Genomic DNA, 57,110 nt, shown 5'->3' on the forward strand with positions numbered 1-57,110 from the left:
GACGAACTCGACACCGGCGTGACCGTGACCGACGACACCATCGAAATCGGGGCGCTCGTCACCTACCGGGAACTCCTCGAACACGACGTCTGTGCGGACCTGCCGCTGTTGCGCGACTCTCTGGAGGCCATCGGCGACCGGCAGGTCAGAAACGCCGGGACCATCGGCGGCGGCGTCGCCCACGCCGACCCCGCACAGGACCTCCCGCCGGCGCTGCAGTGTTACGGGACGGACGTCGTCATCTCCGACGGTGAGTCGGAGCGGACCCACGACATCAACGAGTTCTTCATCGACTTCTACTTCACCTCGCTCGCACCGCACGAACTCGTGACGCGCGTCGACGTCCATCGGCCGCCGCCGGGCGCGGGCGGTGCGTTCGCCAAGCACGCGCGGACTCCCGGCGGCTTCTCGGAAGCGGGCGTGGCCGCGCTCTGTCTCCCCGACGAAGACGGCGACGGCTTCACGGCGGTGCGAGTGGCGTACTGCGCCGGAGCGCCGGTCCCGAGACGCGCGCCCGAGACGGTCGAAGCCGGGCTCACCGGCACCCTCACCCGCGACGACGTCGCGCGGGCCGCCGACGGGATCGTCGACAGCCTCGACAACGTCGGCGACGTCGGCGACTACGACGAGGCCTACAACGACCACGTCTTCCGCGTGTTGACGAAGCGGGCGCTGACGACGGCTGCGGAGCGGTCCGCCGGCCCGGAGGTGCGAGCGTGAGTACCGACGACGCCAGCGCCGACTCGAGCGCCGCGCTGGGTGACGAGATCGTGCTCACGCTGAACGACGAGGACCGGGCGCTGTCCGTCGAAGCGGGACAGTCGCTACGGGACGCACTCAGGGCGAACGGCCTCACCGGGACGAAGGACGGCTGCGAGGTCGGCAAGTGCGGCGCCTGCACCGTGCTCAAGGACGGGCAGGCCGTGAAGTCCTGTCTCGTCCCCGCACACCAGGCCGCCGAGACCAGCGTGACGACGATCGAAGGGCTCGCCACCGACGGCGAGTTACACCCCGTACAGGACGCGTTCATCGACTGCTTCGGCCTCCAGTGCGGCTACTGCACGCCGGGGTTCGTGATGACGACCGTCGCACTGCTCTCCGAGACCCCCGACCCCTCGCGCGAGGAGATTCGCGACGAACTGAAGGGGAACCTCTGCCGGTGCACCGGCTACACGAAGATTTTCGACGCTGTCGAGGACGCCGCGGACAGGCTGGAGTAAGTCGGGCGGCACCACCGCGACCCCGCGACCCGACGACTCGTTCTCGACGACGGCGACCCACTTTCCACGACAGCGACCCACTCTCGACGACGGCGTCCCACTCTCGACGACGGCGACCCACTTTCCACGACGACAGCGATTCGTTCCGAACCAGCAGCCGACAGTCCCAGGGAGTGGGACCGCCGCCGCGTCACTCTCCCCAGACGAGATCGTGCGACAGTGCCGAGACCACCCGGTTGGGCGAGAGCGGCAGTTCCGTGAGGCGCGCGCCGGTGGCATCGGCGACGGCGTTGGCGATGGCCGGCCCGATGGGGATGAGCGCCGATTCGCCGACGCCCTTCGCCCCGAACGGTCCCGACTCCTCCAGGGAGGACTCGACGAGGTGGCAGTCGATGCTCGGCGTGTGGAGGCTCGTCGGGATGTGGTAGTCCATCAGTGACGCGTTGAGAATCTGGCCCTGGCCGTCGAAGTCGACCTTCTCCATCAGTGTGTGGCCCATCCCCATGACGGCACCGCCCTCGATTTGTCCCTCGACGAGCGCCGGGTTGATCGCCCGGCCGACGTCGTGGGAGGCGACGATGGTCTCGACCTCGACGGTTCCCGTCTCGACGTCGACCTCCACGACGACGCCGTGAGTCGCAAAGGAGAACGTCGGGTACGGACTCCCCTCGAACGTCTCGAGGTCGAAGTCGAACAGCGGGCGACAGGTTCCCATCCCCGTCATGAGCAACCCCTCGTGGACGCACGAGCGGGTCACCTCCTCGAAGGCGATTTCGTGCCCCTCGGCGCGGACGGTCCCGTCCTCGACGACGACGTCGTCGGGCGCCACGCTGACGTCGAACTTGCTCGCGAAGAGGTCGACAGCGTGGGTACGGACCGTCCGGAGCGCGTCGGTCGCGGCCTCCCTGATGGCGTTGCCGGAGACGTAGGTCTGTCTGCTCGCGGAGGTCTTGCCCGCCTCGGGGGCGTGGGTGCTGTCGGCGACGAAGCGGACGTCCTCGATCGCGAGGCCGAGCGTCTCGGCGGCGATCTGCGTCAGCGCCGTGTCCGACCCCTGGCCGACCTCCGAGACGGCGCTCTGGACGGTCGCGGTCCCGTCGGCGTGTATCTCACAGAAGGCGCTGGAGGGGTGGTGATGCCCCGTCTTCCCGCAGCCGTACCACATCGAGGCGACGCCGACACCGCGGTGCCTGGTGGGGTCCGCCGGTTGCTCGACGGTCAGCTCGTCGAGCGCCTCGGCGACGTCCTCGATGGTCTCGGGCAGGCCCGCGGCCTCGATCTCCTGCCCGGTCGTCGCGGCCGGGCGCGACCCGTCGAAGGCGTTCCGCCGACGGAGCTCGATGGGCGCGATTCCGAGCTCCTCGGCGACGAGGTCGAGCGTCGACTCGATGGCGAACGTCGTCTGGAACATGTCGAACGAGCGCATCGCGCCGCCCCACGGCTTGTTCGTGTAGACGGCTCGTCCGGACGAGCGGACCGTGTCGACGTGGTACGGGCCGGTGCAGTGGACCATCGAGCGGACGGCGACCGCACTGGAGAAGGAAGCGTACGCCCCGCCGTCGACGGTCACGTCGGCGTCGACCGCCCGGAGCCGTCCGTCCTCGTCCGCGGCGATGCGGTACTCGAGTGTGAGGGTGTTGCGCTTGACCGTTCCCTGAAACTCGTCGTCGCGCTTGTACCGGACTCTGACGGGACGCCCCGTGACCCACGCCGCCAGCGCCGCATAACAGGGCTGGTTGTGTTCGAGTTTCGAGCCGAAGCCGCCGCCGACGGCGGGCCGAGTCACCTCGATGTCGCGCTCTCTGATGCCCAGCACGCGGGCGACGTTCGCGCGGTCGCCGTGTGGGTGCTGGGTGCTGGTCCACACCTCGACGGTGTCGTCGTACGCCCGTCGCGCGACCGCGGCCTCGGGTTCGAGCGGCACGTGGTCGATCATCGACGACTGGTAGGACTCCTCGACGACGACGTCGGCGTTCCCGAACGCGGCGTCGGGGTCGCCACGGCTGTAGGCGTACTCGTCGATGACGTTCCCCGACTCGTGAATCGGCTCGGCGTCAGCGTCGGTCGCCTCCCCGGGCGTGAGCGCCGCGGAGAGCTTTTCGTACTCGATCTCGACCCGATCGGCGGCGCGTCGAGCCGTGAGTTCGTCCTCGGCGACGACGATCGCGACGGGGTCGCCGAGATACCGGACCTTCTCGCCGTTGAGGATCGGCTGGTCCGGCGTGATGACGCCGATGTTGGGCTCGCCCGGGATGTCTTCGGGGAGAACCACGTCGACGACGCCGTCCGTCTCGAGCGCGTCGGTGGGATCGATGCCGGTGACCAGCGCGTGGGCCTCGCTGCTGCGGACCAGCGACGCGTGCAGGAGGTCGTCGAAGGGGAGGTCCGCGGTGTAGTCGGTGTCGCCGGTCACCTTCCCGAGCGCGTCGACCCGCCGCTCCCGCTCGCCCACCGGGCCCCGCGGCTCGGAGTCAGTCCGCTGGTCGGCTGTCTCCTGGTGACTCATATCACACACGGTTCGGACGGCAGATATTATACTTACCGCCGAGACGCTGTACCCGCCTCGTCACCGAGAGTCCCTCCGCGGGCCGGTCGCACGCCCGTCTTCAGCGTCGCCTCGTTGTGGGCGGTCCCTCTGCAAGCTATTTGTATCCGTGCCACACACGAGACTCGTATGCGGATCCGAGACCTGACGATCAGGGTAGACGAAGAGACCAGCGTGCCGCCGAAGCTCCCGACCTTCCGACAGGGGCGCGTCGTTCGCCACGAGGAGTCGAACTACGAGAGCGACTTCATGGCGACCACCACCCACATCGGCACCCACATGGACGCGCCGTATCACTTCGACGCCGACGGTCGCCGCATCGGCGACATCGAACTCGAGGAGACCATCCGCCACACGAAGCGGGCCGACGTACGCGACGTGTCCGAACCCAACGCGGAGATAACGCTCGACCAGGTGCGAGAGCGACTCCCGAGCGACGTCGAGGAGGGCGAGTTCCTCTTCGTCCACACGGGCTGGGCCGACGAGCACGTCAACACCCAGCGGTTCTACGGCGACAACCCGTACTACGCCGAGGAGATCGCCGAGTACGTCGTCGACACCGGTGCGCGTGGCCTCATCACCGACGCAGCCATCGACCCTGGCGACCAAGGCTATCGGAACCACTACACGCTCCTCGAGGCCGACAAGGTCATCGTCGAGAACGTCGTCAACTGCGACGGCCTGCCCGACGAGTTCACCACGTGGGTCGTTCCGATGCGGCTGAAGAACGGCGACGGCGCGCCAGCACGTGTGTTCGTCGTCGAGGACCACGAATGAAGGTCGCAGCAGTCCAGTTCGAGGCGGGCCCCGACGCGACGCCCGAGGAGAACCTCGAACGCGCGATGACGACGCTCCGCGAGACGGCCGCTGCCGCCGACGTTGCCTGTCTCCCCGAATACTTCGCGACCCCGTACTTTCCCGCCGAACAGGACAGCGAGGCGTTCTCGCTGGCCGTCCCCGTCGACAGTCCGTTCGTCGACGAGATACGGGAGACCGCCGCCGACATCGACACCGCGGTCGTCGCGCCCATCTTCGAGGAGGGACAGCCCGGCGGCCGCTACTACAACACGGCAGTCGTCGTCGACACCGACGGCGAAATCGTCGGAACGTACCGGAAAATGCACCCGTTCGAGCGTCCGGGCTATCACGAGAAGTACTACTTCGCGCCGGGCGACCTCGGTGTGCCGGTGTTCGACGTCGGCGGGCTCACGATCGCCGTGATGATCTGTTACGACCGCCACTTCCCGGAAATCGCTCGGGTCGCGGCGCTCCGCGGCGCCGACGTCGTCTTCGTCCCGACCTGCAGTTTCGGCGACGAGAACCGCGAGAGCGTCTGGGTCGGCGAACTCACCGGCATCGCCGTCTCGAACTCCATCTACGTCGTCGGTGTCAACCGCGCGGGCACCGAACGGGGCGAGAGCCACTTCGGGCTCTCGACGGCCATCGACCCCACGGGACGCGAACTCCAGACGCTCGACGCCGACCCCGACACGCTCCTCACGACGGTCGACCCGGACCTGGTACAAGACGTCAGACGGACAACGAAACACCTAAACGACGTTCGTGCTGAACTTCTTCCGGACTTGAACGACCTCTGACGGCGACGAGACAATTGACAACTCATCCACAATAAAACACGGGCTTAGGGTGTGTTTTTCCGTGGACGGTCGCACGGTTCGCTAGCCACGCGGGTGAGGCGAAGAATTAAGAAGGCGGTTGGTAATTGGTGGCACGATGGAGTTCGAAGGTGAATTTAGCGTCGCCGCCAGTCCCGAAGAGACCTGGGCGTTCCTGCTCGACCCCGAGGAGCTGTCGTCCTGTATCCCGAACTGCCAGGACGTCGAGGTGATAGACGAGTCGCACTACACGGCGACGATCGGCATCGAGATCTCGTACATCTCGGCGACGTTCGACACGAACGTCGAGATCCTCGAACAGGACGAGGAGGAGTACCTGAAGGTCCACATCACGGGCAACGCCGAGGAGGGCGATAGCCGAATGGAGGCGACCGGCGAGATGTGGATGACGCCCCGCGACGACGGCGGGACGGACGTCGAGTACCGCAACACGGTCGACGTGACCGGCCGCGTGATGAACATGGGGAGTCGCATCGTCAAGAGCGTCGGCCAGCGCCAGACCAACAAGACGGTCGAAAACATCCAGGCCGGACTGGGCGACGCGTAGCCCAGATCCGCGGAGCGACGCGCTCGCGAACGCATCGGCGTCTTCCGAGCGAACTAGCGTCTTCGATTCCCCGCGAGAGAACCGGGCTGTTCGAGGCGAACGACGCTCCCGCGTCACCGCCTCAGTCTCGATCGTCGGACTCGACAGCGTCGAGAATCTCCTCGGGCGTGAAGGGTATGCCCGTCAGCCGCGACCCCGTCGCGTCCTTGATGGCGTTGCCGATCGCCGCCGCGCTCGGGATGAGGACGGCCTCACCGACGCCCTTCGCGCCGTACGGTCCCTCCTCGTCGTACGTCTCGACGATTTCGGTGTGGACCTCGAGGGGGTGTTCGGTCGAGAACGGCACCTTGTAATCGAGCAGGTTGGCGTTCTCGATGCGGCCGTTGTCGTGGGTGAGCTCCTCGTAGAGCGTCGAACCGATGCCCATGCTGATGCCTCCTTCCAGTTGGCCTTCGACCATCTTCGGGTTGATGGCCCGACCGACGTCGTACACGGAGACGAACGAGTTGAACCGGACTTCGCCCGTGTAACGGTTGATCTCGAGGTCACACGCCTGCGCCCCGTGAGTGTAGAACGCCGTCAGGCGGTCGCCGCGGCCCGTCTCGGGGTCGACGTTCTCGACGGGCGAGACCCAGGTCGCCTTGCCGAGGATTTCGCCACCCTCTTTGAGGAACCCGCCGCCGCCGAACACCGTCGGCTCGTAGAGGTCCTCCATCGTGACAGAACGGTCGCGTTCGCCCTTGACGTACACCTCTCCGCCCGCCGTCGCGAGGTCCTCCGCGTCGGCGTCGAGTTTCACCGCCGCGTGCTGGAACAGCTGTTCCTTGGCGTCGATGCAGGCCTTCCGGACGGCGTTGCCGGTGTTGAACGTCAGCCGACTCGAGATAGAGCCGTCGTCGTAGGGCGTCACCTCCGTGTCGCCTTTGAGGACGCGCACGTCGTCGAGGTCGACGCCGAACTCCTCGGCGGCGATCTGTGCGAGCACCGTCATCGATCCGGTTCCGATCTCTTCTGCCGTGGTCCGCACCTCGATACGCCCGTCGTCGTGGACCTTCACGAACGCCGACGAGGCCGTCGGGGCCATGCTGTACTTGCTGCCCTGCGCGAGGCCCACGCCCCGAATCCACTCGTCGTCGTCGCTGTCGCGGTCGCGGTTCTCCATGTCGACCGCTCGTGCCGCGCGTCGGAGGCACTCCTTGGCACCCATCGCCTTCATCGTCTCGCCCGCGGGGTTCTCGTCGCCGGTCTCCATCGTGTTCCGCTCGCGGACGTCGACCGGGTCGAGGCCGAGGTCCAGCGCCGCGTCCTCGAGCAGCGACTCGATGGCGAAGATGAGCTGTGAGTTGCCGAACCCGCGGAAGGAGCCGGCGATGGGCAGGTTCGTGTACACGCCGTAGGAGTCGAACGTGAGGTTGGGAACGTCGTAGGTGCCGACGGCGGCGAACCCGCAGTTCCGCGTGACCAGGAAGCCGGTCCCCGCGTAGGCACCGCCGCCGAGGTACGCCTCGACCTCCATCGCCGTGATGTCGCCCTCCTCGGTGAGCCCCAGCTTCAGGTCGATCTCGAACGGCGTCCGGTAGGTTCCCTCGATGAACTGGTCCTGTCGGGAGAAGGCGAGTTTCACCGGTCGCCCGTCGGTGTGCTGGGCCACCGCCGCCGCGATGGGCTCCGTGACGCCCTCCTTCCCGCCGAAACTCCCGCCGACGTAGGGAACAGTCAGGTTGACCTTCGAGGAGGAGACGCCGAACGCGGTGGCGAGCATGTTCTTCACGCGGTACGTCGTGTTCGTCGAGGTCCACACGCGGAGTTCGCCGTCGGCGCTCCACCGGGCGACGCTGACGTGCGGTTCCATCTGGACGTGGTGCATCATCCCCGTCGAGAACGACCCCTCGTAGACGCCGTCGGCCGCGTCGAACCCCGCGTCGGTGTCGCCCGTTCGGATACGGTGGTTCGCGTGAAGATTCGGGCGGTCGGGGTCCAGGCGGGGTTCGAGCACCCCGCTCTGCTCGTAGTCGCCCAACCCCTCGTGGACGACGGAGGGCGGGTCCGTCGAGAGCGCCTCACGCGTGTCGAAGACGGCCGGCAGTTTCTCGTACTCGACCTCGACGGCGTCGGCAGCGTCCCGGGCGAGCGTCTCGGTTTCGGCCGCGATGGCGACGACCGGTTCGCCCACGAAGCGGACCTTCTCCCGCGGAAGGATGCGCTCGTCGTGTATGCCAGCACCGAACCGGTGGTCGGGCACGTCCTCGCCCGTCACGACGGCCTGTACCCCGGTCATCGACTCGGCGGCGCTCACGTCGATGTCGAGGATACGGGCGTGCGAGTGGGGGCTCTTGACCGTCTCGACGTGCAGCATCCGGGGCTGGTCGATGTCGTAGGTGTACTCCGCCTCGCCGATTATTTTACTCACCGCGTCGAGACGGCGACGCGAGGAGCCGACCACGGAGGTCTCCGCATCGGGTCCGGAGTCGTCCCGCTGGTCGACCACTGGTTCTTGCTGGCTCATAGCACACCCGTTGCGGCGGTTCGTATATAATTCTAGGCGACCGCTGGCCGGACACGGTCGGGCCACGCTCTCGGGTGGAGAAGGTGCCGAGACGGCCGCGGCGAACACCTGTGAGTCGATGACCCATGGTCCGACGTCACATAGAATTATATGCGTTCACCCGAAAAGCCCGCTATCGCATGGCAACAGAGCAGAGTACCGAGCGCCGATTCCATCGGCCCTCAGACATCGCGGAGGCGACGGCGCTCCTGCGCGAGCACGACGCGGTGCTCGTCTCCGGTGGGCAGAGCCTGATGCCGCTCATCCGGCAGGGGATGATAGACCGCGACCACCTCGTCGACATCTCGAACGTCGATGGCTACGACGAGGTCGAGATCGACGACGGGGGGCTCCACCTCGGTGGGCTGGTGACCCACCGTGAGCTCATCGAGGCCGACCTCCTCGAGACGCCGTACCGTGCGCTCCCGGAGACGGCCAAGGAAATCGGCGACAGACAGGTCCGCAACTGGGGGACCATCGGGGGATCGGTGGCGCACGCCGACCCGTCGCTGGACTACCCCCCGACGATGACCGTCCTCGACGCCGAGGTCACCTACACGGGCGACGGTGAGACCACTGACCGGGTTCCCATCGACGAGTTCTACTTCGGCCCCTACGTGTCGGTGTTGCAACCGCACGAGATCGTCGTCGCCGTCGACGTCCCCGACCCCGGCCCGAACGCTGGCGTCGCCTTCGAGAAGTTCGCCTGGCGACGCGGCGATATGTCACTCGTCAACGTCGCCGCTCGGCTGACGGTCGACCATGCCGCCGACACAGTAGAGGAGGCACGGCTCTGCGTCGGTGCGATGGGTCCGACGCCGCTACGCCTGACCGAGCTCGAGGACGAACTGGTCGGGAGCGACCCCCACGACGCCGACCACCAGCGTGCAGTCGCCGACCGCATCCCGGAGTTCACGGAGCCGGTTCCCGAGGAGCACGCCTCCGTCGACTACAAGAACCGCATCGCGAGTAACCTCGCCACGAAGACCCTCCGTACCGCGGCCGAGCGGGCAGAGGAGGGAGCATGAGCATGAACGTCGGGCTGACGGTCAACGGCGAGCGCAAGGAGGTGGCGGTCCGGCCGATGGCCCCGCTCTCGGAACTCCTCCGCGAAGGGCTCGAACTGACGGGAACGAAACGCGGCTGTGAGACGGGCAAATGCGGCGCGTGTACGGTGCTGGTCGACGGCAAGGCGACGAAGTCCTGTCAGCGGCTCGCGGGACAGGCCGAGGGCTGCGAGGTGGTCACCATCGAGGGCCTGGCGGACCACGCCGGCGACGACGGCGACCTCCACCCGGTCCAGCAGGGGTTCATCGAGAAGTTCGGGATGCAGTGTGGCTACTGCACGCCGGGGATGGCGATGACGGCCGTCTCGCTGCTCGAGGAGAACCCGAACCCGACCCGCGAGGAGATTCAGGACGGCGTCAAGGGGAACCTCTGCCGCTGTACCGGCTACACCAAGATATACGACTCCGTGCGCTACGCGGCGGAACGGCTCGAAGAGACGACCGTCGAGTCCGCGCGCGGCGACGACTGACGGCGTCGCTCCCGGCACAGTCGCGGCCCACGTCGCGGCGACTGTGTGTGAGCACCCGATCCCGTGAGCGGCCGGTAGCGGCCGTCACACGCCCGACATCTGTCACCGTGTCTCGAGGTACCATGGATATTTATATACCATACCTCAGATAGTGGGGACGTGACACAGACATGGAACTAGGGTTAGCTGGAAAGACGGCGGTCGTCACGGGTGGGAGCAAAGGAATCGGAAACGCCATCGCGAACCAGCTCGCCGAGGAAGGGGCGAACCTCGCCATCTGCGCGCGGAGTGAGGGCCCCCTGACCGAGGCGGCCGACGAGATCGAGGAGACACACGGCGTCGAGTGTCTCGCGGTCACCGCGGACCTCACGAAACGCGATGACGCGGCGGCGTTCGTCGAGGCGGTCGTCGACCACTACGGCGGTATCGACGTCCTGGTGAACAACGCCGGCAGCGCACCCGGCGGCATCCTCGAGAACCTCGACGAGGACGACTGGTATCAGGCGCTCGACCTCAAACTGATGGGACACGTCAGGACCACCACGGAGGCGATGCCGCACGTCGTCGAGAGCGGGGGCGTGGTGGTGAACCTCATCGGGAACGACGGCACCAAGCCGAGCCCCGGCGAGCTCGCACCGGGCGCGGCGAACGCCGCCGACATCAACTTCACCGAGGCACTCGCAAAGCAGTACGGCCGCAAGGGCGTCAGGGTCAACGCCGTCAATCCCGGCCCCGTCGCCACGGAGCGATGGGACTATCTCGTCGAGATCATGGCCGAAGAACAGGACCTGACGTTCGACGAGGCGATGCGGGTCGCAGAGAACTCGATCCCACTCGGTCGCATCTGTACGCCAGAAGAGGTGGCGACGGTCGTCGCCTTCCTCGCCAGCGAGGCGGCCAGTTTCGTCAACGGCGGCGTCATCGACGTCGACGGCGGCCAGGAGAAAGCGCTCTTGGAGTTCGACACCATCCGCGCCGCGAGCCGCGACCTGGACTGAGCGATGGACGACGTCCGATTCACGCGGATCGACCACATCGGAGCCCCGACCTGGAACGCTGACGGCGCCGCCGCGTTCTTCGAGCGGGCGGGCGTCCCCGTCGTCATCGACGAGGTCCTCGACGAGTACAACATCCGTGCCGTCTTCCTCGACTTCGACGGTGTCTACCTCGAGTTCCTCGAGCCGACCGGCCCGGGGAACGTGAAGACGTTCCTCGAGCGGGCCGGCCCCGGGTACCAACACGTCGCCTACCGGGTTCCCGACATCGACGCCGCGGTCGCCGCCCTGCGTGAGGATGGTGTCACGTTCCAGAGCGACGCCCCGATTACGGGCGCGGGCGACGCACGCATCATCTTCGTCGAAGAGCGGTACACCGGTGGATTCCAGGTCGAACTGGTCGAGCGGACGTGAGAGACGTCCGGTCCGGGCGTCGGGATTGCGGAAGATTCGAGGCGAAAGCCTCGCCTTCAGGGCGAGGATGGAGGGTCGTGTCAGCTTTAGCATCGATTCCACCGGACGGCGAAGGCTTGCAGCCACGATTCGGCGGTCGGTGACTGCGCGTTCGAGAACGTATTTGAGAACGAAGAGGTTCGATGTTTTACCTCATGAAAGATACGTTCGACGGCGTTCCGATTTCCACGGCGGCACACGCGAAATCGAAGGTCGAATCGGTCGAGTGCGTTCTTGAGATGGTGTACGTCGTCGACGAGAAACGTCACGTCCGAGACCTGCTGTTTCTCGCGGAGTTCACGAAGGAACGGCACGGTGAGTTGCGTCGTCCGCGTCTGAAGCAGCCGAACATGGAGGAATTGGTTCGTATCGAGATCGACCGCCGCCAACAGCCAGTGACGCTGGCCGTTGACGCGGATCAGCGTTTCGTCAACCGCACTCTGATTCGGTTCGACGTCACTGTCGGGCTGTAGATCGGCTTTCTGTACCCAATCGTGAATCGCTGTTCGACTTCTCTCGATACCCAACCTCTCGAAATGTTGTTTGGTATTTGAGACCGATAGTTCCGAGGAGTGAAGCTGAATACCCACTTGAATCGCGAGCTCGGGTGTCCGCTGTCGCTCCACGACCTCCAAGTCGATCCACTCGGCGTTTCGGCTGAAACGGTCGAATTCGGGCACGAGATATTCGAACTTCGACCGCCTCGCTCCTGACTTAACATGACCTTTTTGCGACAGTCAGTGTGTTCGGGTTTGCGATAATCGCAGCCATGCTCGCTGTTTTCGCTATCGTGTCAAAAAAACAGTCGCGAGCGTCGTCGAAACCAGTCAGAAGAGTTCACGAGGTATACGTTCGCTACGATGGATTCTGATCTCGGACTTCTCGTAAGATGACGACACGGAGTCTGGTGCGCGACACGCGCCCTGTATCTCGCACAGCATTTCTGACAACTCCCGAAGGATACACAGACCGAACGGATGGGTGGCTTTGCTGATCCTTATCCTAACGTCGGGCCGACTGCGTCGGCGTTACGTCGGCACGACGCTGGGGCTTCGTCGACCCCGACCGCGACGTGTCGACGTCAGCCCTGGAACTCCTGCTGGATGATACGGAGCGTCTCCTCGCGGTCCCCCCAGGTGACGAAGATGGCGACCGACGTCGCGCTGGTGATGACGTCGTGGATGTTGATGCCGGCTTCGGCGATCGGCTGGACGATCTCGAGGATGATGCCGGGTCGGTTGGGGAGTTCGCCGCCGGTGACGCGGACGACGGCGATGTCGTCCTCCACGGTCACGGAGGAGAGCGTCTCGTCCGAGACGACCCGTTCGTGAAGGACGGTCTCGGCGAGTTCGGCGTCGTCGGTGCCGACGTAGAACGTGATGGAGTCCATCCCGCTGGCGACGGAGTCGATGTTGACCTCCGCCTCCCGGAGCGCCTGAGCGAGTTCGGCGAGAATCCCCGGTCGGTTGCGGATCGCCCGTCCCGCGACCGTAATACACGACAGGGGGTTGTCCTCCATGTCGATGAGGTTCTGGAACTCCCCCTCGACGAGCGTTCCCCCCGTGAGGAGGTCGCCGTGCTGGTAGTGAACCACGCGGACGTTCAGGTCGGCGTCCTTGTACGAGAGTGCGGAGGGGGCGACGACCTCGGCCCCGCGAAAGGAGAGGTTCCGGAGTTCGTCGACCGTGATGCGACCGACGTTCCGGGCCCCCTCGACGACGTGCGGGTCGCCAGTCATGACGCCCTCAACGTCGGTGACGATGACGACCTCGTCGGCGTCCATGTACTTGCCCATCATCACCGCCGTGGTGTCGGAGCCGCCGCGACCGAGCGTGGTGACAGTGCCGTCCGCGGTCTGGGCGAGAAAGCCGGTGATGACCGGCACGACCTCGTCGAGTTCGGCGGCGAGTTTCGCCGCGCGTTTCGTGGTCTCGGCGACGTCGACCTCGCCGTACTCGTCGGTGATGACCGGCCACTCGTCGCTCCCCGGTTCGAGGAACTTCGCCTCAACGCCCCGCGAGGAGAGCGCGGCCTTCAGCATCCGGACCGACGTGCGTTCGCCCATCGAGACGATCTCCGCTTTGTCCCTGTCGTCTGCTTCGAACTTGATCTCGTCAAGGAGGTCGTCGGTCGTCGACCCCATCGCGCTCGCCACGACGGCGATCTCGTGGCCCTGTTCGACGGCGGCAGCGACGGAGTCGGCCGCCCGGTTGATCCGGTCGCCGCTCCCGAGGGACGTGCCCCCGAACTTCGCGACTACGCGCACCGTCTCGCCCCCGCCGCTCGGTGCGTCGATCCGTCACAGAGAGACTGCGCAAACATGCCGGCGACTAACACAGGGTCCAGTATAACTGTGTCCACTTCGGAGCCGGATCGATCCCGTCACGGAATCGGACCGGCACCGCTACGAGGGATCGAGTCGGCGGCGAGCTGCCGACGGAGATTTATACTCACACGAGGACAACTCGGACTATGCACGTCCGCGATGCGGTCGAGGCGGACGCCGACGACCTGGCTGCAATCGTCGACGCGCCGGCCGACGTGATGCGCAACGTCGTCCACGACCGGACGGTTCGCGTGGCCATCAACCGGGACGAGTCGGGGCCGCACGCCGATGTCGACGGCGAGAGCCCGGAGAACATCCTCGGATTCGTCAGTTTCGACGCCCGCGAGGACACCGTGTACGTGACCCAGCTCGGTGGGACCACAGACGCCTGCGAACGACTCCTCGGCGAGCCCATCCGCTTCGCGACCAACGAGCGGATGACCGTCGAACTGTTCGTCGAAGTCGACGACGCGTCGCTCCGGTCGGCGGTCGAAAACACCGGATTCGGGGAAGTGGGACGGGGACCGACGTTCGGCGGACAGGAGACGGTGAAGTACCGACTCGATCCGAAGCAACGGGAGTGAGGAGGCGGGACGGAGCGGTCCGGGTCCGAACGGACGGTCGTCGAAGGCAGTCCAGAGGGGGCCTGAAAGAGGGCACAGAAGGTCGAGGAGACGGCACAGAGGGGGTCCGAAAGAGAGCAAGAGGGTCGAGGAGACGGCACGGAAGGGTCGAGAAGGCGAACGGATCGAAGACGGCCCGAAGCGGTCAGGTGAACTTGCGGACCGACAGGTTCAGCGTGTCGAGATCGACGATTGGCGCGTAGCCCACGTCGGGATCGATGTTGACCGACTTCTGGAACGCGGTCTGTGACTGCCAGCAGCCCGAGTTCACCGCGAGGACGTCGTGGTACTTCCCGTAACCGAGTTTGTGGACGTGCCCCGTGTGGAAGACGTCGGGGACCGAGTCGATCGTGAGGTAGTCCTTCTCCTCCGGAGCGAGGCGGTTGCGACCACCGAACTGTGGGGCGACGTGCCGCTTCTTCAGGAGCTGGTACATCGCCGTGTGTGGGTCGTCGTAGCTCGCCTTCTCCGTCGGGAGTTCGGCGATCACCTCGTCGAGCGACACGCCGTGGTACATGAGCACCGAGACGCCCTCGATCGTCACGGTCGAGGGGTTGCCCGTGATCCGCGCGTCGTGTGCGGACATGATCTCCCGGAGCTCCTCGTCGAACGCCGGCTGGGGTTCGGCGAGACGGACGGCGTCGTGGTTGCCCGGGATCATCACGATCTCCACGTCGCCCGGCACCTCCTTGAGGTACTCCGCGAACGCCTCGTACTGGTCGTAGATGTCGATGATGTCCAGTTCCTCGTCCTGGTTCGGGTAGACGCCGACGCCCTCGACCATGTCGCCGGCGACGAGCAGGTATTCGACGTGGTCGGCCTCCTCGGTGTGGAGCCAGTCGGCGAACGCCGACCACGCGTCGGCGACGAACTCCTGGCTCCCGACGTGGACGTCCGAGATGAGCGCCGCCTGAACGTGGCGGTCGGCGGTCGAGGGACGGTGGCTCCGGGGGACGTCCGGGAAGTACAGATCGTCGACGAACAGGACGCCCGCGTCGTCCGAGAGCGTGCCCGACACGGCGACGCACTCGTCGAGGAGCAGTTCTTCGACGTGGTCGGCGATCTCCTTGTCCTTCATGACGAGACACGGAAACACCCCGGTCGTGTCCTCCAGTTCGACGATCCAGTGGCCCGACGCCGTCGAGCGGACGTCGTTCACCAGCCCGATCATCTCCGCGTCGCTCCGGCCGGGCATCTCCTGGATCGCCGTCGCCGGTCTGTGGTTCACACGTCCGCGGAGGAGCTTCGACAGGCGCTCGTATCGGTCACGGAAGACGTCGACGAAGTCGTCGTACTCTCCGGTGCCGGTCGACTGTCCCGTGATGTCGCCCTCGATCGTGACCGATCGGGGGCTCCGATCTCGGGTCCGGCTCCCCGATCTCTCCTCCGTTTCAACTGGAACTCGTTCGGCAGAATTCGCCGACTCTGCCGAGGAATTTCCAGTCGAAACAGAGGGGTTCGGCGGGGCGGGAGTGGGGGGCTCGGACGTTCCACTCCCCCCGCCGTCGTCGGCCTCGACGCCGCCGTCCACGGTCCTGGTACGCTCGACGCCGTCGTCGACACCGCCGAGAGTACCCGGTGGATCGGGAGCCGTCGAGGTGTCGGCGTCGAGAACCGACCGAACGTGATCGGACGTGATCCGGAGCGCGCCGTCGGGAGCCGTCTCAACGGCCGCCGCGAGGGTTCGGGACGGGTCGTCGGCGTTCGCGATGAGGGTGACCGCCGTTCTGTCGGCGTTGTAGCCGTGGCGAGCCAGCTCCCGGACGATCCGCGTCGTCGTCTCCAGCGGCACACCTGCAGGTGGAGAGGGTGTGAGAAAAGCGTGCCGGAGACTGGACCGACCGACGGCCGGATCGGTGGTCCGTGAACCGTCTCGTCGCCGTCGTCTCACCGGGTCGTGGCGCAGGAGCGACCGAAGACCCAGAAGGTTGAAAGCCGGGGCGACAGTACGGGAGGTGATGACCGCCGATGAGGGCAGTCGGTCCTCGCCGGACGACGAGGCCGACTCCCCATCCACACCTCCCTCCACCCCACCGCCGGATCCGGACGTCGGAGAGTCGACGGACTCGGCAGATCTGACAGAGTCGACAGACCTGACAGAGTCGACGGATCGGTCGAATCGAGAGCGTGAGACCGAGACCGATCCGACACCGACAGCAGGCGACGGTGGCGACGAGACCGGGTCGGTGTCGACACCACGAAGCGGCAGCGAACCGCCGCCAGGAAGTGGAGAGTCGACCCGTCCCGATCCGGTGCCCCGACGGGAAGAGGACGAGTCGTTCGTTCACAGGCTGTGGACCGCCGAGACCGGACCGCTGTTCTTCCTGCGGGAGGTCGCCACGAGCGCCGGGGCCGTCCTGTTCGTGGGGCTGTTGCTGTTCGGCATCAGCGGCGTCTGGCCGCCGATGGTGGCCGTCGAATCGGGGAGCATGGAGCCACATATGCACAAGGGTGATCTCGTCTTCATCACCGAACCCGGTCGGTACACCCCCGACGCGGCGCACGGAACCACGGGGGTCGTCACGGCTGCAACCGGCCAAGAGGTCGACTACCGGACGTTCGGCGGTCCCGGATCGGTGGTCGTCTACGACGAACCGGGACAGGGTGGGCCGCCGATCATCCACCGCGCCGAGTTCTACGTCGAGGAGGGGGAGAACTGGTTCGACCGAGCAGACCCCGAGTTCGTGTCGGCCGACAGCTGTCGCGAACTCCTCAACTGCCCCGCCCCCCACGCCGGCTTCATCACAAAGGGGGACGCGAACGGCCGGTACGATCAGGCCTCGGGGATCGCCGCGCCGGTCAGGCCGGCGTGGGTGACCGGGATCGCCCGGGTTCGTATTCCGTACCTCGGGTGGGTCCGGCTCGGACTCGCCGACGCCGTCCGAGGACGTGAGGCCGGACTGCTGCTCGGCGTCGCGCGTCCGCCGACAAGAGCGACGGGACCGACGACGACCGAGATCGAGCCGGACGTCCCCTTCGATGCGAAAGACCAAGCGAGAGACCGGGACGGAGTGGGTCAGATCGGGACGCGAGTCGGGACGGTCGAGACCGGACCGGAGACCGCGTGGGCTGGAACCACACCGCACGGAGCCGTCGCGGCGGGGTAAGACACGGTGCGGGCGAGTAGCCCGTGGTGTTCGGGAGTGGCGACGACCGAAACCACGGGAGTGACGACGCCTCAGTTATCGAACCGGGCCTGAACGAACGGCTGGACGTTCTCGATGTCGCTGAGACGCGAGTCCGAGAGCAACACGGCCTCGGTCTCGTCGATCGGGACGGAGATGGAGATCTCCTTCGTGCGGCCGTACCGACCCTTGGAGACGACGACGGCGTTGGCGATGCCGAGCATGTCCAGTTCGGAGATGAGGTCGGTGACGCGCCGCTGGGTGAGGATGTCGGCGTCGATCTCCTCGCAGAGGCGCTTGTAGATGTTGAACACCTCGCCCGTGTTGATGTTGCGGACGCCGTTCTTCTCGAGGAGGATCGTGGCGTAGAGGACGATCTTCGACTGCGTGGGGAGGGTGCGAACGACCTCGACCACCCGGTCGAGTTCGATCTTGTCCTGTGCCTGGCGGACGTGGTGTTCTTCGACCGTGTCGGCCTGGCCGCGCTCGGCGAGTTCGCCCGCGGTTCGGAGCAGATCCAGCGCACGACGGGCGTCGCCGTGTTCCTGGGCCGCGAACGCCGCACAGAGCGGGATGACATCCTCGGTCAGTGCGCCGGATTTGAACGCGACGTCCGCGCGGTGCTGCAGGATGTCTCTCAGCTGTGTGGCGTCGTACGGCGGGAAGACGATCTCCTCCTCTCCCAGGGAGGACTTCACCCGCGGGTCGAGGAAGTCGGTGAACTTCAGGTCGTTCGAGATACCCATGATGGAGATCCGCGAGTTCGTGAGCTCGGAGTTCATCCGGGAGAGGTTGTAGAGCGTGTCGTCACCCGATTTCTCGACGAGTTTGTCGATCTCGTCGAGCATGATGACGACGACGCGTTCGTGGTAGTCGACGGCGTCGAAGAACGTCGAGTACACCCTGTCCGTGGGCCACCCCGTCATCGGAACGGTCTCCATCTCCGCCCGATCGGCCTCGAGCGCGTCGATCCGGTCGTCCAGCGCGCCGACGGAGTCGAACTCGGTCGAACCGAGGTCGTTCGGGTCGTCGGCGGCGCGCGTGCGGACGTCGCGGAGACGGTCGAGGCGGTCGTCGATGACCCCCTCGTTCTTCTCGATGAACTTGTTCGCGAGCTGCGCCAAGACGCGGTACTGGGTGTCGGTCACCTCACAGTTGATGTACTCGACCTCGCAGGGGACGTCGTACTTCTGGGAGGTGGACTCCAGTTCCTGGGAGACGTACTTCGCGCTCGCCGTCTTCCCCGTGCCGGTCTTCCCGTAGATGAGGATGTTCGACGGGGTCTCACCGCGAAGTGCGGAGACGAGGATGGTCGCCATCTGGTTGATCTGCTCCGAACGGTGGGGGAGTTCGTGTGGCGTGTACGACGGCCGGAGGACCTCCTTGTTCTCGAAGATCGGTTCCCCCGAGAGGAGGTCGTCGAACAACCCCTTGCTCTCGGTGGGCTCGTCGAGGACGACCTCGTCGAGGTCGAGACCGGTGGTCGGGCCCGTCCCGTGGGTGTCATGTCCTACAGTGTCCCGTATCCCGGTGTCACCGACGGTCGGTTCTATCGGATCGTCCTCGGCGTCTTCCGTACGCTCGCCCACCCCGCGTGTATCGTCGTCCATATGTGTACCCCACCGTTTCAACTGGAAATAACTCCCCGTCCGAAACGAACGGCCGGTTTGAGCCGTGTACGGCCGTGTTTTGTGGCCCCGGTAGACGAGGGGTGTGTCCAGATGATGCAGACGAAACAGATGAAGAGGAGGTATAAAAAGATTGTTTCTCGTTGGAGTGTTCGTCGGGGTCGGGTCGATCTGACGGAGCCGATAGTACTGTCGGGCTGACTGTAATTTCTGACCGAGAGTCCGAACGAACCGGGCCACGGAGGGGAACGAACGAAACGTCCGCGTGAGAGACGGCCCTTGGACGACGTCTCGGCTGTGGGGGTGACGTCATCGCGACCCCCCCACCCCTTCGTTTCGACTGGAACGATCATCGAAGGGAGGGAGGGGTGGGAGAGGTGACTAGCATGGAAACCTTTATATTATATTCGATATAACCATATCCGTAGTATAGGAAGCCTTTATTAATTCATTCAGTGTATCTAGGAATGTAACAGGGATCCCGTCGTTTCGCGGCGCCGTTCCACCTCCCTGCCGTGGTGTTGCAGTCGAAACGAAGGGGTGGGGGGCTCGTGGAGCCCGTCCGTCCACGTCGTCGGTCCGCCTTTCCGTCCGATCGTTCCTCCGTCTCTCCCTCCCGTCACCTCGATAGATCCGTCGGTGGTCCACGGCGCCGTCGCGACTGATACGGCACCGTCACTCTCCTGCTGGGTTCTGCGGCTTCCCGCGGGAGCAGACCCGATCGACTCCGTCACGCGCGTCCGTTCAACGCCGTACTCGACCGTGACGGCCGATGACGCACGTCTGACGCAGAGTTAAGTGGAGTCGAATATGTTGTAACCGCATACGCTCCTCTGTGGACACAGAGGGTGTAGGAGGCCAGGATGGGACTGCTCACAGACCTCAGAGACAGCATATCGCGGGCGGTCGATCGGCTGTTCGTGGAGTCCGACCCCAAACGGATCGGGATCTACGGACCCCCGAACGCCGGGAAGACGACGCTCGCGAACCGAATCGCACGGGACTGGACCGGAGACGCGGTCGGTCCCGAGAGCCGTATTCCGCACGAGACCCGTCGCGCACGGCGTAAAGAGAACGTCGAGATCGAACGCAACGGCAAGACCGTCACTATCGACATCGTCGACACGCCGGGCGTGACGACGAAAGTCGACTACAAGGAGTTTATCGAACACGACATGGAGAAGGAGGACGCCGTCCGACGCTCCCGGGAGGCGACGGAGGGTGTCGCCGAGGCCATGCACTGGCTCCGCGAGGACGTCGACGGCGTCATCTACGTCCTCGACTCGACGCAGGATCCGTTCACGCAAGTGAACACGATGCTCATCGGGATCATCGAGAGTCAGGATCTCCCCGTGTTGATCTTCGCCAACAAGATCGACCTCGACGAGTCGAACGTCCAGCGCATCGCCAGCGCCTACCCCCAGCACGAGACCGTCCCCCTGTCGGCGCTCGAAGGGGACAACATGGACGAAGTGTACGAGAAGATCGCGGAGTACTTCGGGTGAGCCACGATGCCTGAAGCAACCCCCGAACCGGAGACGCCCGAGGGTGTCCAGATCGACCTCATCAGCGGGGCACGGATGGAGAAGCTCCGCTCGATGGAGAAGATCCGACTCATCCTCGACGGCGTCCGCGACGGGAACATCGTCATTCTGGAGGAGGGCCTGTCGCCCGACGAGGAGTCGAAGCTCATCGAGGTGACGATGACCGAGATCAACCCCGACGAGTTCAACGGCATCGAGATCGAGACCTACCCGACGACGGGCGGCGGTGGGAGCGGCTTCTTCGGGAAGCTCATCGGTCGAGACACGCCGAAGAAGCTCACCGTCATCGGTCCCGCGAACCAGATCAAGACCCTCCACAAGGACGAGGAATTCATCAGCGCACTCGTCTCCCGGAAGTAACGTCGATGCCCCACCAGTGTACTTCCTGCGAGCGGGTGTTCGCGGACGGGTCGAAGGAGATGCTCTCCGGCTGTCCCGACTGTGGTGGCAACAAGTTCCAGTTCAAGCCGTCGTCGTCGACCTCCGGATCCGACGACCCCGACCGACCCGGACGAGACGGTCGCGCGGACGGACCCGATCCGGGAGTTCACACCGATCCAGGAGCCCACACCGACCGTGAGACCCAGCCGTCTCCGCCGTCGTCCGACGACGCCTCTCCTCGGCCCTCGTCGTCGCCGACCGACCAGTCGACACGACCGACGGACGGCCCCCAGACGGCATCGGCACAGTCGGCTTCCGACGACGGCCACCCGTCCGTCGGTTCGACCCCGACGCGGGGACGCGCGGAGACGGACGACTCGACCGACACCGACGCCACGGTCGAACGCGGGACGGACGACACCGACGCGGACGAACGCCTGCCTGCGGAGGACTACGCACAGGCGAGCGCCCGAACCGACATGGTCAGTCCCGACGAACTCGCCGACGCTGCGACACCCCCGTCCGGCCCACCCACCGACGAGGTCGACGGCCGCGTCATCGAACCACAGAGCGACGACCGCCCCGGACTCGACGAACTTCGCGAGGAGCTCAACAGCCAGTTCGAGAGCATCAAAATCGTCAGCCCCGGCCAGTACGAGCTCAACCTGATGGAACTGTACGACAGACAGGAGTACATCATCTCCCTCCAGGAGGACGGACGGTACGTCATCGAGGTCCCGGACTCGTGGGGCGACCGCGACGACAACTGACGTCGTCGTCTCACCACGACCGCTCGAACGACCCGACTGCTTCCGAAACGTCGAGATCCGTGTCCCGACCGCCTCCACCCACTCCCGTGGCGGCTGCGGTTTTCGTCGTTCCACGCCTCGATCCGACCCTCCTCCGAACCGTTCTCTCTCCCGATCGAACCCCTCTGTTTCGACTGGAACTCCCGTCCGACGGACCCCCTCCATTTCGTCTCGAAACGCCGCTTCGATCCGAACGAATGCAGTTTACACCACCTTTCAGTCTCGAACGAAAGAACGGTTCCACCTGAAGCGACGGGGGCGACTCCCCGATCACGTTCGACCGGCTCCACCGGAAGCGGAGGAGTCGGCACCCCGCCACCGAAACGCCGTCCTTCTCGCTTTCCGCTCCACGCGGAGCCGAGTGTCCGGGACGATGACGGCCAGTCTCACCTACCGGACACTCGCGATCACACATCGGCGGCTGTCGACAGCGCCCCGACGGTACTCCGACGGCACTCCGACGGTGTTTCAGCGGCACGTCCGCGGTCGGTGACCTCCCGCGACGAGGGCGCCGCGCGCTGCAGTCGTGACCGGAATTGAAGCCTTTAAGCGACCGCGCCCAGTCCGTGAGCACATGAGTCACGCGACGAAGATCGTGCTCGGGACGGTCGGCCTCTCGGTAGTGCTGGTACTGCTTCTCATCGCCGTCGCCGCGTTCGGGTAGCGACGGTGACTCAGTTCGAACGCCGGTCGCTCGACGGCGAAGTCGCGGCGGTCCACGACGCGTACGCACCCGACTCGCTCGTCCTCGACGTCGGCCGGGACTTCGAGACGCTCCCACCCGCCGTCGCAGAGGACCTCGGCCTCCTCGCCGACGCGCTCGACCCCGCCACGTTCCCGCGCGAGTGGCTCCCTGCGGACGCGCCGACCGCGCTCGTCCGTTACGTCGGCTCCGACTTCACCGTCGGCCTGCCCGGCGACGGGACGGTCGTCTGGACCCGTCAGACCGTCCCCCCGACCGTCCTCGTGAAGTTCCGTGCCCGCGGCACGCCCGACGCCTTCCTCGAGTTCCTCCTCGCCGAAGCGTTCGTCCAGCTGTCGCTCGACGCCCCCGAGAGCTTCCTCCCCTTCTTCGGCGAACGCTACCGCGCTCTCGACGACGCGGTCGACTCCGATCCCGCCGAGGTGTATCAGGTCGCCGCGGCGCTGTACGAGGCCTGGGTCGGGCTGCAGACCCGCGAAGAGTTCGCCGCCTGGGCCGACGACTATCCCGGGCTCCACGGGGCGTGGGTCGACGCCGGCGAGCGACTCGACGGACGGCTCGGCGACCTCGCGGGCGAGGTGGCCCGCGGGGAGACCTCGTTCGCGGCGGCGACCGAGTACGCCTGTTCGGCAGTGAAACACGGTCTCGACCTCCCGGCGCCGTTCGCGGCGCTCGACACGGAGGCGTTCCTCGAGTACGGTGCCGGCTACGCGGTCCAGTGGGCCGAGAAGACGTTCGAGCGGCTGGACGATGTCGACGGGAGTTCCTAGACGCTCGACCTCAGCTCACGGACGACGCGGCCCTATGACTGTGCCTCGTAGCTGACGTTCCCCTCGACGTCGAGGTCGATGATCCCGTCGAACAGCGCACGGAAGCGGTCGAGCGTCTCGTCGTCGTGGACCTCGTTCGAGAGGTGGAAGAGGCCGACGGCGTCGTGCTCGTCGAGCAGTTCGAGCAGTTCCTTCGTCGCCGCGTACGCCTGGTCGACGTCGGCGTAGTACGCCATCTCGGTGACCGAGTCGACGCTCACGCGGAGTTTCCCCTCGTGGCTCTCGAGGAAGCTTCGGACCTGTTCGACGATCCCGGCGAGGTCGTCCGGCGACCGGACGTAGTGGATGTTCTCGGTCCGCCGGCGCGAGTAGCCCCGTTCGACCGAGATCGAGTCGAGGATCACGGCTCGCGACTCGTCGACGTCGTAGTACTCCAGTTTCTGTTCGACCTCTCGCGCCGTGGTCCGGGTCGAGACGACGAGGAAGTGGTCGGTGTCGGTCTTCAGGAAGTCGGTGTCGATGCGGTCGGTCTCGCCGATGCTCGGATGGAGGAGTAACAACCCGGTCCCGCCCGGTACCGTGTCGGGCGTGTTCTCGATGGCGAGGGTGTAATCCATACGCGATGGACCGACCGGATGGACTTAAGACTGCGGGCTCTCGGTCGGCCGTCGTCGGGCGACACTGTTCGTCCGTCCTATCGTTCAGAACAGGCTGTCGGCCGTCGCGGCACCGATGACGCTGAACACCGCGCCGACGCTCGTCGCCTTCAGCGTCGCCCCGACGACGGCCGCACTCAGCGTCACCCCGAAGACGGTCAGCGCGTTCGGATCCGACTGGCCGACGTCCGCGAGGAACGTCCCGGGCGCGTCGAACGCGAGGGCGAGGATGACCACCGAGAGGTACGAGACGAGCACGAGCGAGATGAACCGTGCGGGCACACCCGCGATGTCGATCTCGCGGTCCGGATCCCGGTCGTCCGCCTTGTACAGCGCCCCGTAGCCGATCCCGAGGACGATGACGAACGTCACCAGTCCCTGGATGGCGGACATACTCCGCGCGAGCACCCACACCTCCTCGGTGACGACGAACGGTCCCGCCAGCAGGAAGCCGCCGACGACCTGCTGGGCCGTGTCGGCGAGCGCGAACCGTCGGTTCTTTCCGACCACGTGTTCCGAACTCGCTCCACGAATAAAGACGACACGAAAGGACCGCTCGGTGTCCCCGTCTGTGGGCTGTCGGGCGTGCGTGGACCGGTCGTACGGATCGATGGACGGCTGACGGACCGATCACTCGGACGGTCGTGTCCGGTCCCGAGGCTCCGGTGTTACACGGTTTCCGTCCTCAGCAGAAACGCTTCGGCCCCACCGTCTCCCTCCGCCGATGGTTCGCAACCGGGACCCCGAACAGTGCTACCGAAGCGAAGGACTGTCCCGTGTGTTCGTTCGCTCCCCTCGGTCACGCGGACCTCGCACGCCGTCGTCGACCGCCGATCCCGTCGGCGACACCCACCGTCCGAACGAACGCGGGGCGGTGGCGCGTGACGGCGCGCTCGCCGGAGCGCGCCTCGCGCGCGAGCCGCACGACTCTCCCGGCCTCGTCGAAACCCACGATCGAAGACGTTTCGCTGCTCAACTGTGTGTCGCACGACGTTCCGTCGGGGTCGTCCGTAGGGGCCTCCGTCGACGCGGATCGCTCGTCGTGTAATCGTCCGCCTGCACGTGTGAGTCGACGAGCGAGCGTCAGCCGATCGACCGACCGGACACGCGACTCGTGTTCCCACTCGACTCTCCTCACCGACTCCGAACCCGTTTTGCCGCTCGGGGCTCACGAGCGCGTATGAGCGTTCGCGACGAGTTCGATACGTGGGCCGCCGACGGCCGCGACCGCGGGATGGAAGAGCGCCACTGGCACACGGCAAAGCACGTCCTCGCCCGGATGCCGGTCGAGTCGGGCGACGCCGTCCTCGACCTCGGCTCCGGCAGCGGCTACGCCGCCCGGGCCCTGCGCGAGGCGGGCGGTGCGGGGCGTGCGGTGGGGCTCGACGGTGCGCCTGCGATGGTCGAAAACGCCCGCGAGTACACGGACGATCCGGCCGTGGAGTTCCTCGTCGGCGACTTCGACGCGCTCCCCTTCGCCGACGACACGTTCGACCACTGCTTCTCGATGGAGGCGTTCTACTACGCGCCCGACCCGTTCCACACGCTCGAGGAACTCGCCCGGGTCCTCTCGCCGGGCGGGACGCTCTACTGCGCGGTCAACTTCTACGAGGAGAACGTCCACGCCCACGAGTGGCAGGAGAAGATCTCGATCCCGATGACCCTGTGGTCCGCGGAGCAGTACCGAACGAAGTTCCGCGAGGCGGGGCTGTACGTCGCCGAACAGGACAACGTCCCGGACACCGACACCGAGATCCCTCCCGCCGAGGCGTTCCCGACCGAGGGGTTCGAGACGCGCGAGGCGATGATCGAGCGCTACCGCGATCTCGGGACGCTGCTGACGGTCGGCGTCGTCCCCTGACCCGGTGTCCCGACTGACGAGTCGACGACCGGCCCGGCTCGCGGCCCGTTCTCTCGACCCGGTGCCGTTGCTCCCGACCTCGTCCGATTACTCCCGCCCCCGTGCAGCTACCCCCGGCCGACGATCCGGGCGTCACCGGGTGCGAATCCCAGCGTCACCTCTCCGTCGAGCGGGTCGCGCGTCCGAGCGATCACCTCGTGCCCTCGCCAGTCGAGTCGCACGCGCGTCGTCTCGCCGAGGAACTCCGACCGCACGACCCGCGCCCGAAGCCGGTTCGCCGTCGACGACTGGGAGGGTCCGCCGGCCGACCGTCGATCGCCGCCACCCGCTTCGTCCGAACTGTCGACCACTCGCAGGTGTTCCGGCCGAACGGCGAACGTCACCCGCGTCCCCGTCGGGAGTGACTCGCCCGCGGCGACCTGGAACGGCTCCCCGTCGACGTCTACGACCGTCTCGCCTGCGTCGGCGGCGGTCGCCCCACCCGGCCGCTCGACGACCCGACCCTCGAACAGGTTGTTGTCGCCGACGAACGACGCGACGAACGGGGTCGCCGGCTCCCGATAGATCACCTGCGGCTCGCCGACCTGTTCGACCCGTCCGCCGTTCATCACGGCCACCCGATCGGAGACGGCGAGCGCCTCCTCTTGATCGTGGGTGACGTACAGCGTCGTGACGCCGAGTTCGCGCTGGATGTCGCGCACCTGTCCGCGGAGGCGGTCTCGGAGCGCCGCGTCGAGCGCGCTCATCGGTTCGTCGAGGAGGAGGAGCCGGGGTTCCGGCGCGAGTGCCCGTGCGAGCGCGACGCGCTGTTGCTGGCCACCCGAGAGCTCCGTCGGGTCGCGCCCCTCGAACCCGCTCAGGTCGACGAGCTCGAGCAGCTCCCGGACGCGCTCCTCGCCCGAGACCCCGCCCGGTGGGTCGGTGAACCGGAGGCCGTAGGCGACGTTCTCGCCGACGGTCATGTGCGGGAACAGCGCGTAGTTCTGGAAGACGACGCCGACCCCGCGGTCTTCGGGCGGGTCGCTGCCGACGTCCCGCCCGTCGAACCTGATCGTCCCCGTCGTCGGCGACTCGAACCCCGCGACGAGCCGCAGCGTGGTGGTCTTGCCGCAGCCCGACGGCCCGACGAGCGTGAAGAACTCGCCGTCGTCGATCGAGAGAGTGACGTCGTCGAGCGCGGTCGTCTCACCGTAGCGCATGGTGACGTTCGAGAGTTCGAGAGCGGTCATCGTACGAGTGGATCCGGTCGTGTCGGTGGTCGAGTCGAGATCCGACGGGTCGTGGTCCGTCGGTCGGCGGTCGCCATCGGAGTCGTCCGGGTCGTCGCTGGCGGCACTGGCACGCTCGTCCGCACCACGACGGGAGCTTCGCGGTAGGACGAACCGGTCGGGGCTTCGACGGGTCCTCCGAACCCGCACGGATCACGCGCCGTCCTGACGCCGGGATGGGGGTCGGACGCGCGGCCCCCGGTGCGCGGTGAGACCACCCCCTCCCCAGCCGACTGCGGTGCTCGCGCCGGAGGCGCTGTGCGCCTCGTCCTTCGCGCGCACTGGGCGCGACCGTCGTCGCGCCAGCACACGCCACCGCTTCGGCTTCGGCGACGTCGGCTGCCTCCCCCGCTCGCTCGCCACAGGTCGCCACCGATCCGACTCGCAGTCACGACTCCCATCGCCCCCCAAACCGGTCGATGACGACGAAGCTCGCGGCGGTCACGACGAGGAGGATCGACCCCATCGCGGTCGCCGGGCCCAGCCGCCGCCCCAGATAGCGCTCGACGGCGACGGGCATCGTGTAGCTCCCCGACCCCGAGGCGAGGATGACGGTCGAGTCGAACTCGCCGACACTGATGGCGAACGCGAACGCCGCGCCCGCGACGACGCCGGCGGAGACGAGCGGGAGTTCCACGTCCCAGAGCGCTCGCGCCCGCGACGCCCCGAGGCTCCGCGCCGACTCCACCAGTCGGGGATCCAGCTGGGATAGAAGCGGGGCGACGTTCCGTGTGACGAAGGGGTAGGCCGCGACCGCGTGGGCCGCGACGATGGCGACCGCCCCCGTGATCGCCACTCGCGTCCCGAACACGTCGACGCCGAACACCAGCCCACGGAGGAGCCCGAGCCCCACGACGATGCCCGAGACGGCCAGCGGTGCCATCGCCAGCGTGTCGACCGCCTTCCGTCCCCACCCCTCGCCCGTCGAGAGTACGCCCACGACGACGCCCATCGGGAGCGCCACGGCGAGCGTCGCGACGCCGAAGAGGATGGAGTTGCGGATGGCGGGCAGCGGCTTCACCTGGAACTCCGCGCCCGTCGCCTGTCGCTCGACGAGGAACCGATAGTGAGCGAGGGTGAGGCCTTCCGACCCGGTGACGCTCGACAGCACCATGCTGAGGACCGGCCCGACGAAGACGACGCAGACGACGAGGCCGTAGGCGAAGACGGCGAGTCGGGTCGCGACCGCACCGGGGTCGAGCGACTCGGGGAGTAGCGACCGCCGCGGCAGCGGGTTCGCCCCAGTTCCCTGTCCCGACGTGCGACCCTCGTACCGGAGGTAGACGTAGGTCAGCGCGAGCGAGATGCCCGTCTCGACGGTCGCCAGCGCCGCCGCCTCGGCGTACTCGAGGTCGGAGACGAGTTTGAAGATCCACACCTCGACGGTGGCGAGCTGGAACCCGCCGAGCGCGAGCACGATCGGGAAGGAGGCGAACGTGAAGACGAACGTCAGCGTCGCTCCGACGGCCACGGCCGGCAACAGCTGGGGGAAAACGACGTCGCGGAACGCTCGCGACGGGGAGGCACCGAGCCCCCGCGCCGTCTCCACGGCGCGGGCGTCGACGCTCTCCCACGCCGCGGTGACCACACGTGTCACCAGCGGGGCGTTGTAGAACGCGTGCGCGACGATCACGGCCTCGAGGGTGAACAGCAGTTCGACCCCGCCGAGACCGGCCGTCCGGAGCACCGCGTTGAGCGTCCCGTTCCGCCCGAACATCGCGACGAAGCCGATGGCGACCATGATCGACGGGAGCACGAACGGGAGGATCGTCACCGATCGGAGCAAGCGCCGGCCGGGGAACTCGAACCGTGCGAGCACCCACGCGCCGGGGAGGCCGAGCGCGAGACTGGCGAGCGTCGAGAGGAACGCCTGGTAGGCAGTGAAGCCGAGGATGTCGACGAGGTAGAACTCCGAGGTCAGGATCTCGCGGACGGGTGCGAGCGTGAGGCGTCCGTCGACGACGACGCTCTCGACGAACACCGTCCCGACGGGGTAGTAGAAGACGACGAGGAGGACGACCCCCGTCGTCGCCGCGACCGCGGGCAGGAGCGCGCGCTCGCCGGCGGGGGCGACGCGGGCGAGCGTTCGTCCACGACGGCTCATCGGCCCGCTTTCGGGACTCCTGTCGCCGTCGACGGCTGCTCCGTCGTCACTTGCTGGCGAACGCCCGGGCCCACGCGTCGGTCCATTCACCGAGCGAACCCTTCAGTTCGTCGTACGTGAAGGTGACGGCTTCGGGGGGCTGGTGGGCGTACTTCGCGAAGTCCTCGGGGAGCGTCGCCGTCTCCGTCGCCGGGAACTGGACGTTTCGGACGGCGATCTCGGCCTGGATCTCCGGCGAGAGCACGAAGTCCATGAACTCGTTCACCCGGCCGACCCGATCGCTGGACGCGAAGCGGGCCATCCCCTCGGGGTTCGCGTACCCCTGATCGTTCAGAAAGCGGATCTGGTGCTCTTCCATGGGTTCGCCGTACTCGTTGGCGAACACCTGGTCGGTCGAGTACGACACCACCATCGGTGCCTCGCCGTTCGAGTAGGCGTTGTACGCGTCCTCCCAGGTGCCGAGCACCCGCACGTCGTTGTCCTTCAGCGCCTCCCAGTAGTCGAGGTAGCCCTCTTCGCCCTTCGCGGCGACCGTGTGGAGGAGGAACGCCTTCCCCGTCGCGCTCGACGTGGGGTTCTGGACGATGAGTTCGCCGGTGTGGGTCGGGTCGAGGAGTCCGTCGAACGTCTCGGGTGCCGTCGTCTCCGTCTCGTTCCAGACGAGACAGATGTAGCCCGTGTCGTACGGGACGGCTCGTCCTTCGGGGTCGAACTCCAGCGACGACTTGACCTCGCCACGACGCGAGAGTGCCCCCTCGCCGACGGGCGCGAACAGGGGGTCGGAGAGCTTCTCGTCGATACGGATGAGCATGTTCGTGTCGAGCCCCACGTAGGCGTCGGCGTCGATCGTCGCACCCCCCAGCTGTCGTTCGATGAAGTAGTTCAGCTCGTTCTCGGGCGTCTCCCAGACGAGCGTCGCGTCGAACTCGCTCTCGTACTGCTCTTTCAGCCACGGTCCGGGCGACGAACTCGGCGCGTCGACGAAGGCGCTGTACGTCGCGACGACGAGCTCGGCCGGTGCCGTCGATCCGACGGTCGTCCCGGTCGCCTCCGTCGCCGTCGGGGTGTCGGTCGATCCCCCTCCGTCGCTGCCGCCGCTCGAGCCACCGCTGCCGCCGCTCCCGTCGCCCCCACCGCCGAGACAGCCGGCGACGAGCGCCGCGGCGCCACCGGCTCCCGCGGTACGCAGGAAACTCCGTCGTCTCATTACCTGGTTGTTGCACCGAGTGATACTTAACCCCAGTGATCGACCAGTGCCAGTAATCTCGGTAGTGTCGGTGGTGTCGGTGACAGGGACGTGTGTCGGTGGTGTCAGTGACAGGGACGTGTGTCGGTCGCTCCGCCGGTGGGGACGCATGGATTTAATTCACAGAGGGACGCACGCCCCGTGTGGTACTCTCTCGGCGGTACGTCCTGGGTGGTCTGTTCGCGGTGTCGGTCCTGGCAGCCGCCGTCCTCCTGATCGACGTCCTCGGCACGGTGTTCTTCGCCGTCACGGTCGCGTACCTGCTGGTCCCGGTTCGAGAAGAGCTCGTGGCGCGGGAGATCGACCCGCGGCTCGCGAGCCTCACCGTGACGCTCGCGGCGCTCGTCGGCGTCGTCCTCGTCGCCGCCCCGCTCGTGTTCGTCACCGCGAGTCGACTCTCCGATACCATCGCCATCCTGGCCGACCTCCCGACGATGTACGACGTCGAACTGCTCGGTCGGACGTACGTCGTCGACGTCGTCGAGGTTCGTGCGTCGGTCGTCCAGCTCATCCAGGCCGCCGGCCGGCGAGTGCTGGTTTCGATCCCCGTCCTGACGGTCAAGTTCACGCTGTTCGTCGTCCTCGTCTACTCGCTGCTCCAGCGGAGCGAGGCGTCCGCGCAGGCGGCGCTCGCGGTCGTCCCGCCGGGGTATCGTCGGGTCGCCAAATCGTTCAACCGCCGGGCACGGAACACGCTCTACGGGATCTACATCCTGCAGGCCGCGACGGCGGTCGGGACGTTCGTCATCGCGGTGCCCGTCTTCTTCGTCCTCGGCTACGAGTCGGTACTCACGCTCTCGATCGTCGCCGCCGTCCTCCAGTTCATCCCCATCGTCGGTCCGAGCGTCCTGTTGCTCGTCATCGCGGGCTTTCACCTCGCCGTGGGGCAGTTCGTCGCCGCCGCCCTCGTCGTCGCCGTCGGCGGCTTCTTCATCGCGTGGCTCCCCGACATCCTCATCCGTCCGCGCCTCGCCGAGCGCGCGGCGAACCTCTCGGCCGGGGTCTACTTCGTCGGCTTCGTCGGCGGTCTGCTCTCGATGGGCACTATCGGCATCATCGCCGGCCCGCTCGTCGTCGCCCTCGTCGTCGAGGCGGCGAATCTCCTCTCGGACGAACTCAACGCGATCCCCGTCGAGGAAGCCTGAAACACCGGCTCAGGTGGATTCGAGCGGCCCGCCCCGCGCCTCCCACTCCGTCAGCGACCCCTCGTAGAACATGACGTCGTCGTAGCCCAGCTTTCGAAGCACGACGTACGTGTGGCTGATCCGCCGCGCCGTGTTGCAGTAGAGGAGCACCCGATCGCCCGGTGTGACGCCGTGGTCGGCGAGGATCGACGCGATCTCGTCGTCGGCTCGCAGCCCGCGCGAGTCGTCGTCGACGAACTCGCGCCAGTCGAGTTGCACGGCACCGGGGAGGTGGCCCTCCTCCCACTCCCACGGTTCGCGCGTGTCGAGCACCGCGACGTCGTCGTCCGCCACCGCCACTCGCACGGTCTCGAAGTCGACGAACGGCGTCTCGTCCGGTTCGCGCGCCTCGTACGTCGTCTCTCTCACCTCCGGGGTGCCGCGTTCGACCTCGTGGTCGCGGCTCCACGCGCTGAAGTCGCCGTCGAGGAGGCGGACGTCCCCGTGCCCGTACGCGAGCGCCGTGACGAGAAACCGGGCCGCGAAGACGCCGTGAGTGTCGTCGTAGGCGACGAGGGTGTCGTCCGGTTCGATCCCCGCCCCGGACATCAGTTCCTCCCAGACGTCGACGCCGGGGAGCATCCCCTCGCTCGGGTCACCCCCGCTGTCGGCGGCGTGTTCGTCGGCCCGGAACGCGTCGAAGGGGACGTTCACCGCGCCGGGGACGTGGCCGATCCCGTCGAACTCCCAGGCGTCGCGGACGTCGACCACCCGCACCTCGTCGAGGTGGTCGGCCAGCCACGCCGCCGAGACGACGATATCCGTCATGACCGGAGGTTGTCGGCCCCTCGACTTATACCGTCGGACCTCGTCGCCGACCGGCGGACGGGCCGCCGACCCGATCCGTGTCGAAGATAGCGGCGAACGTTGCCGCGCACGACTCCGACAGCTTGATGCGGTTATTCGCCGTCATCGAACGGGTCTGTTCTCCCCGCCAGCTCCTCCGCTTCGCCCAGCCAGAACCTGCCATTCTTGCCCCTTCGACGGACGAATGGCTGTCTCTGCCGTTGCTGTGGGAGTTATGGGGCCGGAAGCCGTACGTACAGTTGCATGTCTGACACTGAGTACGCGAAAGACGTTCTCGTCTCGGCCGACTGGGTGGAGAACCACCTCGAGGACTTCCAGAGCGACGATCCTGACTACCGACTCGTCGAGGTCGACGTCGACACCGAGGCCTACGACGAGGCCCACGCACCCGGCGCGATCGGCTTCAACTGGGAGACCCAGCTGCAGGACCAGACGACGCGCGACGTCCTCTCGAAGGAACACTTCGCCGACCTGCTCGGGAGTCACGGCATCTCCGAAGACTCCACCGTCGTGCTCTACGGCGACAACTCCAACTGGTTCGCCGCCTACACCTACTGGCAGTTCAAGTACTACGGCCACGACGACGTCCGGCTAATGGACGGCGGCCGCGACTACTGGCTCGACAACGACTACCCCACGACGGACGAGGTCCCCGAGTTCCCGGCGGTCGACTACACCGCCCGCGGTCCGTTCGAGGACATCCGTGCGTACCGCGACGACGTCGAGAAGGCCATCGAGCGCGGTATCCCTCTGGTAGACGTCCGCTCGCCCGAGGAGTTCTCCGGCGAGATCCTCGCGCCGCCGGGACTGCAGGAGACCGCCCAGCGCGGCGGCCACATCCCCGGCGCGCAGAACATCTCGTGGGCCATCGTGACTAACGACGACGGCACGTTCAAGTCCCGCGACGAACTCGAAGAGATCTACGCCGAGAAGGGCATCGACGGCGACAACTCGGTCGTCGCCTACTGCCGCATCGGCGAGCGCTCGTCGGTCGCGTGGTTCGCCCTGCACGAACTGCTCGGTTACGACTCCGCCGTGAACTACGACGGCTCGTGGACCGAGTGGGGCAACCTCGTCGGTGCGCCGATCGAGAAGGGCGCGGGCGAGTGAGCGACGGGCACGAGCCCGCGAGCGGACCGGGGAGGAAACGACCCGTGGAGAAGGGTGACTGAGCCGCGACGATTCCACTGCTTTCTTCGACGGGCCTGTTCACCCGAGCACGACCGCCGCCACTTGCGGGGTGACGAACGCCTCGACGAACCCCGCCAGGACGAAGACGACTGCGAGCCCGACGACGATCCGCCACGTCCGGCCGATCTCGCTCACGACGGCCGCCCGTGGCCGGCTGCCACGCCACGCGCCCCAGCCGACGTGGCCGAGTCGGAGCCCGACTCCTCCGGCGACGGCGATGGCGGGCAGTTCGACGATCCCGTGAGGACCGACGAGCGCGGCGAAGACGAGCGGGTCGACGACGCCCGCGACCGCACCCACGAGGAGGCCGTTGAACAGTAACGTCCCCACCGTCGGAAGCCCGGCGAACAGCCCCGAGAAGCCGGCGCTCGTCGCCACGAGCCAGTTGTTGACGGCGATGTTGACGAACGGCCCAACGGGGAAGACGCCGAACACCGTGGCTGGGTCGTCGGGCGCGCCGATCCGGACGCCGTAGCCAGCCGTCGCTCCCCACCCGCCTGCGACACCGGCGGCGAGCACCGCCGCCGCGACGACGACGTACCCCCAGTCGTGCCGGACGAACCCGCCCAGTTCCGCGACGCTCGCCCGCACCGCCCCCCGGAGGCCTGTCGGTCGTCCCCCGTCCACCGACTCCGGTCCGAAACTGTCCCCGTCGTCGGGGTCGTCCCGCGTCGCTTCGGCGTCCTCTCCCTCGTCTTCCTCGTCCGTCTCGACGGCCGTCTCCGCCGTTCCGGCTCGGCCCGTCGTCGGTCGTTCCGCCCCCATCTCGATCGGCTGGGACGGCTCCGTGTCCGACTCGACGCCTCCGAACACGAACCCTCCCTCGTCGGCCGCCGCGTCGCGGGCGCGTCGATCGGTCTCTCCGGCCCGGTCCTTCCCGTCGGTGTCGTTGGTGTCGTCGTCGCCGTCGGCAGCACCGTCGCGGTTTCGTTCGTCCGCCCAGCCAGCGTACAGTGCGACGGCGACCCCGTCGAGCAGCGGCGTGAGGAGGAACGTCGAGACGAGCGCCACGACCCGGTCGACGCCGGCGATACCGAGGCCGACCGCGCCGACGCCGAGGGCGACGTAGCTGGCCACGACCACGACGACGTAGAAGACGAACCCGCCGGGGTGGGCGACGGGCACGCCCGCGCTCCGACGGATCGCACCCCGGACACCGACGTCGTCGACGACGGCCGCGGGGCCCGCGAACGCCAGCAGCGCGAGCACGCCGAGGACGGCGACGACGGTGACGGCTACCCCCACGAACGCGGCGAGGACGGCGGTCGCGGCCGCCCGATCGAGCGCCGCCGTCGCCTCGGGCGCGGTGCCGAGCGTCCCGATCCCGCCGACCACTGCCGCCAGCAGCGGGATCCCGGCGACGACGAAGAGTCCCCACCGGACGACGACGAGACCGGCGAACGTTCGCCACCGACCGGTCCCCGCGACGCCGGCGGCGAGGGCGTCGCGGTCGTCGAGTGCTGCGTCCACCGCGCCGAGCGCGGCCGCCCGGGTCACGCCGCGCGCGAGCACGTAACAGACGATCCCGACGAGCACTGCGATCGAAAGCGGACCGACCACCTCCGGCGACAGCAGCGTCGCCGCGAGCCGGTCGTTCAGTGCCGCTGGCAGTCCCGAGGGGTTCTCCGGCGCGAGCAGCTCGGGGTTCAGCGCGGCGACGTCGTCGACCAGCGGCTCGAGCCGGCCGGTCGCCGTCAGTACCAGGTAGACGACGATCACGCCGACGAGCAGCGGCAGGCGAGCGACGTCCGCCGTCGCGGCGAGCAGTGCGTAGTACGGGAGGACGGCGCTGGCGTCGTCTCGAAAGAGGCCACCCACCGCCCGGAGGGCATCGTCCACTGTCACGCCCGGCGGTTACAGCCCCACGGGCGTATCTCTTCCCCAGCCGTCGCCTGCCTCGGTCGACGCTTTCTAACGCGGAGCCGTTCTATCGCCTGGTATGAACGCTCAGGAGCTCACCGACGCTGTCCACGACGCGCACGAGACGCCGCTCTCCCGACTCGGCTCGTCGAAGTGGGTGTACGCCCTCACCGGGGGCGAGATGGACGCCGACGCCGTCGACGCCGCCTGGACGGGAGAGGCGCGCGCGGCCCACGACGTGTTCACCGCGTGGGCCGCCGACGAACCGGACGCCGACGCCGCGGCCGTCTTCGCCGGCGTCGCCGAGACGGCCGCCGAGCACGGGGGCGACGCCGACGACGCACGACCGATGTACGGCACGCTCGCCGACGTCGAGGGCACCGCCGCACGCGCCGGCGGACTGCTGGCGTGGACGCTCGTCACGGAGAAGACGCTCGCGCAACTCGTGGGCTTCTACGTCGGCGACGCCGACCCCTCGTCGGCGGACACGTTCCGCGACCGCCGGAGCGACGTCCAGGCGCAGCGGGACGCAGCCGAGAACCTGCTCGACGACGTCTGTGACGACGCTGCCGACTGGGAGGCCGCGCGCGACGCCGCCGACCGCGTCGTCACGGCCGCCTACGACGACTACGTGCAGACGCTGGAGTCGATGGGGATCAAGCCGAAGAACGTCTGCTGAGGGTACGGTCTCGCCACGGTCTCGACGCGAGCGGGGGCGTCCCTTCGACCACTCTTTCGACTGGAAACCCGGTCGCAGTTCGACCCGATCGATTCCGGTGGAGGTCGTCGGTCACTGTCGACCGTTCCGACCGCTCGTCGGTGCTGACGGCCGATTCTTCTATCTGCGCGACGATACGGCTCGACGAACTGTCCGCACGTTCCACCCGAAACGAAGGGGGTCGGAGATCAGACGCCGGCCACGCCGGTGCGGTACTCTTTGAGGTGTTCGCGGGCGGCGACGACGTGGTCGTGGAGATCGCCGTCGGTGTCGTCGGCGATCTCGTAGAGGGCGTTCATGTGCCGGTCCAGCCGACCGTGGTCGGGGCCCTGGTCGCGGCTGGCGAGCTCTGCGACCTGGTTGGAGTGGTCGTACAGCCGTCGCTGGAGGTCTCCCTCCGCGAGTTCGCTCGCCTTCCGCAGTGCCTCGCTCGCCGCCTCGAGTTCCTCTCGTGACATACGTCGATGTACACTGTCACGGGAGAAAACGGTTGGTACGGCGGGACGGATTGTCGGTATCGACGACGCGGTGATCGCGAGCGCCAGGCGCGACAGCCGAGCGACCCAAGTAGCCGCGCTCCCTCCGATACACTGTGACCGAGAGCCCGCTCTCCGTGGACCGTCCCGACGCCGACGTCCCCTTCCGCGTCGATGCACCGTTCGACCCCGCGGGCGACCAGCCCGAGGCGATCGAGACGCTCGCGCGGGGGTTCGAGGAGGGGATGAAGCGACAGACTCTCCTCGGCGTCACGGGGTCGGGCAAGACGAACACCGTCTCGTGGGTGATCGAGGCGATCCAGAAACCGACGCTGGTGATCGCCCACAACAAGACTCTGGCAGCACAGCTGTACGAGGAGTTCCGGAACCTCTTCCCGGAGAACGCGGTGGAGTACTTCGTCTCGTACTACGACTACTACCAGCCGGAGGCGTACATCGAACAGACCGACACGTACATCGACAAGGACATGTCGATCAACGAGGAGATCGACCGACTCCGCCACTCGGCGACCCGGTCGCTCCTCACGCGGGAGGACGTGATCGTCGTCGCCTCCGTGTCGGCGATCTACGGCCTCGGCGACCCCCGCACGTACGAGGAGATGGCGCTGAGACTGGAGGTCGGCGACGCCGTCGACCGGGACGATCTCCTTCGGAGGCTGGTGGACCTCAACTACGAGCGCAACGACGTCGACTTCCAGCAGGGCACCTTTCGAGTTCGGGGCGACACGGTCGAGGTGTTCCCGATGTACGGCCGTCACGCGGTCAGAGTCGAGTTCTGGGGCGACGAGATCGACCGCATGGCCAAACTCGACCCCCTCACTGGGGAGGTCGTCTCGTCGGAGCCCGCCGTGCTGGTCCACCCGGCGGAGCACTACTCGATCCCCGAAAACACGCTCGAACAGGCCTGCGAGGAGATCGAGGAGCTCATGGAGGAACGGGTACGGTACTTCGAGCGCCAGGGCGATCTCGTCGCAGCCCAGCGCATCGAAGAGCGCACGACGTTCGACCTCGAGATGCTCCGCGAGACCGGCTACTGCTCGGGGATCGAGAACTACTCGGTCCACCTCTCGGACAGAGAGTCGGGCGAGCCGCCGTACACGCTCCTCGACTACTTCCCCGACGACTTCCTCACCGTCGTCGACGAGTCTCACCAGACCCTTCCGCAGATACGGGGCCAGTTCGCCGGCGACAAGTCCCGGAAGGACTCGCTGGTCGAGAACGGCTTTCGACTACCGACGGCGTACGACAACCGCCCGCTGACGTTCGAGGAGTTCGAGGAGAAGACCGCCAAGACGCTGTACGTGAGCGCGACGCCCGCCGACTACGAGCGCCGGGTGTCCGAACAGGTCGCCGAGCAGATCGTCCGACCCACACACCTCGTCGATCCGGAGGTCGAGATCGCGCCCGCGACGGGGCAGGTGGACGACCTCCTCGAGAGAGTGTCAGAACTCCCCGACGAGGAGCGCGCGCTCGTCACGACGCTGACGAAACGGATGGCCGAGGACCTCACGGAGTACCTCGAGGAGGCGGGCGTCGCGGTCGAGTACATGCACGACGAGACCGACACGCTGGAGCGACACGAGATCATCCGCTCGCTCCGGCTGGGAGAGATCGACGTGCTCGTCGGCATCAACCTCCTCCGCGAGGGGCTGGACATCCCCGAAGTCTCCCTCGTCGCGATCCTCGACGCCGACCAGGAGGGGTTCCTCCGCTCGGAGACCACGCTGATCCAGACGATGGGGCGCGCCGCCAGGAACGTCAACGGACGCGTCGTCCTCTACGCCGACTCCCCCTCGCGTGCGATGGAGTCGGCGGTCGAGGAGACGCGTCGCCGCCGCCGCATCCAGCGGGAGTTCAACGAGGAACACGGCTACACGCCCACGACGATCGACAAGGCGGTTGGCGAGACGAACCTGCCGGGGTCGAAGACCGACACCGGCGGCGTCTCCCGCGAGAACCCGGCCGACTCCGACGAGGCACGGGCGCAGATTCAGCAGCTGGAGGAGCGGATGGAGGAGGCGGCGAGCAACCTGGAGTTCGAACTCGCCGCCGACATCAGGGACCGCATTCGGGAACTGCGCCGGGAGTTCGACCTCGACCGCGAGGACGACGGCGTCGCGCCCGAACTCGATCCGGAGTTCTGAACATGGGTGGAGACAGGGACGACGAGTACCCGGAGACGCCGACGATGATCTTCGCCGCGGGCGGCCTCCTGTGGCGCGAGGCGGACGAGCACGACGCCGATCACGAGGAAGCACTGCTCGCCGTCGTCCACCGTCCGCGGTACGACGACTGGAGCCTCCCGAAAGGGAAGCTCGAACCCGGCGAACTCCTCCCCGAGACCGCGGTGCGGGAGGTTCGCGAGGAGACCGGGTTCGCGGTCGCCCGCGAGAGGTACGCCGGCCGGTACCAGTACGACGTCAGCGAGGGTCCGAAGACGGTGTTCGTCTGGCACATGCGCGTCGTCGACGACCTCGGCCGACCCGACGACGAGGTCGACGACCTCACGTGGCTCACGGTCGAAGAGGCGCTCGATCGTCTGACGTACGACCTCGAACGCGACCTGGTTCGGCGGGTGACCCGGCCGTCGCGACGCTGACTGCCCCTGGTCGGGTTCGCTGGACACTGCACTGCTCGGTTCCTTCGTGTTAGCTTTAGCATTGATTCCACCAGACTGCGAAGGCTTGCAACCACGATTCCGCGATCGGCAACTGAGCGTTCGAGAACGTATTTGAGAACGAAGAGGTTCGGCGTTTTACCTCACGAAAGACACGTTCGATAGCGTTTCGATTTCCGTGGCGGCACACGCGAAATCGGAGGCCGAGTCGGTTGAGTGCAGCTTTCAAATGAGTCGCAGCATCGATCAAGAATGTGACGTCGTTCCGGTGCTGTTTCTCGCGGAGTTCGCGAAGAAACAGCAGAGTGAGTTGCGTCGTTCGCGTCTGAAAGAGCCGAATGTGGAGGAATTGGTTTGTGCCGGGATCGACCGCAGCGTACAGCCAGTGGCGTTGGCCGTTGACGCGAATCATCGTCTCGTCAACCGCACTCTGATTCGGCTCGACGTCACTGTCGGGCTGTAGATCGTCCTTTCGCACCCAGTCGTGAATCGCTGTACGACTTCGTTCGACACCCAATTTCTCAAGGTATTGTTTGGTATTCGAGAGCGACAAGCCAGCGAGATGGAGCTGAATACCCACTTGAATCGCGAACTCGGGTGTCCGTTCTCGCTCCACAAACTCCAAGTCGATCCATTCAGTAGGTCCGCTGAGGCGGTCGATTTCGGGCATAAGGCACTCAGAAATTGACCGCCTCATTCCTAACTTAACACGACCGCTCGGTTCGGGCCACAGATTCATATCACACCGTCCGGTATCTCCCCGCGATGAGGGAGCGTTACCAACCGGTCCTCCGGCGGAGATGAGTCCCCCTCCCGACTCCGCGTCGCCGCCCCGGCTCGTCGTCGTCGGCTCCGACGACGGTGCCGAGCTGTTTCCGGACGGGATCGATCTCGGCGACGCCGTCGACACGACCGGCTCCGCCGATGCGGCCGACGGCACGGTCACGGTCGAGTCGGTTCCGACCGTCGAGCGGGCGGTCTCGCTCCCCCCGGCCGTCGACTGTTTCGTCCTGCTCCCGGTCGACGTGGGCGACGCCGAAACGACGGACGGGGACCGGGACCGGACCCCGTCGGCTCTCGCGACGCTCGTCGACAGCGGCGTTCCAGTCGTCGTGTTCGCACCCTCCGCGACGCTCGACGCGGCGACCGCGTTCGAGGTGGGTGCGGCCGACCACGTCGACAGCGATCGACCGGACGCGACGCTGGTCCTCCGTCGTCGGGTCGAGGCGCTGCTTCGACGTCGGCGGTCCGAGCAGTCCCGACGGGAGAGTCGCCGGCTGCTCGACGTGGTGTTCGACCACGCCCCGGTCCACCTCTACGTCAAGGACCGCGACGGACGACATCTCCGCGTCACGGACGCGTACCTCGCCGATCGCTCGGCGTATCTGGGCAAGACGGACACCGAGCTCTACCCCGACGCGGACTCCGACAGCACCTACCGGGACGACATGTCCGTCGTCGAGACCGGGAAACCGATCCTCGACAAACTCGAGCCGGTTCTGGACCCGAGTGCGGAGCAGTTCTCCCGGGCGAACCTCCACGAGAAGTACGATGGAGTGTTGAACCAGGACGCACTCGACGACGACCCCGGTCCCATCGAGTGGGTGCTCACCTCCAAGGTCCCGTGGACCGAGGACGGCGAGGTCGTCGGCCTGGTGGGGGTCGGGATCGACATGACCGAGCGGGAGCGGGCCAAGCGTCGTCTCGAACGACAGAACGACCGACTGGAGGAGTTCGCGAGCATCGTCAGCCACGACCTCCGGAACCCCTTGAGCGTGGCCCAGGGGAACCTGGAGCTGTACCGACGGACAGGCGAGGAGTCGCGGCTCGATGCCGTCCAGACGGCGCACGCCCGCATGGAACGACTCGTCGAGAACTTGCTGCGGCTCGCCCGGCTGGGACAGATCGTCGACGATCCCGAACCGGTCCCGCTCGAACGTCTCGTCGACGACGCCTGGGCGACCGTCGACACGGGCACCGCGACGCTCGTCTCCGACACCGCCGACACCGCAGACACCGCAGACACTACCGCCGGACTCGGGACGCTCGCGGGCGACCCGGACCGGCTCCGTCAGCTGTTCGAGAACCTGTTTCGGAATTCCGTCGAGCATGGCTCGACGACTCACCGCTCGCACGCTCGCGATGACAGCGTGGAACACGGTTCCACCCCCGATTCCACGGACGACGATACCGTCGAGGTCCGCGTCGGGCGTCGACCGGACGGCGGTTTCTACGTGGCCGACGACGGACCCGGGATCCCATCCGAGGACAGGGATCGGGTGCTGGAGCGCGGGTACACGACGCACGAGGAGGGGAACGGGCTCGGCCTCAGCATCGTCGAGACGATCGCCGAGGCGCACGGCTGGACCGTTGAGGTCGGCCGCAGCGACCGCGGCGGCGCGCGGTTCGACTTCGTCCCTCGGCGGGTCGCGTGAGCGAGAACCGCTGTCGTCCCGGGGTCGGGCCACGACCGAGCGCTCCGTCTCGGCCGCGTCGATCGCGTGACCACGTCGACCGTCTCGACCGACCCGAGACGCGTACCGCCCCGTCGACCTGTCAGGAAACTGTTGTGGTGTTCGTTCCCACGCCGTCGGCGAATCTCAAGGTTTTCATACACCCCCTCCATACCGGGGTTCACGATGAGATCCGACACGACGAGCGAACGCGCCAGCGCCACCCGTCATTTCACCCCCTCGACAGGAGGGATCACCTGAACGATGCGCTCGTTCAGCGACGACTCGACCGACCGGCCAGCCACGACCTGTTCTCCGTCACTCCCCACCGTCCAGGGACGCGTGCTCGCACCGTCGCCGTCGACCGCCTGCGACGCCACCGACGTCTCCGTCGTTCACTGATCACACGAGACCATGCCCGACAGCACATCCCGCCGTCTCCAGAAGTCGTTCCTCAAGTATCAGCACGTGTTCGTCCTCGTCGCGCCCGTGCTGTTCGTCACGTCCGTCTACCTCGCGGCACCCGTCCCCGCCGACGTCGGCCGGGGGTACTGGCTCGAGTTCTGGTGGCTCCTCCCGGTGTTCATGCTGGGGGCGACCATCGTGAACACGGTCGGTATCAGCGGCTCCGCGCTGTTCGTCCCGTTTCTCATCTTCCTCTTCCCGCTCGCCGCCGAACCGCTGTCGCCACAGACCATCGTGAAGGTCGGGCTCATCAGCGAGGCGTTCGGCCTGTCGAGTTCGGCGGTGGCGTTCGTCCAGTACGGCCTCGTCGACCGCCGACTCGCGCTGTCGCTGGTCGCCGGCGCGGTGCCGTTCGTCGTCGCCGGTGCCCTGCTGTCGTTCGTCATCCCCGAGGTGCTGTTCCACTCGTTGCTCGGCGTCGCGCTGCTCGCGGCGTCGTACCTCCTCTTCAGGGCCGATCTGGGGCACGACGACGGTCACGACGACGCCACGGACGCGAACGAGAACGCGGTCGCGGCCGACGGCGGCCGACTCCCGGACGACCCCGGGAAACTCGGTCCCGCCGGCGTTCGAACCGACGCGGACGGGACCGTGACGCGCGTCGACCGTGGGGGCGACGACTACAGCTACACCCGGGGGGGATACCTCCGGCGGTTCGCCAACTACAGCGTCGGCGGGACGTTCCAGGGGCTCGCCGGCTTCGGTGTCGGCGAACTCGGGATCATCTCGATGCTCCGGACGGACGTTCCGGTGCGCGTCGCCATCGGCACCAACCACATCGTCGTCGCCCTCACCGCTATCCTCGCCTCGCTGGTCCATGTCTTCGGCGGCGGCCTCGTCGGCGGCCACTCGCTCAGCCTCGCGACGACGCCGTGGAACATGGTCGTCTTCACCGTCCCCGCGACCGTGGTCGGCGGACAGATCGCTCCCTACGTCTCGAACGCGCTGGAGACGGACACGATCAAGAACTTCGTCGGCGTGCTCTTCGCCGTCATCTCGGTCGCCCTGTTCCTCATGGCCGCCGGCGGGGTGTTCTGAGATGAGCGGGCGCGGATACGACCGCCTCCTCCTCCCGACGGACGGGAGCGACGCGACCACGGCCGCCGTCGCCGAGGCCGGTCGGATCGCCTCGCTCGCCGGTGCGACGGTGCACGTCCTCTCGGTCGCCGACTCGCGCAACCGGTTCGAGAGCCCGGCGGCGGGTCTCGCCGCCGACGCGTGGGAACGCGCCGAGGACGAACGAACCGAGGCGGCCGTCGCCGCCGCCGTCGACGCGCTCCCCGGCGACGTCCCGACCGAACCCGTCGTTCGTACGGGAGTGCCCCACACCGAGATCCTCGACTACGCCGCCGTCGCCGACGTCGACCTGATCGTCATGGGGACGCACGGCCGGACCGGGCTCGACCACTACCTCGTCGGGAGCGTCACGGAGCGCGTGGTCCGCGCGTCGTCGATCCCGGTACTGACCGTCAGGGCTCCCGAGCAGACGGACGGCTGACCGCGAGGGCTGGGGTCGTCAGGGCGGCCCGTTCTCGACGCGCATCTCGACGTACCGACGCGGCCACGCCGCGAGGTGGCTCCGGAGCCGCTCGAACAGGCGTCGGAGCGCCCCGATCGGCGACGTCGGTCGACCACCCTCCGGTGCCGGCACTGACCCGCGTTCGTGGCTCATGAGTTCAGTTCACCGGCGGTCTATCATAAACGTTGGTGGTGGACGCGTCTCCCGCATCTCTCCACGCGATCCACGGCGGCGTTCGGCTCTCGGCGGCTCGGTCGTCCCCGAGTGCGACCGGATTCGCCTCGAGCGCGATCGGTTCGCCCCGAGCGCGATCGGCCCTGCCGACGAGCCGAACACGCAGAGCCCGTCCACGGCGGCGGGCCCGTCACACGCCACGCCGGTCTCGACCCCGTCCACCGACGCCCGCCTTCGGGCTTCCACGTCGAGCGCCGTCTCGACGCCCGCCGGTCGCCGCTCAGTCGCCCGCCTCGTCGTACTCGAACTCCACGTCGGCCTCCGCCGGTTCCCCGTTCGTCACCTCGCTCGCCTCGGCGACGAGTTCGTCCACGCTGTCGAGATCGAGGAGTTCGCGCGTCTCCTCGTCGAACTCCATGCTCTGGAGTCCCGCCGACTCCTGGACGTCGCTCCCCGTGAGCTGCTTGCCGTACCGTCCCAGGAGCGACGTGAGTTCCTGCGGGAGGACGTACGTCGTCGACGGCGCCTGTCCGATCCGGGCGAGCGTCTCGAGCCCCTTGTCGACGATGGCGCGCTCGCCCATCGACTCGGCCGACCGCGCCCGGAGCACGGTGGCGACGGCGTCGCCCTGCGCTTCGAGGACGGCCGCCTGCTTTTCGCCCTGCGACTCGATGATCGCCGCCTGCTTCTCCCCCTGGGCGCGCTCGATGGCGCTCCGGCGCTCGCCCTGCGCCTCCAGGATCATCGCCCGGCGGTGGCGCTCCGCGGAGGTCTGTTCCTCCATCGCGTTGACGACGTCCGCACTCGGCGTCACCTCCCTGACTTCGACGCTCTCGACGCGGATCCCCCAGCGATCGGTGGGTTCGTCGAGTTCCCGCCGTATCCTGTCGTTGATCCGGTCCCGCCGCGAGAGCGTCTCGTCGAGTTCCATGTCGCCCAGCGCCGCCCGCAGCGTCGTCTGTGCCAACAGCGAGACGGCTCGCTGGTAGTCGTCGACCTCGAGGAAGGCACGTTCCGCGTCCATCACGCGGATGTAGACGACCGCGTCCGCCGTCACGGGCGAGTTGTCCTCCGTGATCGCCTCCTGGGAGGGGACGTCCATCGTCTGCGTCCGCATGTCGAACGCGTACGTCCGCGAGACGAACGGGGGGACGACGTTCAGTCCGGGTCGAAGTAGCCCGCGGAACTCCCCGAAGACGGTCAACGCGCGGACCTCGTACGCCTCGACGATCTCGACGGCGCTGTACACCGCCGCGACCGCGAGCGCCAGGAGGGTGAGCCCGATCACCGTCACCGGCGTGATGGGGACCACGAGGAGGGCGACGACGACGAACGCGACGGCGACCAACCCGGTCTGGAGGGCACGACCGAGTCCTCCCCGAGTTCGGACGCCGCCACGCTCCCCGGAGGTGAGGCGGGCGACCGTCCGACCGAGCCTGCGGAAGATGCTCATACATTCGCTAGGGGAGAGCGGCTGATAAGGCTTGATGCGCCTGACAGGAGGTGTGGTGCGTTCGCGCCCGTCGACTTCGGCGTGACCGACGTCGCCGGGCGTCCCGATCCCCTCCGGCGAGGACGAGGCGTCCCCTTCGACGTCGGTGCGTCCGTTCGGCGGTCGTCCCGTGCGCCTCCCACGATGGATGCGAGTCACGGCGCATCGAGCCAGCGACACGTCCCTCCTGTGAGTTACACACCCGCCGAACGAGTTGCACGGCTATCGTCCGAGCCACACGTCCACCGTGCGAATCACACCGGCAGCGACGGCCCGAGTCACAAGACACTCGTAGGTCGCGTCTGCTATTCGGACGCATGAACGACCGCGCCGCCATCGAGGTCGAAGACCTGCTGAAGGTCGTCCTCGTGCTCGTCCTCGTCTGGCTCGTGCTGGAGATCGTCGGCGAGATCGTCGGAATCGTGAGTGCGCTGTTCGGCCCCCTCCTCGGTCTCGTCATCGTCGTCCTGATCGTGCTCTGGTTCCTCGACTACATCTGATCCGCCGGGCGGCCGCGAGAGGCCGACGAGACGACCCGATTTCCCTCCTCTTCGCGCTCCCCGTCTCGGCCGACCGGCCGTGAGACGGCCGATAGTTTCAGTCGGGCACATTCTCTCACAATATGCATACGAGTTGATGTCCTCTCCCGACGTACGTCCACCTCGACTCGTGCGATTCGGTACCGTGTACCACTCGCCGAGGGAGTGACTGGTCATGTCGTCAGAAGAGATCCACGTCGACGAACCGCTCGTCCGTCTCCAGCCGGGCGGGAAAGCATCGATCATCGACTACAACGTGCCCGAATCCGTCTCGTACGGCGGGCAGCACTACGTCGGCCTCGACGTCGACCCGGCGTGGTTTTCGGACGCCGCGACGGGCGGTCGCACCTACGCCGACTGGCTCCGCCGACGGTTCGACGTCGATCCGAGCGACGACTCGGCCGACACGGTCCGCGGGCGGATCGACGTCGTCGAGCGCATCCGTGAGGGGCTCGCGAACGACGGGGGACCGATCGTCTTCCCGCGGAACGACGTGCTGCTCCGGGCGGTCGACACGTCGGCGGAGTCGACAGCCACCGCGGGACGGCCACCGACGGCGATCCGACCGATGCTCCGGAGTCGCGCCTCGTCGGACGCCGACCGATCCGGACGAACCACCCCGGACACGGCCGGTGCGACGATGCAGCCGCTCGCGATGGCCCGATCCATCTCCCCGGAGGTCGTCGACGCGGTCCAGCCCGAGGCCGTCGCGGATGCGGTGCTCGACGCGAAGATCCCGCTGTTGCGCTACAACCTCGCCGGCACGCTCGTCCCGACCACGATCCGCGCCCCGCCTCGGATCGAGCCACAGCTGCTGCTGGTCGAACGCTACCGGCTCTCGACGTACCTCGGCGACTACGGGGCCGGCCGGACGCTGAAGACGTTCTCCCTGCTCCCGGGCGAGGAGACGACAATCAGCCTCCGGAGCTACCGCAAGTCGCGCGAGGAGCGCGAACGCGCCTCGAGCATCCTCGACTCGTTCACCGAGACCGCCGCGCGGGAGTTCGAGCGACACGTCGAGAACGAGCAGTGGGACCGCGAAGCGTACTCCGCGTCGGTCGGCTACAGCTCCACCTCCACCGTCTCGGGCGGTGGTGGCGGCGGGCTCAACCTCGGCTTCTTCAAGATCGGCGGCTCCGCGAAGGCGTCCTCGCGCAAGACGTTCGAGGTCGGCACGGAGGTCGCCCGCGAGGAGTTCTCGAAGAGCGTCACCAGCGCCGTCTCGAAACACGCCCACGAGTCGTCGACCCGGCGCGACGTCGAGATCAACACGAACTACGAGAGCTCGGTCGAGGAGGGCGAGTCGCAGTCGACGGTCCGGCGGATCGAGAACGTCAACCTCGGTCGGACGCTGAACTTCGTCTTCCGACAGATGAACCAGGAGTTCCACACCGTCGTCCACCTCGTCGACGTCCGGGTGGCGTTCACGAACGGCGGCGTCCGGACCAACGCCACGGGCACCAGCGTCCGTGGCCTGGAGTACCGCGAGGTGCCCCTCTCGCAGCTGGACGACCTCCTCGACGAGTTCGTCGAGAGCGACCACCACGACGACGTCAGACGCCTGATCGAGGCGGAGCTGTCGACCGTGACCAACTACGCCGGCGAGGCGCGTTCGATGGTCGAGCGTGCGCAGACCCGGACCCTCGACGGTGAGGTCGCCCGCGACTACCTCCGCGTCCCACGGCTCACCGACACCTACCAGGACAGAGAGGTGCCCGGCGTCGTCGTCTCGGCGGTCACGAACGTCATGCGGACGGAGGGCGTGATCGTCGAGGCGCTCCTCGGCCAGTCCGACGCGCTCGACGACTACTCCGCCCGGCTCCAGGAGGAGGCCGTCGAACACCGCGACGTCGAGAACGAGGCGATCGCGGCCGAGACCGAGAAGACCCGGCTCGGCATCCAGGTCGTCCGCGACGCCGACGCCGAGCGCGCCGCGGTGTACCGCGACGTCTTCGGCACGCCGCGTTCACCGGACGACTCGGGAGCGACCGATCCGGCGACCGACGAGCCAGCGCCGACGCCGTGACCGTGTCCACGACTGTGACCGACGCCCGGTTCGAGTCGCGCCGACGGCGGCGTCTTCTCCGGACGGAGACACTCCTCCACCGGAACGTGCTCTCGGCTGCGCCGACAGCGGAGGGTTCGCGACTGGTGGACGACACGTCGTCGCGGATCTCGACGCTCGCCGCCCGGGTCGCGGACCCGTCGCGGCTGCTGCCGGAGCGGGCGGTCCGGTTCGACGGTGACTCGATCGACGACGACCGCGACTCCGACGACGACGGCTGACCGCTCAGGGGAGCCGTTCGTTCCGCCGAGACCGCTACGTCCGACCGGACTGTTCGAAACGTACACCACCCTGCCGGCCTTTCCCCAGTCGTGTTCAGCCTCAACGTCCCCGTCCCCGGCACGGTCGCCCGGGTCGCGTCCGACCTCCACCCGCTTCTCGTGAGCGCGGGCGTCGACCGTGTCCGCGACCGGCACTCGCTCGTCGTCAAGCGGTTCGAGGGCGACGGGTGGGACGAGAACTCGCTCTCCCGACTGCGCGAACGGCTGCGGACGGTCCTGCGGGGCGAACCGGCGTTCGAGGCCCGTATCGTCGAAGTCGACACGTTCGAACACCCGCCCCGGGGACCGGGGCCGGTCGTCTACCTCGCCGTCGAGAGTCCCGGACTCGTGGCGCTCCACGGCCGTCTCGTCGACGCGTTCGGCCCCATCGCCGGGCTAGAGGGCGACGACTACACGCCCCACGTGACGCTCGGGCGTGGCGGGACGTTCGACGCCGACGCGCTCGCGACCCTCTCGGACCGCGTCGACCCCGTCACGTGGACCGTCTCCGAACTCGCCGTCTACGACTCCCGGCACCGCGAGACGGTGTCGCGGCTGTCGCTCCCGGCGTGAACGGGTCGTCGGCGCAGAGGGTCTCCCCGTCCGGGCGGGTTCTCTCTCTCGACGGTTCCCTCGTCTCAGTCCCGTTCACCCACCCGTCTTACCGTTCGACGACCCGCATCTCCATCGGCTGTCGGGGGTGCATCGTCAGCGACCCGCGGAGGTCGAACGGCTCTTCACCCACGTACTCGAGGCGGTAGCGCGGACAGGTCGTGCCGAGGATGAGCCGCGCCTCGAGAAGCGAGAGCTGCTTGCCGATGCAGAAGCGCGGCCCACCGCCGAACGGGAAGTACGCGAACCGCGGTCGCTCGTCGGCCCGTTCGTCGAGCCAGCGGTCGGGGTCGAACGTCAGCGGTGCGTCCCAGTACCGCTCCGAGCGGTGGACGGCCCACTGCGGGAGCATCACGGCACTGCCCGCCGGAACCCGGTAGCCACCGAGGCGGACGTCGACCTGCGGTTCGCGGAAGATGGTGTACACCGGCGGGTACAGCCGCATCGCCTCCTGCAACACCGCTTCGGTGTACTCCATCCCCCGCACGTCAGCGAACGTCGGCAACCGCCCCCCGAGCAGGTCGTCGAACTCGGCGTGGAGACGCGACTCCACCTCGGGGTGTTCCGAGAGGAGATACCAGGTGTACGTGAGGGTGAGCGCGGTCGTGTCGTGGCCCGCGAGCAGCATCGTCACCATCTCGTCGCGGAGGTCCTCGTCGGTCTGTTCACCCTCGTCGCGGGCCCGGAGCAGGATCGACAGCAGGTCCATCGGCTGCTCGCCGTCCGCGTCGTCTCCGTCGTCGTACTGGGTGCCGTCCCGCTCGTCGATGAGGTCCCAGACCACCTCTTCGATCGCCGACAGCGCCCGCCGGTAGTCGCGGTTCTCCCGGGTGGGTGCCCAGTCGGGGATGGCGAAGCGGAACGGGTTCGGCTCGAACCGGGCACCGATCGGTTCGAGGTTCTCCTGCAGGATCCGCACCCGCTCGTCGTCGATGGTCGCCCCGAACATCGCCTCGACGATGATCTTCACCGTGATCCGGGCCATCTCGAGTTCGACGTTGACCACGTCGCCGTCGTCCCACCCGGCGAGCATCTCCTCGGTGTACTCGACCATCATCTCCGACAGCCCCGAGAGCCGCGACATCAGGAAGGCTGGCTGGGCGAGATCGCGCTGTTTTCGCCACCGCTCGCCCTCGCCGAGCAAGAGCCCGTCGCCGAGGAGGTCGCCGATGGCGTCGTCCTGAAACTTCGGTTTGCGGTACGTCGCGCTGTCGGTCAGCAACACCCGCTCGATGTCGGCGGGGTTGGTGATCATGTAGGTGTCGATGGGACCGAGTTCGAAGTGAGCGACGTCGCCGTACGCCTCGGCACACGCCGTGATGAACGAGAAGGGGTCGCGGGCGTACTGCCCGGTGTTGCCGATGACCGGGAGCCCTCTCGGGCCTGGTGGTTCTGCACTCATTGTGCACACTACGGCTGGAGAGTCATGAACCGTTCGGCCCGGTTTCGAGACGGCACCCAGTCGCCGTCGGGTTCGCGTGTCCGTCGCTCCGGAGTCCACGCACTGTCGGTCCGACCGTCGTCACCGGTGCCGTCGCTCGCCGTGGTGATCGATGGGTGAGACGCACGTCGACGTCAGACGGGGCGTACGCACGGTTTCGACCGGTGAAAAGCGCGGGGTGGCCGGTGTCGACAGGTATCGGTTACGCGGCGAGTTCGGTTCCGCTCGCGTCGCGGACCGCCAGCGCGAGTTCGTCGGTCTCCTCGACGCTCACCGCGTACGCGACCGTCTCGGAGTCGGCGTCGTAGAGCCTGAGGTACGCCCGTCCCTCGTCCTCCTGCGACTCCGGCGGCCTGGACCTCGTTACGTCGTCGAACGGCTCGGTCGCGGAGTCGTAGAGGCTCTCGTCGTCGGTGCGTGCCGTCGCGGTGCCGGCGACGCCCGTCCCGAGTAACAGGGCGGCGGCCCGGAGGTACTCACGGCGCTCCATTCTGACGCGGCGTAGTTGGTGGCGTCGCGGAGTGCCTTCACCACCGATCCGTCGTCGGTGTCCTCCGTCGTGGTGTAGACGAGGGTGTTCGCCTCCGCGTCGTACAGCCGGAGGTAGTTACCCTGCTCCTTCTCGATCGATTCGGGGCTTCTGAACTCGGTCACGCCGTTGAACGTCGTCACCGTGACGTCGTACAGTCCGTCGTTGTCGTTCGCCATGGGTGATCCAGTTTCACGTGTTGATGGGCTTCAATTAAGATCGATTGAGACGATGATATCTCGCTCTCGTCCGATTCACCGCCCCTCACGACGGTCAGCGACCCACTGTCACGTAAGTCGGTACCGGCTCCTCAGGGCCGTGGCGGGTCGCCGTCGTAGGCGTCGTGATCGGTGAAGAAGTTCAGCATCGCGAACTTCACCTTCTCGGGTGTGACGTCGACGAACTCCGTCCGTTCCTCGGTGGGGAACGAGCTACGGACGCCGTAACGCCCCATGTCGCGGCTCTCGCGCGTGTACCGCCGGTCGAGGAGGAGTCGGACGCCGAAGTCGTCGGGCGACCGGATGACCCGACCGAGCGCCTGCCGCGTCTTCCGAACGGTGGGGATCTCGACGCCGTAGCGCCAGCCGGCCTCCGTTTCGGAGTAGGCGCGGTCGTATGCGTCCTGGACAGCCTCCATCCGCTCGGAGAGGTGGGGGTAGGGAACGCCGACGACCGCGACCGTCCGGGCGTCGTCGTCGTCGAAGCTCACCCCTTCGGCGAGGGTTCCCCACAGCGACGTGAAGAGCGCGCCGTCGTCGCTGGCGACGAGCTTCCGTCTGATCGCCTCGGTGTCGACGTCGGAGCCGTCGAGCCAGAGGTCGGTGTCGACCTGCCCGCGAAGCCGCTCGTAGTACCGCTCGGCCTCGGCGTACGAGGGGAAGAACGCGAGGGTGTTGCCGGGGGTGAACCGCAGCACGTCCGCGAGGGTGTCGGCGACGACCCGCTGGGTCTCGGGGTTGCCACGCTCGGAACTGAACAGCGGAGGGACGTCGACGGCGAGCGTCCGCCGGTTGGCCTCCGGGTACGCGAGCCCGTACGCCATCGTCTCGGGGTCGTCGAGGCCGAGGACGCCCTGTGTCACGTCGAACGGGCGGAGCGTCGCGCTCATCAGGACGGTCGCCGACACCTCCGAGAACAGCTCCGCCGTCACCGCCCGCGGGATGCAGGTGTACAGCTCCGCGCGGCCGTACACCTCGTCGGTGCCGCCGTCCCGCCGAACCGAGCACATCGGGTGCTGTCCGAAGTCGCCGCCCTCGTCCATCCACGCCGAGACGAACGCCGCCGCGGTCAGCGTCTGACACTCCCGGCGCGAGGTGGTCTCGCCACGTCTGTACGCCTCCTCGTACGCCTCGTCCAGCGACTCGCCCACCTGGTGCGCGAGGTCGAGTTCCGTCGCGATCCCGCTCCCCTCGTAGCGGTCCAGAAACCGAAGCGTCAGGTCGTCCCGGCGGTCGGCGTTCGCGATCGACAGGTCGTACCAGTTCTCGCCGACCTGCTCTCGTTCGCCGAACGCCAGCGTCTCCTCGTACGTCTCACGGAGCGCGTCGTAAAACGCGCGGAGGACGTTCTCGGCCGCCACCGCGCGGGAGTCGTCGGCCTCCTCGAGTTCCGACAGCGCCGACGCGAGCGTGTTCTCCGTCAGCGTCCGCGTCGCGTGGTCCCTGGCGGCGGATTCGACGTTGTGCGCCTCGTCGAACACCGTGATGACGTCCCCGGGGTCGCGGCCGAGCCACCGGAAGAACTGCTCTCTGATGAGCGGATCGAGGAGGTGGTGGTAGTTGCAGACGACAAGGTCGACCCCTTCCATCCCCTCTTTCAGGAGTTCGTAGCCGCACAGCCCCTCCCGGTCGGCGTGATCGTAGATCTCCCGCGGCGTCCGGACGTCGTCGAACAGCCACGAGAAGAACGCCCCCGTGTCGCGGGTCAGGTTCGCCCGGTAGTGGTCGCAGACGTTCCCGCTCTCGAACGACTGGCGCTCCGCCTCGAGCGTCTCGATCTCGTCGGTCACCGCCCCGTACGCGTCGCTCGCGGCCGCGCTCTCGCCACCTTCGCCCCCGTCGCGCATCTCGTCGAGCAGCGCGTCCGCCTGCTCGCGGAGTTCGTCGATCTCCGCTTCGGTTTCGACCAGTTCCCGCGTCGTGTCCCGGAGGGTCTGACACTCCCGGTAGTCGACGTCGATGTGACACATCGACGCCTTCCCCTGGAAGACGACCGCGCGGATCGGCTCTTCGCGGGTGATGGCCCGGGCGTCGGCGACGAACTGGCGCATCTGCTGGTGGACGTTCGTCGTGATGACGACCGTCTTGTCCTCCTGGCGGGCGTGTTCGAGCGCCGGCACCAGCGCCGACAGCGTCTTGCCCGTCCCCGGTGCGCCCTCGAAGAGGACGTCGCGTTCCTCGTCGAGGGCTTCGGCGATCCGCGCCATCGCCTCCGCCTGGTTCGGGTAGGGAGCGTCGTACGGGAAGAACCGCCAGTGATCGTCTGGCGACTCGTTCGAGGCTGCCACACCCGCTCTCGCGTCCCGATGGGCAAAAAACGCTCGCCACTAAGTCGTGGTACCACACGACAGGCACACCCCTCCGTTTCCGCTGGAAACCGCCTCCCGTCGTCGAGCGGTCAGCACCGTGTCGATGCTCGCACTCGCCCGGCCACCTACGTACCGAGCAGTCCGATGACGACCAGCAGCACGCAGAACCCGACGAAGAGGGCGACGCCCCAGAGGAACAGGCGGCGGACGAGCGGCGGGAACACCTCCAGTTCGACCGGGAGCGGGAGACTGTTGGAGTCCACACTGGCCCTGTGTCCCGGAGCGGTACGTGTCCTGGGACCACGCTCGCGAACCGGTCGTGTTCCCCGGCTCGGGCGAGCAACCAGGGCCAGGGTACCGGTAGTCCGCTTACCGGCGGTCCGTCCCTCGACCTCGCTGCAGGCGCGACCAGCCCCAGCCGACGAGCGCGAGGGCGGTGAACGTCGCCCCCGCCGACGCGGTCCAGACGGCACCCGTCGGCGCGGTGTGTGCGAGGAGGAGGCCCGCGGCCGGTGCGACCGTCCCCAGCAGGGTCGCGGCGCGCCACCCGGTCCGTCCCGCGAGCGCCGTCCCGACCGTCGCGCCGGCGAGCGCCAGCACCCCGAGCGGGAGGCCGGCGACGAACGCGACGAGGAGCGTCGCCGGGGGGAGGCCGTCCCCGAGAACGACCACGAGCGGCGGTCCGAGCGCCACGAGGGTAGCCGCCGCCCCGCTCGTGGCGTGGAACCGGACCGCCGCCGCGACCGACGCGGGGTCGATCGCGGGGTCGCCGTCGGCACCCACGCGACCGCTGGCGATCCCGACACCGCCCGGGAGGAGCAGGCCGACGTAGATCGATCCGACGGCACCGGCGGCGACCCCGAAGACCAGCGGTGCGTGGAGGGTGACGAACGCGACCGCGGGGGTGGTGCCGAAGGCCGCGGCGGTCGCTTCGACCGCCCGGCGGGACGTGGTCGTCAGCACGCCGAGATCCGCGACGACGGCGGCCGAGAGGGCAGTGACGAGGGCACCGAGCCCGACAGTTCCGAGGTGGAGGCGTCGACGGAGGGCAGTGTCCGCGAGGACTGACATGCCCCGACGTTCGGTGAGTGTCTACTCAGGTGTTGTGGTCTTCCCGTCGTCGGTGCGTTCTCGCTCCTCGTGATCGGTGCGTTCTCGCTCCTCGTGATCGGTGCGTTCTCGCTCCTCGTGATCGGTGCGTTCTCGCTCCTCGTGATCGGTGTTCCCTGCGACTTCGGCGGCTCGCGCGAACCCGGATTGATTACGGTCGGCCTCGATGGCCCGGTATGAGCGACTGGATCGACCTGACGCAGCCGCTCGACGAGACCTGTCCGACCCGGCCACCCGGGAGACCGGCCCCGGAGTTCGAGCAGTTCGCGTCGGTGGACGAGGACGGCTTCAACGCCACGCGACTCCACCTCGACACCCACTGCGGCACGCACATGGACGCCCCGACGCACTTTCTCTCCCCTGAGGAAGCCCGGACCATCGACGACGTGGGCGTCGACGAGATGCTCACGGAGGGCGTCGTGTTGAACGTCCGCGACCAGCCCCCGGCGACGGCGCTCTCCGTCGAGCGACTCCGCGAGGAAGCCGACCGTCGCGACCTCCAGTCGGGCGACTTCGTGCTCCTCGACTTCGGCAACCCGCCCGCGCCGACCGACCGCTACGTCCACGAGTACGCCTACCCCTCCGTCGAGGCCGCGGAGTATCTGGTCGACCGGGGGGTCGCCTGCGTCGCCACGGACGCGCTCGGCGTCGACGCGCCGGGAGCCACCATCGAGGAACACGCCGTCCACCGGACGCTCCTGCCGGCGGACGTCCGGATCGTCGAGGGGGTCGCCAACCTCGCCGCCGTCCCGGCCGGCCGCGTCGACGTCGTCTGCACCCCGATCCCGTACGCCGGGCGCGACGGCTCGCAGGTGCGGCTGCTGGTGCGTCCACGCGAAGAGTGAACACGACGGGACCGATCGAGAACGACGGGACCGACCGATACACCGAGCACGACGGGAGCTGGTGTCTCACGCCCGGTTTCCTCCCGCGAACGATCGGCTCCGGGATCACGGGGATCGGCCTCGAGAACGTGCCCGTGACGGGGCGTGCGTGTCAGCCGATCAGTCGTCGAGCAGTTCGACCAGCAGCCCGTTCTGGGCGTGCAGTCGGTTCTCCGCCTGGTCCCAGACCATCGCCCGGTCCGATTCGACGACGTCGTCGGTGATCTCCTCGCCGCGGTGGGCGGGCAGACAGTGCATCACCTTGGTCTCCGGCGTCGCGTGTGCCAGGAGGTCGTCGTTCACCTGGTAGCCGTCGAACGCCGCGAGCTTCTCCTCGCGTTCGTCCTCCTGGCCCATGCTGACGAAGACGTCGGTGTAGACGACGTCGGCGTCGGCGACCGCCGCCTCCGGCGTGGCGGCGACCACGGGTGCCGAGCCGAGTTCCGCCGCCCGGTCGAGCACCGACTCGCTCATCCCGTACCCCTCGGGCGTGGCGACGACGAGGTCGATCCCGACGAGCGCACAGCCGAGGACGAACGACTGGCCGACGTTGTTGCCGTCGCCGACCCACGCCACACGGACGTCGTCGAAGCCGAACGTCTCGCGAATTGTGAGGAGGTCGGCGAGCGTCTGACACGGGTGGGCGTCGTCGGTCAGCCCGTTGATGACGGGGACGTCGGCGTACGCGGCGAGTTCCTCGGCGTCGGCGTGGTCGAACAGCCGGGCCATGATCCCGTCGACGTACCGCGACAGCGCCCGCGACGTGTCCTTGATCGGCTCGCCGTGTCCGAGGTGGATGTCCTCGGGGCCGAGGAAGATGGCGTGCCCGCCCAGCTGCGTCATCCCCGTCTCGAACGAGACCCGCGTCCGCGTCGAGGGCTTCTCGAAGATCATCCCCAGCGTCTTTCTCGGGAGGCGCGTGTCGTCCGCGCCGGTCTTGAGTGCCGACGCGCGGTCCAGTACGGTGTGGACGTCGTCGACCGAGAGGTCGTCGATGTCGAGCAGGTGCGTGGTCGAGAGCATTCTCACTCCTCCGTCAGGCGCTCCGCGACGTCGATCAGCACCTCGACCGACGTGTCGAACTCCCCCAGTGGGAGGTGTTCGTCCGGTGCGTGGTCGAGGTCGGAGTCGCCCGGTCCGTACGTCACCATCGGGCAGTCCCACGCGTCGGCGTAGAGGTTCATGTCGCTCGTCCCCGTCTTGCGGAGCAACCGGGGCGAGCCGCCGACGTTGCGGATGGCGACGCGGAACGCGCGTGCGACCTCGGTGCGCGGCGACTCCATCACGGGTGGGATGGGTTTCTCCCAGTGGACCGTCCCCTCGACGAGTTTGGAGTCGGCGAGTTCGCGGAGTTCGTCGGCAGAGAGCGCCGGCGGAATGCGGAACTGCACCTCCATCGTCGCCTCGACGGAGAGGCCGTCCGCACCGAGACCGCCGTCGAAGCCGACCGGTTTGGTCGTGACCTGTTCGAAGATGGGTCGCCACTCGTCGGCCTCGAAGGCGCTCTCGACCGTGCGCCACCAGTCCATCGCCTCCTCGATGGCGTTCATGTCCGGCCGCGAGGAGTGACCCGACTCGGAGGTGGCGACGTACGTCCCGTCGAGGAAGCCCCGGTAGCCGAGCGTGATTCCCTCCCAGCCCGA

Annotated in this window: 55 protein-coding genes (2 of these 55 only partly in view); 31 read left to right on the plus strand and 24 right to left on the minus strand. The window is 67.6% G+C overall.

The genetic code is table 11. The features are described 5' to 3' along the window. Positions 1–720: the 3' portion of an FAD binding domain-containing protein gene (locus FZP69_RS00775; RefSeq protein WP_152039495.1), read on the plus strand. Its footprint begins 153 nt before the window's first position; the window shows 720 of its 873 coding nt (coding positions 154–873); its start codon lies off the left edge, out of view; the stop codon is at positions 718–720. Beyond that, positions 717–1,220 carry a (2Fe-2S)-binding protein gene (locus tag FZP69_RS00780; protein WP_240137407.1) on the plus strand — a complete coding sequence of 168 codons (504 nt, stop codon included), beginning with the start codon at positions 717–719 and terminating at the stop codon, positions 1,218–1,220. Before FZP69_RS00775 ends, FZP69_RS00780 begins: the two co-directional genes overlap by 4 nt. 190 nt (positions 1,221–1,410) lie before the next feature. Here FZP69_RS00780 and FZP69_RS00785 read toward each other — a convergent pair whose 3' ends face one another. After that, complete coding sequence (locus tag FZP69_RS00785; RefSeq protein ID WP_152039496.1) at positions 1,411–3,726, minus strand: xanthine dehydrogenase family protein molybdopterin-binding subunit; 2,316 nt, start codon at positions 3,724–3,726, stop codon at positions 1,411–1,413. 168 nt (positions 3,727–3,894) lie between these two features. Between FZP69_RS00785 and FZP69_RS00790 the strand changes: the two genes are divergently transcribed. From FZP69_RS00790 to FZP69_RS00800, 3 genes are all read left to right on the plus strand, one after another. Continuing rightward, positions 3,895–4,542: a cyclase family protein gene (locus tag FZP69_RS00790; RefSeq protein ID WP_152039497.1), complete on the plus strand. Its 648-nt coding sequence runs from the start codon at positions 3,895–3,897 to the stop codon at positions 4,540–4,542. Then, on the plus strand, positions 4,539–5,363 hold the full coding sequence (locus FZP69_RS00795) for a carbon-nitrogen hydrolase family protein (RefSeq protein ID WP_152039498.1): 825 nt from the start codon (positions 4,539–4,541) through the stop codon (positions 5,361–5,363). The genes FZP69_RS00790 and FZP69_RS00795 overlap by 4 nt, the downstream gene beginning before the upstream one ends. 136 nt (positions 5,364–5,499) lie before the next feature. Further along, positions 5,500–5,949, plus strand: coding sequence for a CoxG family protein (locus tag FZP69_RS00800; RefSeq protein ID WP_152039499.1), 450 nt, complete (start codon positions 5,500–5,502; stop codon positions 5,947–5,949). Positions 5,950–6,070: 121 nt separating this feature from the next. Here FZP69_RS00800 and FZP69_RS00805 read toward each other — a convergent pair whose 3' ends face one another. Continuing rightward, on the minus strand, positions 6,071–8,455 hold the full coding sequence (locus FZP69_RS00805; RefSeq protein WP_152039500.1) for a xanthine dehydrogenase family protein molybdopterin-binding subunit: 2,385 nt from the start codon (positions 8,453–8,455) through the stop codon (positions 6,071–6,073). Positions 8,456–8,634: 179 nt separating this feature from the next. Between FZP69_RS00805 and FZP69_RS00810 the strand changes: the two genes are divergently transcribed. From FZP69_RS00810 to FZP69_RS00825, 4 genes are all read left to right on the plus strand, one after another. Continuing rightward, a complete protein-coding gene (locus FZP69_RS00810) occupies positions 8,635–9,522 on the plus strand; it encodes an FAD binding domain-containing protein (protein ID WP_192918410.1) in 888 nt (295 codons plus the stop codon). Further along, positions 9,519–10,031 carry a (2Fe-2S)-binding protein gene (locus tag FZP69_RS00815; RefSeq protein WP_152039502.1) on the plus strand — a complete coding sequence of 171 codons (513 nt, stop codon included), beginning with the start codon at positions 9,519–9,521 and terminating at the stop codon, positions 10,029–10,031. Before FZP69_RS00810 ends, FZP69_RS00815 begins: the two co-directional genes overlap by 4 nt. A gap of 170 nt (positions 10,032–10,201) precedes the next feature. After that, positions 10,202–11,029 carry an SDR family oxidoreductase gene (locus FZP69_RS00820; protein ID WP_152039503.1) on the plus strand — a complete coding sequence of 276 codons (828 nt, stop codon included), beginning with the start codon at positions 10,202–10,204 and terminating at the stop codon, positions 11,027–11,029. Between the two features lie 3 nt (positions 11,030–11,032). Continuing rightward, positions 11,033–11,440, plus strand: a complete 408-nt coding sequence (locus tag FZP69_RS00825) for a VOC family protein (RefSeq protein WP_152039504.1) — start codon at positions 11,033–11,035, stop codon at positions 11,438–11,440. 86 nt (positions 11,441–11,526) lie between these two features. Here FZP69_RS00825 and FZP69_RS00830 read toward each other — a convergent pair whose 3' ends face one another. Continuing rightward, positions 11,527–12,159 (minus strand): IS6 family transposase, encoded by a 633-nt coding sequence (locus FZP69_RS00830; protein ID WP_152039505.1) that lies wholly within the window; start codon positions 12,157–12,159, stop codon positions 11,527–11,529. A gap of 401 nt (positions 12,160–12,560) precedes the next feature. Beyond that, complete coding sequence (locus tag FZP69_RS00835) at positions 12,561–13,745, minus strand: aspartate kinase (RefSeq protein WP_152039506.1); 1,185 nt, start codon at positions 13,743–13,745, stop codon at positions 12,561–12,563. 206 nt (positions 13,746–13,951) lie between these two features. Between FZP69_RS00835 and FZP69_RS00840 the strand changes: the two genes are divergently transcribed. After that, positions 13,952–14,389, plus strand: coding sequence for a hypothetical protein (locus FZP69_RS00840; protein ID WP_152039507.1), 438 nt, complete (start codon positions 13,952–13,954; stop codon positions 14,387–14,389). Between the two features lie 184 nt (positions 14,390–14,573). On the opposite strand, the gene FZP69_RS00845 is transcribed toward FZP69_RS00840, so the two are convergent. Next, positions 14,574–16,220, minus strand: coding sequence for a DNA-directed DNA polymerase II small subunit (locus FZP69_RS00845; protein ID WP_152039508.1), 1,647 nt, complete (start codon positions 16,218–16,220; stop codon positions 14,574–14,576). 460 nt (positions 16,221–16,680) lie between these two features. Here FZP69_RS00845 and FZP69_RS00850 point away from each other — a divergent pair, with 460 nt between their 5' ends. Beyond that, on the plus strand, positions 16,681–17,535 hold the full coding sequence (locus FZP69_RS00850; protein ID WP_240137568.1) for a S26 family signal peptidase: 855 nt from the start codon (positions 16,681–16,683) through the stop codon (positions 17,533–17,535). Positions 17,536–17,606: 71 nt separating this feature from the next. Here the strand turns inward: FZP69_RS00850 and FZP69_RS00855 are convergent, their stop codons facing one another. Then, the gene (locus tag FZP69_RS00855) at positions 17,607–19,163 is read right to left on the minus strand and encodes a Cdc6/Cdc18 family protein (RefSeq protein WP_240137409.1); all 1,557 of its coding nucleotides are present in this window, start codon (positions 19,161–19,163) and stop codon (positions 17,607–17,609) included. 881 nt (positions 19,164–20,044) lie between these two features. Between FZP69_RS00855 and FZP69_RS00860 the strand changes: the two genes are divergently transcribed. The 5 genes from FZP69_RS00860 to FZP69_RS00875 all read left to right on the plus strand — a co-directional run bounded on the left by FZP69_RS00860 (position 20,045) and on the right by FZP69_RS00875 (position 23,388). After that, positions 20,045–20,686 carry an Era-like GTP-binding protein gene (locus FZP69_RS00860; RefSeq protein WP_152039509.1) on the plus strand — a complete coding sequence of 214 codons (642 nt, stop codon included), beginning with the start codon at positions 20,045–20,047 and terminating at the stop codon, positions 20,684–20,686. A gap of 6 nt (positions 20,687–20,692) precedes the next feature. Further along, positions 20,693–21,085, plus strand: coding sequence for a DUF2073 domain-containing protein (locus FZP69_RS00865; protein WP_152039510.1), 393 nt, complete (start codon positions 20,693–20,695; stop codon positions 21,083–21,085). Between the two features lie 5 nt (positions 21,086–21,090). Then, a complete protein-coding gene (locus FZP69_RS00870) occupies positions 21,091–21,876 on the plus strand; it encodes an OapC/ArvC family zinc-ribbon domain-containing protein (RefSeq protein WP_152039511.1) in 786 nt (261 codons plus the stop codon). A 613-nt stretch (positions 21,877–22,489) separates the two neighbouring features. After that, entirely contained in the window at positions 22,490–22,579 is a 90-nt protein-coding gene (locus FZP69_RS23490) for a hypothetical protein (RefSeq protein WP_449329018.1), read from the plus strand. Between the two features lie 5 nt (positions 22,580–22,584). After that, positions 22,585–23,388, plus strand: a complete 804-nt coding sequence (locus FZP69_RS00875; protein WP_152039512.1) for a DUF7089 family protein — start codon at positions 22,585–22,587, stop codon at positions 23,386–23,388. Positions 23,389–23,420: 32 nt separating this feature from the next. Here FZP69_RS00875 and FZP69_RS00880 read toward each other — a convergent pair whose 3' ends face one another. Together FZP69_RS00880 and FZP69_RS00885 are read right to left on the minus strand one after the other, a co-directional pair. Then, entirely contained in the window at positions 23,421–24,005 is a 585-nt protein-coding gene (locus FZP69_RS00880) for a DUF7090 family protein (RefSeq protein ID WP_152039513.1), read from the minus strand. 84 nt (positions 24,006–24,089) lie between these two features. Further along, complete coding sequence (locus FZP69_RS00885) at positions 24,090–24,554, minus strand: DUF2391 family protein (RefSeq protein ID WP_152039514.1); 465 nt, start codon at positions 24,552–24,554, stop codon at positions 24,090–24,092. Between the two features lie 670 nt (positions 24,555–25,224). On the opposite strand from FZP69_RS00885, the gene FZP69_RS00890 reads away from it, so the two are divergent. Next, entirely contained in the window at positions 25,225–25,905 is a 681-nt protein-coding gene (locus tag FZP69_RS00890) for a class I SAM-dependent methyltransferase (RefSeq protein ID WP_152039515.1), read from the plus strand. Positions 25,906–26,012: 107 nt separating this feature from the next. Here the strand turns inward: FZP69_RS00890 and FZP69_RS00895 are convergent, their stop codons facing one another. From FZP69_RS00895 to FZP69_RS00905, 3 genes are all read right to left on the minus strand, one after another. Next, positions 26,013–27,134 carry an ABC transporter ATP-binding protein gene (locus FZP69_RS00895; RefSeq protein WP_152039516.1) on the minus strand — a complete coding sequence of 374 codons (1,122 nt, stop codon included), beginning with the start codon at positions 27,132–27,134 and terminating at the stop codon, positions 26,013–26,015. 427 nt (positions 27,135–27,561) lie between these two features. Further along, positions 27,562–29,277 (minus strand): ABC transporter permease, encoded by a 1,716-nt coding sequence (locus FZP69_RS00900; RefSeq protein ID WP_152039517.1) that lies wholly within the window; start codon positions 29,275–29,277, stop codon positions 27,562–27,564. Positions 29,278–29,323: 46 nt separating this feature from the next. Further along, on the minus strand, positions 29,324–30,484 hold the full coding sequence (locus FZP69_RS00905) for a thiamine ABC transporter substrate-binding protein (protein ID WP_152039518.1): 1,161 nt from the start codon (positions 30,482–30,484) through the stop codon (positions 29,324–29,326). Positions 30,485–30,666: 182 nt separating this feature from the next. Here FZP69_RS00905 and FZP69_RS00910 point away from each other — a divergent pair, with 182 nt between their 5' ends. Further along, on the plus strand, positions 30,667–31,668 hold the full coding sequence (locus FZP69_RS00910; RefSeq protein ID WP_152039519.1) for an AI-2E family transporter: 1,002 nt from the start codon (positions 30,667–30,669) through the stop codon (positions 31,666–31,668). A gap of 9 nt (positions 31,669–31,677) precedes the next feature. Here the strand turns inward: FZP69_RS00910 and FZP69_RS00915 are convergent, their stop codons facing one another. Continuing rightward, positions 31,678–32,475: a sulfurtransferase gene (locus FZP69_RS00915; protein ID WP_152039520.1), complete on the minus strand. Its 798-nt coding sequence runs from the start codon at positions 32,473–32,475 to the stop codon at positions 31,678–31,680. Between the two features lie 282 nt (positions 32,476–32,757). On the opposite strand from FZP69_RS00915, the gene FZP69_RS00920 reads away from it, so the two are divergent. Further along, entirely contained in the window at positions 32,758–33,624 is an 867-nt protein-coding gene (locus tag FZP69_RS00920) for a sulfurtransferase (RefSeq protein ID WP_152039521.1), read from the plus strand. Positions 33,625–33,723: 99 nt separating this feature from the next. On the opposite strand, the gene FZP69_RS00925 is transcribed toward FZP69_RS00920, so the two are convergent. Further along, positions 33,724–35,550 carry a stage II sporulation protein M gene (locus FZP69_RS00925; protein ID WP_152039522.1) on the minus strand — a complete coding sequence of 609 codons (1,827 nt, stop codon included), beginning with the start codon at positions 35,548–35,550 and terminating at the stop codon, positions 33,724–33,726. 94 nt (positions 35,551–35,644) lie between these two features. On the opposite strand from FZP69_RS00925, the gene FZP69_RS00930 reads away from it, so the two are divergent. Then, positions 35,645–36,244 carry a transcription antitermination protein gene (locus tag FZP69_RS00930; protein ID WP_152039523.1) on the plus strand — a complete coding sequence of 200 codons (600 nt, stop codon included), beginning with the start codon at positions 35,645–35,647 and terminating at the stop codon, positions 36,242–36,244. A gap of 227 nt (positions 36,245–36,471) precedes the next feature. Here FZP69_RS00930 and FZP69_RS00935 read toward each other — a convergent pair whose 3' ends face one another. Then, positions 36,472–36,741 carry a DUF7553 family protein gene (locus FZP69_RS00935; protein ID WP_152039524.1) on the minus strand — a complete coding sequence of 90 codons (270 nt, stop codon included), beginning with the start codon at positions 36,739–36,741 and terminating at the stop codon, positions 36,472–36,474. Between the two features lie 134 nt (positions 36,742–36,875). Here FZP69_RS00935 and uvrB point away from each other — a divergent pair, with 134 nt between their 5' ends. After that, the gene (uvrB, locus tag FZP69_RS00940; protein WP_152039525.1) at positions 36,876–38,924 is read left to right on the plus strand and encodes an excinuclease ABC subunit UvrB; all 2,049 of its coding nucleotides are present in this window, start codon (positions 36,876–36,878) and stop codon (positions 38,922–38,924) included. 2 nt (positions 38,925–38,926) lie between these two features. Then, complete coding sequence (locus FZP69_RS00945; RefSeq protein WP_152039526.1) at positions 38,927–39,379, plus strand: NUDIX hydrolase; 453 nt, start codon at positions 38,927–38,929, stop codon at positions 39,377–39,379. A gap of 55 nt (positions 39,380–39,434) precedes the next feature. Here FZP69_RS00945 and FZP69_RS00950 read toward each other — a convergent pair whose 3' ends face one another. Beyond that, positions 39,435–40,067 carry an IS6 family transposase gene (locus tag FZP69_RS00950; RefSeq protein WP_152039527.1) on the minus strand — a complete coding sequence of 211 codons (633 nt, stop codon included), beginning with the start codon at positions 40,065–40,067 and terminating at the stop codon, positions 39,435–39,437. Between the two features lie 130 nt (positions 40,068–40,197). On the opposite strand from FZP69_RS00950, the gene FZP69_RS00955 reads away from it, so the two are divergent. The 3 genes from FZP69_RS00955 (at position 40,198) to FZP69_RS00965 (ending at position 43,813) form a co-directional block, all read left to right on the plus strand. Next, positions 40,198–41,832, plus strand: a complete 1,635-nt coding sequence (locus FZP69_RS00955) for an ATP-binding protein (protein ID WP_152039528.1) — start codon at positions 40,198–40,200, stop codon at positions 41,830–41,832. Between the two features lie 432 nt (positions 41,833–42,264). Next, positions 42,265–43,353: a sulfite exporter TauE/SafE family protein gene (locus FZP69_RS00960; RefSeq protein ID WP_152039529.1), complete on the plus strand. Its 1,089-nt coding sequence runs from the start codon at positions 42,265–42,267 to the stop codon at positions 43,351–43,353. Position 43,354: 1 nt separating this feature from the next. Beyond that, the gene (locus tag FZP69_RS00965) at positions 43,355–43,813 is read left to right on the plus strand and encodes a universal stress protein (protein ID WP_152039530.1); all 459 of its coding nucleotides are present in this window, start codon (positions 43,355–43,357) and stop codon (positions 43,811–43,813) included. Between the two features lie 18 nt (positions 43,814–43,831). On the opposite strand, the gene FZP69_RS22230 is transcribed toward FZP69_RS00965, so the two are convergent. After that, positions 43,832–43,987: a hypothetical protein gene (locus tag FZP69_RS22230; RefSeq protein WP_192918411.1), complete on the minus strand. Its 156-nt coding sequence runs from the start codon at positions 43,985–43,987 to the stop codon at positions 43,832–43,834. A gap of 301 nt (positions 43,988–44,288) precedes the next feature. Then, positions 44,289–45,461, minus strand: a complete 1,173-nt coding sequence (locus tag FZP69_RS00970) for an SPFH domain-containing protein (protein ID WP_152039531.1) — start codon at positions 45,459–45,461, stop codon at positions 44,289–44,291. A gap of 356 nt (positions 45,462–45,817) precedes the next feature. Here FZP69_RS00970 and FZP69_RS00975 point away from each other — a divergent pair, with 356 nt between their 5' ends. From FZP69_RS00975 to FZP69_RS00990, 4 genes are all read left to right on the plus strand, one after another. After that, positions 45,818–46,000, plus strand: coding sequence for a DUF7554 family protein (locus FZP69_RS00975; RefSeq protein ID WP_152039532.1), 183 nt, complete (start codon positions 45,818–45,820; stop codon positions 45,998–46,000). 214 nt (positions 46,001–46,214) lie between these two features. Next, positions 46,215–48,065, plus strand: coding sequence for a hypothetical protein (locus FZP69_RS00980; protein ID WP_152039533.1), 1,851 nt, complete (start codon positions 46,215–46,217; stop codon positions 48,063–48,065). Positions 48,066–48,190: 125 nt separating this feature from the next. Then, positions 48,191–48,325, plus strand: a complete 135-nt coding sequence (locus FZP69_RS23180; protein ID WP_275689332.1) for a hypothetical protein — start codon at positions 48,191–48,193, stop codon at positions 48,323–48,325. 90 nt (positions 48,326–48,415) lie between these two features. Then, positions 48,416–48,937, plus strand: a complete 522-nt coding sequence (locus FZP69_RS00990) for a 2'-5' RNA ligase family protein (RefSeq protein WP_152039535.1) — start codon at positions 48,416–48,418, stop codon at positions 48,935–48,937. 88 nt (positions 48,938–49,025) lie between these two features. Here FZP69_RS00990 and FZP69_RS00995 read toward each other — a convergent pair whose 3' ends face one another. The 5 genes from FZP69_RS00995 to FZP69_RS01010 all read right to left on the minus strand — a co-directional run bounded on the left by FZP69_RS00995 (position 49,026) and on the right by FZP69_RS01010 (position 54,544). Further along, positions 49,026–50,378: a cytochrome P450 gene (locus FZP69_RS00995; RefSeq protein ID WP_152039536.1), complete on the minus strand. Its 1,353-nt coding sequence runs from the start codon at positions 50,376–50,378 to the stop codon at positions 49,026–49,028. A gap of 241 nt (positions 50,379–50,619) precedes the next feature. Next, positions 50,620–50,907: a hypothetical protein gene (locus FZP69_RS01000; protein ID WP_152039537.1), complete on the minus strand. Its 288-nt coding sequence runs from the start codon at positions 50,905–50,907 to the stop codon at positions 50,620–50,622. A gap of 349 nt (positions 50,908–51,256) precedes the next feature. After that, on the minus strand, positions 51,257–53,452 hold the full coding sequence (locus FZP69_RS01005) for an ATP-dependent DNA helicase (protein ID WP_152039538.1): 2,196 nt from the start codon (positions 53,450–53,452) through the stop codon (positions 51,257–51,259). Positions 53,453–53,598: 146 nt separating this feature from the next. Then, on the minus strand, positions 53,599–53,736 hold the full coding sequence (locus tag FZP69_RS22235; protein WP_192918412.1) for a hypothetical protein: 138 nt from the start codon (positions 53,734–53,736) through the stop codon (positions 53,599–53,601). A 106-nt stretch (positions 53,737–53,842) separates the two neighbouring features. Then, the gene (locus FZP69_RS01010; protein ID WP_152039539.1) at positions 53,843–54,544 is read right to left on the minus strand and encodes a hypothetical protein; all 702 of its coding nucleotides are present in this window, start codon (positions 54,542–54,544) and stop codon (positions 53,843–53,845) included. A gap of 69 nt (positions 54,545–54,613) precedes the next feature. Here FZP69_RS01010 and FZP69_RS22240 point away from each other — a divergent pair, with 69 nt between their 5' ends. Both FZP69_RS22240 and FZP69_RS01015 read left to right on the plus strand, forming a co-directional pair. After that, positions 54,614–54,763, plus strand: coding sequence for a hypothetical protein (locus FZP69_RS22240; protein WP_192918413.1), 150 nt, complete (start codon positions 54,614–54,616; stop codon positions 54,761–54,763). Beyond that, entirely contained in the window at positions 54,760–55,428 is a 669-nt protein-coding gene (locus tag FZP69_RS01015) for a cyclase family protein (protein WP_152039540.1), read from the plus strand. The genes FZP69_RS22240 and FZP69_RS01015 overlap by 4 nt, the downstream gene beginning before the upstream one ends. Positions 55,429–55,587: 159 nt before the next feature. Here the strand turns inward: FZP69_RS01015 and argF are convergent, their stop codons facing one another. Both argF and FZP69_RS01025 read right to left on the minus strand, forming a co-directional pair. Next, positions 55,588–56,490, minus strand: coding sequence for an ornithine carbamoyltransferase (gene argF / locus FZP69_RS01020; protein ID WP_152039541.1), 903 nt, complete (start codon positions 56,488–56,490; stop codon positions 55,588–55,590). A 2-nt stretch (positions 56,491–56,492) separates the two neighbouring features. Continuing rightward, positions 56,493–57,110, minus strand: the 3' portion of a protein-coding gene (locus tag FZP69_RS01025; RefSeq protein ID WP_152039542.1) for a [LysW]-lysine hydrolase. Its footprint extends 432 nt past the window's final position; only the last 618 of its 1,050 coding nucleotides appear in the window; the start codon falls outside the window, past its right edge — the gene reads right to left on this strand; its stop codon occupies positions 56,493–56,495.

Origin of the sequence: Salinigranum salinum (assembly GCF_009176545.1) — an archaeon.
GTDB classification, from domain to species: Archaea; Halobacteriota; Halobacteria; order Halobacteriales; family Haloferacaceae; genus Salinigranum; species Salinigranum salinum.

Bases quoted from the DNA above. Each gene is read 5' to 3' on its own strand.
- FZP69_RS00785 (WP_152039496.1), bottom strand. From the start codon at position 3,726: ATGAGTCACCAGGAGACAGCCGACCAGCGGACTGACTCCGAGCCGCGG.
- FZP69_RS00790 (WP_152039497.1), top strand. From the start codon at position 3,895: ATGCGGATCCGAGACCTGACGATCAGGGTAGACGAAGAGACCAGCGTG.
- FZP69_RS00795 (WP_152039498.1), top strand. From the start codon at position 4,539: ATGAAGGTCGCAGCAGTCCAGTTCGAGGCGGGCCCCGACGCGACGCCC.
- FZP69_RS00800 (WP_152039499.1), top strand. From the start codon at position 5,500: ATGGAGTTCGAAGGTGAATTTAGCGTCGCCGCCAGTCCCGAAGAGACC.
- FZP69_RS00805 (WP_152039500.1), bottom strand. From the start codon at position 8,455: ATGAGCCAGCAAGAACCAGTGGTCGACCAGCGGGACGACTCCGGACCC.
- FZP69_RS00810 (WP_192918410.1), top strand. From the start codon at position 8,635: ATGGCAACAGAGCAGAGTACCGAGCGCCGATTCCATCGGCCCTCAGAC.
- FZP69_RS00815 (WP_152039502.1), top strand. From the start codon at position 9,519: ATGAGCATGAACGTCGGGCTGACGGTCAACGGCGAGCGCAAGGAGGTG.
- FZP69_RS00820 (WP_152039503.1), top strand. From the start codon at position 10,202: ATGGAACTAGGGTTAGCTGGAAAGACGGCGGTCGTCACGGGTGGGAGC.
- FZP69_RS00825 (WP_152039504.1), top strand. From the start codon at position 11,033: ATGGACGACGTCCGATTCACGCGGATCGACCACATCGGAGCCCCGACC.
- FZP69_RS00840 (WP_152039507.1), top strand. From the start codon at position 13,952: ATGCACGTCCGCGATGCGGTCGAGGCGGACGCCGACGACCTGGCTGCA.
- FZP69_RS00855 (WP_240137409.1), bottom strand. From the start codon at position 19,163: ATGGACGACGATACACGCGGGGTGGGCGAGCGTACGGAAGACGCCGAG.
- FZP69_RS00860 (WP_152039509.1), top strand. From the start codon at position 20,045: ATGGGACTGCTCACAGACCTCAGAGACAGCATATCGCGGGCGGTCGAT.
- FZP69_RS00865 (WP_152039510.1), top strand. From the start codon at position 20,693: ATGCCTGAAGCAACCCCCGAACCGGAGACGCCCGAGGGTGTCCAGATC.
- FZP69_RS00870 (WP_152039511.1), top strand. From the start codon at position 21,091: ATGCCCCACCAGTGTACTTCCTGCGAGCGGGTGTTCGCGGACGGGTCG.
- FZP69_RS23490 (WP_449329018.1), top strand. From the start codon at position 22,490: ATGAGTCACGCGACGAAGATCGTGCTCGGGACGGTCGGCCTCTCGGTA.
- FZP69_RS00880 (WP_152039513.1), bottom strand. From the start codon at position 24,005: ATGGATTACACCCTCGCCATCGAGAACACGCCCGACACGGTACCGGGC.
- FZP69_RS00890 (WP_152039515.1), top strand. From the start codon at position 25,225: ATGAGCGTTCGCGACGAGTTCGATACGTGGGCCGCCGACGGCCGCGAC.
- FZP69_RS00895 (WP_152039516.1), bottom strand. From the start codon at position 27,134: ATGACCGCTCTCGAACTCTCGAACGTCACCATGCGCTACGGTGAGACG.
- FZP69_RS00900 (WP_152039517.1), bottom strand. From the start codon at position 29,277: ATGAGCCGTCGTGGACGAACGCTCGCCCGCGTCGCCCCCGCCGGCGAG.
- FZP69_RS00905 (WP_152039518.1), bottom strand. From the start codon at position 30,484: ATGAGACGACGGAGTTTCCTGCGTACCGCGGGAGCCGGTGGCGCCGCG.
- FZP69_RS00915 (WP_152039520.1), bottom strand. From the start codon at position 32,475: ATGACGGATATCGTCGTCTCGGCGGCGTGGCTGGCCGACCACCTCGAC.
- FZP69_RS00920 (WP_152039521.1), top strand. From the start codon at position 32,758: ATGTCTGACACTGAGTACGCGAAAGACGTTCTCGTCTCGGCCGACTGG.
- FZP69_RS00930 (WP_152039523.1), top strand. From the start codon at position 35,645: ATGAACGCTCAGGAGCTCACCGACGCTGTCCACGACGCGCACGAGACG.
- FZP69_RS00935 (WP_152039524.1), bottom strand. From the start codon at position 36,741: ATGTCACGAGAGGAACTCGAGGCGGCGAGCGAGGCACTGCGGAAGGCG.
- FZP69_RS00945 (WP_152039526.1), top strand. From the start codon at position 38,927: ATGGGTGGAGACAGGGACGACGAGTACCCGGAGACGCCGACGATGATC.
- FZP69_RS00950 (WP_152039527.1), bottom strand. From the start codon at position 40,067: ATGCCCGAAATCGACCGCCTCAGCGGACCTACTGAATGGATCGACTTG.
- FZP69_RS00955 (WP_152039528.1), top strand. From the start codon at position 40,198: ATGAGTCCCCCTCCCGACTCCGCGTCGCCGCCCCGGCTCGTCGTCGTC.
- FZP69_RS00960 (WP_152039529.1), top strand. From the start codon at position 42,265: ATGCCCGACAGCACATCCCGCCGTCTCCAGAAGTCGTTCCTCAAGTAT.
- FZP69_RS00965 (WP_152039530.1), top strand. From the start codon at position 43,355: ATGAGCGGGCGCGGATACGACCGCCTCCTCCTCCCGACGGACGGGAGC.
- FZP69_RS22230 (WP_192918411.1), bottom strand. From the start codon at position 43,987: ATGAGCCACGAACGCGGGTCAGTGCCGGCACCGGAGGGTGGTCGACCG.
- FZP69_RS00970 (WP_152039531.1), bottom strand. From the start codon at position 45,461: ATGAGCATCTTCCGCAGGCTCGGTCGGACGGTCGCCCGCCTCACCTCC.
- FZP69_RS00975 (WP_152039532.1), top strand. From the start codon at position 45,818: ATGAACGACCGCGCCGCCATCGAGGTCGAAGACCTGCTGAAGGTCGTC.
- FZP69_RS00980 (WP_152039533.1), top strand. From the start codon at position 46,215: ATGTCGTCAGAAGAGATCCACGTCGACGAACCGCTCGTCCGTCTCCAG.
- FZP69_RS00995 (WP_152039536.1), bottom strand. From the start codon at position 50,378: ATGAGTGCAGAACCACCAGGCCCGAGAGGGCTCCCGGTCATCGGCAAC.
- FZP69_RS01000 (WP_152039537.1), bottom strand. From the start codon at position 50,907: ATGGAGCGCCGTGAGTACCTCCGGGCCGCCGCCCTGTTACTCGGGACG.
- FZP69_RS01010 (WP_152039539.1), bottom strand. From the start codon at position 54,544: ATGTCAGTCCTCGCGGACACTGCCCTCCGTCGACGCCTCCACCTCGGA.
- FZP69_RS01015 (WP_152039540.1), top strand. From the start codon at position 54,760: ATGAGCGACTGGATCGACCTGACGCAGCCGCTCGACGAGACCTGTCCG.
- argF (WP_152039541.1), bottom strand. From the start codon at position 56,490: ATGCTCTCGACCACGCACCTGCTCGACATCGACGACCTCTCGGTCGAC.